The organism is Roseovarius sp. MMSF_3298, assembly GCF_030733705.1.
GTDB lineage: Bacteria > Pseudomonadota > Alphaproteobacteria > Rhodobacterales > Rhodobacteraceae > Roseovarius > Roseovarius confluentis.
Window position 1 is genome coordinate 57,150 of the sequence record NZ_JASHIN010000004.1, and the last position, 55,835, is coordinate 112,984.

General features: G+C 63.7%; 53 protein-coding genes and 4 tRNA genes (2 of these 57 cut by a window edge). 23 read left to right on the forward strand and 34 right to left on the reverse strand.

Annotated elements, in window-relative coordinates:
- The 3 genes in view from RBB18_RS05555 to grxD are tightly spaced (at most 4 nt apart) and all read left to right on the forward strand, a layout consistent with a single transcriptional unit that may run on beyond the window.
- Positions 1-230, forward strand: the 3' portion of a protein-coding gene (locus RBB18_RS05555; protein ID WP_057793905.1) for a BolA/IbaG family iron-sulfur metabolism protein. The gene continues 13 nt to the left of window position 1, outside the view; the window shows 230 of its 243 coding nt (coding positions 14-243); the start codon falls outside the window, past its left edge; its stop codon occupies positions 228-230.
- Positions 231-234: 4 nt separating this feature from the next.
- Positions 235-471: a hypothetical protein gene (locus RBB18_RS05560; protein ID WP_306110796.1), complete on the forward strand. Its 237-nt coding sequence runs from the start codon at positions 235-237 to the stop codon at positions 469-471.
- Positions 468-830 (forward strand): Grx4 family monothiol glutaredoxin, encoded by a 363-nt coding sequence (gene grxD / locus RBB18_RS05565; protein WP_103764230.1) that lies wholly within the window; start codon positions 468-470, stop codon positions 828-830. Before RBB18_RS05560 ends, grxD begins: the two co-directional genes overlap by 4 nt.
- A gap of 178 nt (positions 831-1,008) precedes the next feature.
- Here the strand turns inward: grxD and RBB18_RS05570 are convergent, their stop codons facing one another.
- The 7 genes from RBB18_RS05570 to RBB18_RS05600 all read right to left on the reverse strand — a co-directional run bounded on the left by RBB18_RS05570 (position 1,009) and on the right by RBB18_RS05600 (position 8,829).
- A complete protein-coding gene (locus RBB18_RS05570) occupies positions 1,009-2,796 on the reverse strand; it encodes a TRAP transporter permease (protein WP_371931599.1) in 1,788 nt (595 codons plus the stop codon).
- Between the two features lie 10 nt (positions 2,797-2,806).
- On the reverse strand, positions 2,807-3,760 hold the full coding sequence (locus RBB18_RS05575; protein ID WP_306110798.1) for a TAXI family TRAP transporter solute-binding subunit: 954 nt from the start codon (positions 3,758-3,760) through the stop codon (positions 2,807-2,809).
- Positions 3,761-3,818: 58 nt separating this feature from the next.
- Entirely contained in the window at positions 3,819-5,153 is a 1,335-nt protein-coding gene (gene glnT, locus RBB18_RS05580; RefSeq protein WP_306110799.1) for a type III glutamate--ammonia ligase, read from the reverse strand.
- Between the two features lie 42 nt (positions 5,154-5,195).
- Positions 5,196-6,533, reverse strand: a complete 1,338-nt coding sequence (locus tag RBB18_RS05585; protein WP_306110800.1) for an FMN-binding glutamate synthase family protein — start codon at positions 6,531-6,533, stop codon at positions 5,196-5,198.
- 11 nt (positions 6,534-6,544) lie between these two features.
- Positions 6,545-7,216 carry a GXGXG domain-containing protein gene (locus RBB18_RS05590; protein ID WP_306110801.1) on the reverse strand — a complete coding sequence of 224 codons (672 nt, stop codon included), beginning with the start codon at positions 7,214-7,216 and terminating at the stop codon, positions 6,545-6,547.
- A 1-nt stretch (position 7,217) separates the two neighbouring features.
- A complete protein-coding gene (locus tag RBB18_RS05595; protein ID WP_274594294.1) occupies positions 7,218-8,111 on the reverse strand; it encodes a glutamine amidotransferase family protein in 894 nt (297 codons plus the stop codon).
- 85 nt (positions 8,112-8,196) lie between these two features.
- A complete protein-coding gene (locus tag RBB18_RS05600) occupies positions 8,197-8,829 on the reverse strand; it encodes an XRE family transcriptional regulator (protein WP_103764224.1) in 633 nt (210 codons plus the stop codon).
- Between the two features lie 198 nt (positions 8,830-9,027).
- Here RBB18_RS05600 and RBB18_RS05605 point away from each other — a divergent pair, with 198 nt between their 5' ends.
- Positions 9,028-9,153, forward strand: a complete 126-nt coding sequence (locus tag RBB18_RS05605) for a hypothetical protein (RefSeq protein WP_306110802.1) — start codon at positions 9,028-9,030, stop codon at positions 9,151-9,153.
- 70 nt (positions 9,154-9,223) lie between these two features.
- Here RBB18_RS05605 and ndk read toward each other — a convergent pair whose 3' ends face one another.
- Positions 9,224-9,646: a nucleoside-diphosphate kinase gene (ndk, locus tag RBB18_RS05610; RefSeq protein ID WP_306110803.1), complete on the reverse strand. Its 423-nt coding sequence runs from the start codon at positions 9,644-9,646 to the stop codon at positions 9,224-9,226.
- A gap of 132 nt (positions 9,647-9,778) precedes the next feature.
- Between ndk and RBB18_RS05615 the strand changes: the two genes are divergently transcribed.
- From RBB18_RS05615 to RBB18_RS05625, 3 genes are read left to right on the forward strand one after another with little or no spacing between them, the layout of a single operon-like run.
- Positions 9,779-11,644: an ABC-F family ATP-binding cassette domain-containing protein gene (locus tag RBB18_RS05615; RefSeq protein ID WP_306110804.1), complete on the forward strand. Its 1,866-nt coding sequence runs from the start codon at positions 9,779-9,781 to the stop codon at positions 11,642-11,644.
- Positions 11,645-11,690: 46 nt separating this feature from the next.
- Positions 11,691-12,311 carry a MarC family protein gene (locus tag RBB18_RS05620; protein WP_152475006.1) on the forward strand — a complete coding sequence of 207 codons (621 nt, stop codon included), beginning with the start codon at positions 11,691-11,693 and terminating at the stop codon, positions 12,309-12,311.
- 24 nt (positions 12,312-12,335) lie between these two features.
- On the forward strand, positions 12,336-12,917 hold the full coding sequence (locus RBB18_RS05625; protein ID WP_103764282.1) for a TIGR02281 family clan AA aspartic protease: 582 nt from the start codon (positions 12,336-12,338) through the stop codon (positions 12,915-12,917).
- A gap of 14 nt (positions 12,918-12,931) precedes the next feature.
- Here RBB18_RS05625 and RBB18_RS05630 read toward each other — a convergent pair whose 3' ends face one another.
- Together RBB18_RS05630 and RBB18_RS05635 are read right to left on the reverse strand one after the other, a co-directional pair.
- Positions 12,932-13,387 carry a DNA polymerase III subunit chi gene (locus RBB18_RS05630; RefSeq protein ID WP_274594290.1) on the reverse strand — a complete coding sequence of 152 codons (456 nt, stop codon included), beginning with the start codon at positions 13,385-13,387 and terminating at the stop codon, positions 12,932-12,934.
- Complete coding sequence (locus RBB18_RS05635; protein WP_274594289.1) at positions 13,387-14,859, reverse strand: leucyl aminopeptidase; 1,473 nt, start codon at positions 14,857-14,859, stop codon at positions 13,387-13,389. The genes RBB18_RS05630 and RBB18_RS05635 overlap by 1 nt, the downstream gene beginning before the upstream one ends.
- Before the next feature lie 194 nt (positions 14,860-15,053).
- Between RBB18_RS05635 and lptF the strand changes: the two genes are divergently transcribed.
- From lptF to rsmA, 6 genes are read left to right on the forward strand one after another with little or no spacing between them, the layout of a single operon-like run.
- Positions 15,054-16,193, forward strand: a complete 1,140-nt coding sequence (lptF, locus tag RBB18_RS05640; RefSeq protein WP_306110850.1) for an LPS export ABC transporter permease LptF — start codon at positions 15,054-15,056, stop codon at positions 16,191-16,193.
- Positions 16,190-17,281, forward strand: coding sequence for an LPS export ABC transporter permease LptG (gene lptG, locus RBB18_RS05645; RefSeq protein WP_103764217.1), 1,092 nt, complete (start codon positions 16,190-16,192; stop codon positions 17,279-17,281). The genes lptF and lptG overlap by 4 nt, the downstream gene beginning before the upstream one ends.
- Positions 17,278-19,503 (forward strand): LPS-assembly protein LptD, encoded by a 2,226-nt coding sequence (locus RBB18_RS05650; protein WP_306110805.1) that lies wholly within the window; start codon positions 17,278-17,280, stop codon positions 19,501-19,503. Before lptG ends, RBB18_RS05650 begins: the two co-directional genes overlap by 4 nt.
- Positions 19,503-20,747 (forward strand): peptidylprolyl isomerase, encoded by a 1,245-nt coding sequence (locus RBB18_RS05655; protein ID WP_103764281.1) that lies wholly within the window; start codon positions 19,503-19,505, stop codon positions 20,745-20,747. Before RBB18_RS05650 ends, RBB18_RS05655 begins: the two co-directional genes overlap by 1 nt.
- Positions 20,744-21,724 carry a 4-hydroxythreonine-4-phosphate dehydrogenase PdxA gene (gene pdxA / locus RBB18_RS05660; protein ID WP_306110806.1) on the forward strand — a complete coding sequence of 327 codons (981 nt, stop codon included), beginning with the start codon at positions 20,744-20,746 and terminating at the stop codon, positions 21,722-21,724. Before RBB18_RS05655 ends, pdxA begins: the two co-directional genes overlap by 4 nt.
- Positions 21,721-22,557 (forward strand): 16S rRNA (adenine(1518)-N(6)/adenine(1519)-N(6))-dimethyltransferase RsmA, encoded by an 837-nt coding sequence (gene rsmA / locus RBB18_RS05665; RefSeq protein ID WP_306110807.1) that lies wholly within the window; start codon positions 21,721-21,723, stop codon positions 22,555-22,557. The genes pdxA and rsmA overlap by 4 nt, the downstream gene beginning before the upstream one ends.
- Before the next feature lie 36 nt (positions 22,558-22,593).
- Here rsmA and RBB18_RS05670 read toward each other — a convergent pair whose 3' ends face one another.
- The 3 genes from RBB18_RS05670 to prfA form a co-directional block, all read right to left on the reverse strand.
- Positions 22,594-23,163 carry a DUF4167 domain-containing protein gene (locus tag RBB18_RS05670; RefSeq protein ID WP_306110808.1) on the reverse strand — a complete coding sequence of 190 codons (570 nt, stop codon included), beginning with the start codon at positions 23,161-23,163 and terminating at the stop codon, positions 22,594-22,596.
- 222 nt (positions 23,164-23,385) lie between these two features.
- Positions 23,386-24,225, reverse strand: a complete 840-nt coding sequence (gene prmC, locus RBB18_RS05675) for a peptide chain release factor N(5)-glutamine methyltransferase (RefSeq protein WP_306110809.1) — start codon at positions 24,223-24,225, stop codon at positions 23,386-23,388.
- Positions 24,222-25,271, reverse strand: a complete 1,050-nt coding sequence (gene prfA, locus RBB18_RS05680) for a peptide chain release factor 1 (RefSeq protein ID WP_274594282.1) — start codon at positions 25,269-25,271, stop codon at positions 24,222-24,224. Before prfA ends, prmC begins: the two co-directional genes overlap by 4 nt.
- Before the next feature lie 62 nt (positions 25,272-25,333).
- On the opposite strand from prfA, the gene RBB18_RS05685 reads away from it, so the two are divergent.
- The gene (locus tag RBB18_RS05685; RefSeq protein ID WP_103764210.1) at positions 25,334-25,555 is read left to right on the forward strand and encodes a hypothetical protein; all 222 of its coding nucleotides are present in this window, start codon (positions 25,334-25,336) and stop codon (positions 25,553-25,555) included.
- On the opposite strand, the gene RBB18_RS05690 is transcribed toward RBB18_RS05685, so the two are convergent.
- The 3 genes from RBB18_RS05690 to RBB18_RS05700 are packed head-to-tail and all read right to left on the reverse strand — an operon-like array spanning position 25,550 to position 28,117.
- On the reverse strand, positions 25,550-25,957 hold the full coding sequence (locus tag RBB18_RS05690) for a DUF1499 domain-containing protein (protein ID WP_103764280.1): 408 nt from the start codon (positions 25,955-25,957) through the stop codon (positions 25,550-25,552). The genes RBB18_RS05685 and RBB18_RS05690 overlap by 6 nt on opposite strands.
- A gap of 11 nt (positions 25,958-25,968) precedes the next feature.
- Positions 25,969-26,931 carry an agmatinase gene (gene speB / locus RBB18_RS05695; RefSeq protein ID WP_306110810.1) on the reverse strand — a complete coding sequence of 321 codons (963 nt, stop codon included), beginning with the start codon at positions 26,929-26,931 and terminating at the stop codon, positions 25,969-25,971.
- Positions 26,932-26,947: 16 nt separating this feature from the next.
- Positions 26,948-28,117: a M20 aminoacylase family protein gene (locus RBB18_RS05700; RefSeq protein ID WP_306110811.1), complete on the reverse strand. Its 1,170-nt coding sequence runs from the start codon at positions 28,115-28,117 to the stop codon at positions 26,948-26,950.
- 64 nt (positions 28,118-28,181) lie between these two features.
- Here RBB18_RS05700 and mazG point away from each other — a divergent pair, with 64 nt between their 5' ends.
- A complete protein-coding gene (gene mazG / locus RBB18_RS05705; protein ID WP_306110812.1) occupies positions 28,182-28,994 on the forward strand; it encodes a nucleoside triphosphate pyrophosphohydrolase in 813 nt (270 codons plus the stop codon).
- Between the two features lie 2 nt (positions 28,995-28,996).
- Here the strand turns inward: mazG and RBB18_RS05710 are convergent, their stop codons facing one another.
- The 6 genes from RBB18_RS05710 to RBB18_RS05735 form a co-directional block, all read right to left on the reverse strand.
- The gene (locus RBB18_RS05710) at positions 28,997-29,836 is read right to left on the reverse strand and encodes a DUF2189 domain-containing protein (RefSeq protein WP_306110813.1); all 840 of its coding nucleotides are present in this window, start codon (positions 29,834-29,836) and stop codon (positions 28,997-28,999) included.
- A 72-nt stretch (positions 29,837-29,908) separates the two neighbouring features.
- On the reverse strand, positions 29,909-31,321 hold the full coding sequence (locus RBB18_RS05715) for an amidase (protein WP_306110814.1): 1,413 nt from the start codon (positions 31,319-31,321) through the stop codon (positions 29,909-29,911).
- Positions 31,311-32,135, reverse strand: a complete 825-nt coding sequence (locus RBB18_RS05720) for a hypothetical protein (protein ID WP_306110815.1) — start codon at positions 32,133-32,135, stop codon at positions 31,311-31,313. Before RBB18_RS05720 ends, RBB18_RS05715 begins: the two co-directional genes overlap by 11 nt.
- Positions 32,128-33,258 (reverse strand): peptide chain release factor 2, encoded by a 1,131-nt coding sequence (prfB, locus tag RBB18_RS05725; protein ID WP_103764203.1) that lies wholly within the window; start codon positions 33,256-33,258, stop codon positions 32,128-32,130. Before prfB ends, RBB18_RS05720 begins: the two co-directional genes overlap by 8 nt.
- Before the next feature lie 98 nt (positions 33,259-33,356).
- Positions 33,357-35,879: a penicillin-binding protein 1A gene (locus tag RBB18_RS05730; protein WP_103764202.1), complete on the reverse strand. Its 2,523-nt coding sequence runs from the start codon at positions 35,877-35,879 to the stop codon at positions 33,357-33,359.
- An 88-nt stretch (positions 35,880-35,967) separates the two neighbouring features.
- On the reverse strand, positions 35,968-37,179 hold the full coding sequence (locus RBB18_RS05735; RefSeq protein WP_103764201.1) for an N-acetylmuramoyl-L-alanine amidase: 1,212 nt from the start codon (positions 37,177-37,179) through the stop codon (positions 35,968-35,970).
- A 213-nt stretch (positions 37,180-37,392) separates the two neighbouring features.
- Between RBB18_RS05735 and RBB18_RS05740 the strand changes: the two genes are divergently transcribed.
- The gene (locus tag RBB18_RS05740) at positions 37,393-38,145 is read left to right on the forward strand and encodes a DsbA family protein (RefSeq protein WP_103764200.1); all 753 of its coding nucleotides are present in this window, start codon (positions 37,393-37,395) and stop codon (positions 38,143-38,145) included.
- Between the two features lie 39 nt (positions 38,146-38,184).
- Here the strand turns inward: RBB18_RS05740 and ispG are convergent, their stop codons facing one another.
- The 3 genes from ispG to hemA form a co-directional block, all read right to left on the reverse strand.
- Complete coding sequence (gene ispG / locus RBB18_RS05745) at positions 38,185-39,318, reverse strand: flavodoxin-dependent (E)-4-hydroxy-3-methylbut-2-enyl-diphosphate synthase (protein ID WP_103764199.1); 1,134 nt, start codon at positions 39,316-39,318, stop codon at positions 38,185-38,187.
- Positions 39,319-39,414: 96 nt separating this feature from the next.
- Positions 39,415-40,698, reverse strand: a complete 1,284-nt coding sequence (locus tag RBB18_RS05750) for a helix-turn-helix domain-containing protein (RefSeq protein ID WP_306110816.1) — start codon at positions 40,696-40,698, stop codon at positions 39,415-39,417.
- Between the two features lie 139 nt (positions 40,699-40,837).
- A complete protein-coding gene (gene hemA / locus RBB18_RS05755; protein WP_274594274.1) occupies positions 40,838-42,061 on the reverse strand; it encodes a 5-aminolevulinate synthase in 1,224 nt (407 codons plus the stop codon).
- Between the two features lie 249 nt (positions 42,062-42,310).
- Between hemA and RBB18_RS05760 the strand changes: the two genes are divergently transcribed.
- Together RBB18_RS05760 and RBB18_RS05765 are read left to right on the forward strand one after the other, a co-directional pair.
- The gene (locus RBB18_RS05760) at positions 42,311-43,699 is read left to right on the forward strand and encodes a dipeptidase (protein WP_306110817.1); all 1,389 of its coding nucleotides are present in this window, start codon (positions 42,311-42,313) and stop codon (positions 43,697-43,699) included.
- Between the two features lie 3 nt (positions 43,700-43,702).
- Entirely contained in the window at positions 43,703-44,569 is an 867-nt protein-coding gene (locus RBB18_RS05765) for an alpha/beta fold hydrolase (RefSeq protein ID WP_306110818.1), read from the forward strand.
- A 16-nt stretch (positions 44,570-44,585) separates the two neighbouring features.
- Here RBB18_RS05765 and RBB18_RS05770 read toward each other — a convergent pair.
- Positions 44,586-44,662 (reverse strand) — tRNA-Asp (locus RBB18_RS05770).
- Positions 44,663-44,688: 26 nt separating this feature from the next.
- Positions 44,689-44,765 (reverse strand) — tRNA-Asp (locus tag RBB18_RS05775).
- Between the two features lie 300 nt (positions 44,766-45,065).
- Here RBB18_RS05775 and RBB18_RS05780 point away from each other — a divergent pair.
- The gene (locus RBB18_RS05780; protein ID WP_274594271.1) at positions 45,066-45,794 is read left to right on the forward strand and encodes a hypothetical protein; all 729 of its coding nucleotides are present in this window, start codon (positions 45,066-45,068) and stop codon (positions 45,792-45,794) included.
- On the opposite strand, the gene RBB18_RS05785 is transcribed toward RBB18_RS05780, so the two are convergent.
- Positions 45,777-46,463, reverse strand: a complete 687-nt coding sequence (locus RBB18_RS05785) for a hypothetical protein (protein ID WP_306110819.1) — start codon at positions 46,461-46,463, stop codon at positions 45,777-45,779. The genes RBB18_RS05780 and RBB18_RS05785 overlap by 18 nt on opposite strands.
- A 175-nt stretch (positions 46,464-46,638) precedes the next feature.
- Positions 46,639-46,714, reverse strand: a tRNA-Val gene (locus tag RBB18_RS05790).
- 217 nt (positions 46,715-46,931) lie between these two features.
- Between RBB18_RS05790 and RBB18_RS05795 the strand changes: the two genes are divergently transcribed.
- Positions 46,932-47,288, forward strand: coding sequence for a hypothetical protein (locus tag RBB18_RS05795; RefSeq protein ID WP_274594270.1), 357 nt, complete (start codon positions 46,932-46,934; stop codon positions 47,286-47,288).
- Positions 47,289-47,312: 24 nt separating this feature from the next.
- Here RBB18_RS05795 and RBB18_RS05800 read toward each other — a convergent pair.
- Together RBB18_RS05800 and RBB18_RS05805 are read right to left on the reverse strand one after the other, a co-directional pair.
- Positions 47,313-47,387: transfer RNA gene (locus tag RBB18_RS05800), tRNA-Val, on the reverse strand.
- A 109-nt stretch (positions 47,388-47,496) separates the two neighbouring features.
- A complete protein-coding gene (locus tag RBB18_RS05805) occupies positions 47,497-47,862 on the reverse strand; it encodes an HU family DNA-binding protein (RefSeq protein ID WP_306110820.1) in 366 nt (121 codons plus the stop codon).
- A 127-nt stretch (positions 47,863-47,989) separates the two neighbouring features.
- Here RBB18_RS05805 and RBB18_RS05810 point away from each other — a divergent pair, with 127 nt between their 5' ends.
- Positions 47,990-48,190 carry a hypothetical protein gene (locus tag RBB18_RS05810; RefSeq protein WP_103764190.1) on the forward strand — a complete coding sequence of 67 codons (201 nt, stop codon included), beginning with the start codon at positions 47,990-47,992 and terminating at the stop codon, positions 48,188-48,190.
- A 116-nt stretch (positions 48,191-48,306) separates the two neighbouring features.
- Here RBB18_RS05810 and RBB18_RS05815 read toward each other — a convergent pair whose 3' ends face one another.
- From RBB18_RS05815 to tgt, 3 genes are all read right to left on the reverse strand, one after another.
- Entirely contained in the window at positions 48,307-49,032 is a 726-nt protein-coding gene (locus tag RBB18_RS05815; protein WP_306110821.1) for an NAD(P)H-dependent oxidoreductase, read from the reverse strand.
- Between the two features lie 524 nt (positions 49,033-49,556).
- A complete protein-coding gene (lon, locus tag RBB18_RS05820; RefSeq protein ID WP_103764188.1) occupies positions 49,557-51,968 on the reverse strand; it encodes an endopeptidase La in 2,412 nt (803 codons plus the stop codon).
- Between the two features lie 766 nt (positions 51,969-52,734).
- A complete protein-coding gene (tgt, locus tag RBB18_RS05825) occupies positions 52,735-53,865 on the reverse strand; it encodes a tRNA guanosine(34) transglycosylase Tgt (RefSeq protein ID WP_306110822.1) in 1,131 nt (376 codons plus the stop codon).
- Between the two features lie 151 nt (positions 53,866-54,016).
- Between tgt and RBB18_RS05830 the strand changes: the two genes are divergently transcribed.
- Positions 54,017-55,690 carry a mechanosensitive ion channel family protein gene (locus RBB18_RS05830; RefSeq protein ID WP_306110823.1) on the forward strand — a complete coding sequence of 558 codons (1,674 nt, stop codon included), beginning with the start codon at positions 54,017-54,019 and terminating at the stop codon, positions 55,688-55,690.
- Positions 55,691-55,777: 87 nt separating this feature from the next.
- Positions 55,778-55,835: the beginning of an SPFH domain-containing protein gene (locus RBB18_RS05835; RefSeq protein WP_103764186.1), read on the forward strand. It continues 833 nt past the right edge of the window; only the first 58 of its 891 coding nucleotides appear in the window; it begins with the start codon at positions 55,778-55,780; its stop codon lies off the right edge, out of view.

Genomic DNA, 55,835 nt, shown 5'->3' on the forward strand with positions numbered 1-55,835 from the left:
TCCAGGAAATCGAGGACCTGATCCGCGAGACCTTCCCAGACGCAAAGATCACCATCACCGATCTGGCCGGCGACGGGAACCACTACGCGGCCGAGGTCATCGACGAAAGCTTCCGGGGCAAGAACCGTGTCCAGCAGCAGCGGGCCGTCTATGCCGCGCTCAAGGGCAAGATGGACGGCCCCTCGGGCGACCTGCACGCCCTGGCCCTGACCACCAAGGCCCCGGACTAGGCCCATGAGCTGGACGCTGATCATCCTCCTGGCCCTGGTTTTCGCCGCCATCGCCGCGGTCGCCATCGTGGGCCAGCGCAAATCCCCCGGCAAGCGTGGCAGCGAACCGGGTGAAGGAATGCACGTCCTGGATTCCGACTACCAATCCGGAATGGGCGGCGGCAACGTCCGGCGCTGGGAAATCCCCCGCGATCCACAAGCCTACGCCAAAATCTTTGCACCGAAGGACACCAAGAAATGAGCGATCCCAAGACGCAAATCGAAGAAACGAACAAAGCCAACGACGTGGTGCTTTACATGAAGGGCACCAAGACCATGCCGCAATGCGGGTTCTCGTCCCGCGTGGCCGGCGTTCTGAACTACATGGGCGTCGAGTTCATGGATGTGAACGTGCTGTCGGATGATGGCATCCGTCAGGGCATCAAGGACTATTCCGACTGGCCCACCATCCCGCAACTCTACGTGAAGGGCGAATTCGTCGGCGGCTGCGACATCATTACCGAGATGACGCTCTCTGGCGAACTCGACACGCTGTTCGAGCAAAACGGCGTCACCTATGACAAGGACGCCGCCGAGAAGATCCGCGAAGCCAACGCCTGAGCGGGTCTTTCGATCCAGTTAATCCAAGGCGCGGTCCCCGCTCGGGGGTCGCGTTTTTCTTTGCGAATGCTTAACGGCGCACGGTCTGTTCATTCCGGCCCTTCGGACAACGGCACCGTCGCGATACCACCCGGATACCGACGCGATACCGACGTGGATTTTCGCCCCCGATTCGCCGTTAAGACATCGGCCACAGGATCAAAAACAACCCTGCTGCAAACGCCGCCCCCCGCAACGGCCAGCCTTTCCTCAGAACCAGCGACAGGCTGACCAGCGCCAGCCCCACGCCCACCTTGACCATCGCCAGAACCGCCCATCCGGGCGTCTCGGCCAGCGCCGTGATATCGGGATTTGCCACCATCCCCAACGGGATCAGGTACAGCCCCACGCCCAGCGTCATCGCCGTGAGCGCGACCCGCAGCCAGTTCTCGCCGATCATGCCCGCCGCGATGAAAACCGCGCCGCAAACAGGCGGCGTGATGGTCGACAGAAGGGCGTACCAGAAAACGAAAAGATGCGCCTGAAGTGGCTCCATCCCCAGTTCGATCAGCGCCGGCCCCGCGACCGAGACGCAGATCACGTAGGCCGCCGTTGTCGGCACCTCCATGCCCAGGATCAAGCAGGCAAAGGCGGTCAGCAGCAGTGACGGCCACAGCATCCCGCCCGAGGCCGACAGGATCAGCGACGTGATCTTGACCCCCAGCCCCGTGACGCCCAGCACGCCTATGACCAATGAGGCGCAAAAGATGATCGATCCGATCAGCGCCACCTGCCGCGCCGCCGTCATCACCGCCGTCTCGGCCCGCGCCAGCGCCCGCGGCAGGTTCACCCGCAGGTCCGACCCCAAGAGCAGCAGTGCCGCCCCGGCAAAGATCGACAGGCACGCGGCATATTGCGGCGTGACCCCTATCACGAACATACCCCACAGCAGGATCAGGAACGGCACCAGGAAAAATCCCGATGTTACAAGCACATCGCGCCGCGCGGGCCAGTCCGCATCCGAAAGTCCCCGCAAGTCGAACCGCGCCGCATAGCCGTCGATCCCGACCCAGACGGCCCAGAAATACAAGAGCGCCGGAAGCGCCGCAGCAGCCATGATGCCGGTATAGGGCACCCCCGTCAGTTCGACCATGACGAAGGCCCCCGCCCCCATCAGCGGCGGCATGATCTGCCCGCCGGACGAGGCCACCGCCTCCACCGCGCCTGCGATCCGCTTGGGGTATCCCAGCTTCTCCATCGCGGGCAACGTCACCGCCCCGGTCGAAGCCACGTTGGCCGAGGCCGAACCCGAGATCGACCCGAAGAGCGCCGAGCTCAGCACCGACACCTTCGCCGCGCCCCCTCTCAGACGCCCGGCAGCAGCAGCGGCCACGTTCATGAAGCCCTGCCCCGCCTCGCCCGCGTTCAGCACCGCGCCGAAGATGACAAAGATCGCCACCACGTTCACCGACACCTGCGTCAGCGATCCCCAAAGCGCGCCTTCGGCAATCGTCAGCGTCCCGAGAAAGCTCTCGATCGGCGTGCCCGAATGGCCGAAACGCCCCGGAATGTATTGCCCCAAAAGCCCGTACATCAGGGCGATGGCCGCCACCAATGGCAGAGGCCAGCCAATCGCCCGCCGCGCCGCTTCCAGCACCACGAGGATCAGCACGGCGGCCATGGCCACCTGCCCCCGTCCTTCGAGAAATCCGTACTGGTCCCCCAGGATGTCACGGTTGACCACGACCCAAAGCGCCGCGCCCACGCCAAGCGCCGCCAGCACGTACCCGCTCTGGCGTGTCAGCCCCACCTGCCCCCAGATCAGCACCCAGGGCAGCACGAAGACCAGGTGCATCGGCCGGCTCACAAGGTTCGGGACCAGCCCCCAGAACACCAGCCCGATGTGAAACACCACCGACGCCAGCGCCAGGCCAAGCCAGAAAAACCGCGCAGGACCGGCCTGCGCGGCGGGATCGGGGGTCGTCAGGCTCACGTGGTCACTTCTGCGCGTCGGTCAGGGTCATGCCTGCCTCTTCGTAATACCGCACGGCTCCGGGGTGGATCTGGCCGGTGATGTTCTCCATCAGGCCTTCGTCCACGCCGTTCCACCATGCCGAGGATTCCGCAAGCCTGGCCTTGTTCTCCCAATAGGTCTTGGTCAGCTGATAGGCGGTCTCGTCATCCATCTGGGTGGTCGTGTAGGCCGCCACCGGCAGCGAGGTCGTCACGATCTCCTCATCCTGCCCCGCATAGGTGCCCGCGGGGATGACCAGCCTTGTGCGCTTGGTCTCGGCGATCTGTTCATCGCTCAGCGACAGCACCGTCACGCCGGTCGAGGCCGCGGCCTCCACCACGTTCGGCGCGGGCCACGAGCCTGCGGTCACGAACCCATCGATCTGGCCGTTCTGCATCGCCGGCACCGCGTTCGACAACTCCACGTCCGCGATCTCGACCTTGTCGGCCAGCCCGAAGAGATCGAGATACTTCTCGCCCTCAGTCGCGCCAAAGCTGCCCTTGCCCAACAGGATCGTCTTGCCTTCCAGATCGTCCAGCGTCGTGGCCCCGCTCTCCTCGGACATGACGAAATGCATGGTCAGCGACGGAATCGGAAACAGCGCGCGGATCTCGTCAAAGGCCGGGTCGCCCTTGCCCTCGAACATCGCCTTGCCACCCTCTGCCAGGCTGACCAGCACCGGGGGCGTGGTGAAGACGTAGTCAGCCCCCCGCGCCCGAACTTCCATCACGTTCTGGACCGACCCCTGGCTTTCCTCGACCGTCACGCTGATTTCGCCGTCCGAAGCCTCTTGCATGGCTTCGGCGATCTGCACCCCCATCTGGTAATAGGACGAGGCCGTCTTGGCGGATTTATAGGTCACGCGCGTCTCGGCGGCCGCCGGAAACGCGAGCATCGATCCCGCCAGAACGGCGGCGGTCATACGGTGGAATTTCATGGTATCCTCCCAAGTGTTCGAGGCGCATCAAGACATGCGCCCCGGGCAGGGTCAATGGTCAGATATCCAGCGTATGGTCCTTTTCCCATTGGCTGAAATGCGCCATGTAGGAATCCCATTCCTGCCGCTTCATCTTCAGGAAGGCGGACGAAAACGCGTCACCCAACATCGCCTTCAACTCCTTGTCCTTGTCGTAAAGACGCAAGGCATCCAGCATGTTCAGCGGCAGTTTCGGCGCACCCCGCACCTTGTGGCCTTCGGCATACATGTCGATGTCATACCGCTTGCCCGGATCGGCCTTGGACCGGATGCCGCTGAGACCCGCCGCGATGACCACGGCCTGCAACAGGTACGGGTTCGCCGCCCCGTCCGCCAGCCGCAGTTCGAACCGCCCCGGCCCCGGCACGCGCACCATGTGCGTGCGGTTGTTGCCGGTCCACGTCACCGTGTTGGGCGCCCATGTCGCCCCAGAGGTGGTGCGCGGCGCGTTGATCCGCTTGTAGCTGTTGACCGTCGGATTGGTGATCGCCGCCATGCCGCTGGCGTGCTTCATGATCCCGCCCAGGAAGTTTGCGCCCCGGTCCGACAGGCCCAGCTCTGCCGTCTGGCTGCCCTCGGCCTTGTCGGTGGCAAAGACATTGGTCTTGGCCTTGTCCCCGGGCGCGTCCCAGACCGAGATATGCACATGCGCGCCGTTGCCTGTCAGCCCCTCGACGGGCTTAGGCATGAAGGTGGCGCGAAAGCCGTGTTTCTCGGCCACCGACTTGGTCATGAACTTGAAGAACGAATGCCGGTCGGCGGTCACCAGCGCGTCGTCGAACTCCCAGTTCATCTCGAACTGGCCGTTCGCGTCCTCGTGGTCGTTCTGGTACGGGCCCCAGCCCAGATCCAGCATGTAGTCGCAGATCTCGCGCACCACGTCATAGCGGCGCATCACCGCCTGCTGGTCATAGCACGGCTTCTCGGCGGTATCGAACTCGTCCGACAGCGCATTGCCATCCGGCGTCAGAAGGAAATACTCCGCCTCCACACCGGTCTTGACGTGCAAGCCTTCCTCGGCAGCCTCGTCGATCAGGCGGCGCAGCACGTTCCGGGGCGCTTGCGCCACGTCCTCGCCTTCCATCACCGGGTTGGCGGCGACCCAGGCGACCTCGGGCTTCCACGGCAGTTGAATGACCGACTCCGGGTCCGGCACGGCCAGCATGTCGGGATGGGCCGGCGTCATGTCCAGCCACGTGGCAAAGCCCGCGAACCCCGCGCCATCCTCCTGCATGTCGGCAATCGCCTGCGCCGGAACCAACTTGGCCCGTTGCCCGCCAAAGAGGTCCGTGAAGGATATCATGAAGTATTTGACGCCGTTCTTGTCGGCAAATTTCGCCAGGTCCGTGGCCATTGTCGTCTCCCCGTTTCTTGTCGTTCTGATTTTTGTTGTCGATTACATACCGCCCTGCCCGGGAATCCAAGAGGTTCCCGCCAAAGGCACCCGCGCCATGGCGGCGGCCTCCACGGTAAGGGCTTGTAAATCTTCTGGCTCCAGATTGTGCACGTGGTTCTTGCCGCAGGCCCGGGCCAGCGTCTGTGCCTCCAGCGTCAGAACCTGAAGGTAATTGTTCAGCCGCCGCCCGGCCTCGACCGGATCAAGGCGTTTGGACAATTCCGGGTCCTGCGTGGAAATGCCCGCCGGGTCGCGGCCCTCGTGCCAGTCGTCATAGGCCCCGGCGGTAGAGCCGAGTGCGTTGTACTCGGCCTCCCACTTGGGGTCATTGTCGCCGATGGCCACCATGGCCGCCGTGCCGATGCTGACCGCGTCGGCGCCAAGCGCCAGCGCCTTGGCCACGTCGGCACCCGTGCGGATGCCGCCCGAGACGATCAGCTGCACCTTGCGGTGCATGCCCAGTTCATGAAGCGCGGCAACGGCCTCGCGGATACACGCCAGCGTCGGGATGCCGACATGCTCGATAAACACGTCCTGCGTGGCCGCCGTGCCGCCCTGCATGCCATCGATCACCACCACGTCCGCGCCGGCCTTCACGGCCAGCGTCGTGTCGAAGAACGGGCGCGCCGCGCCGACCTTGACGTAAATAGGCTTTTCCCAGCCGGTGATCTCGCGCAGTTCGAGAATCTTGATCTCAAGATCATCCGGCCCCGTCCAGTCAGGGTGCCGACACGCCGAACGCTGGTCGATCCCCTTGGGCAGCGTGCGCATCTCGGCCACGCGGTCCGATATCTTCTGACCCAGCAGCATCCCGCCGCCGCCGGGCTTGGCGCCTTGCCCCACGACAACCTCAATGGCATCGGCCTTGCGCAGGTCGTCGGGGTTCATGCCATACCGGCTCGGAAGGTATTGATAAACCAGAGTTTTCGACTGCCCGCGCTCTTCGGGCGTCATGCCGCCATCGCCAGTGGTGGTCGAGGTGCCCGCCATCGACGCCCCGCGCCCGAGCGCCTCTTTCGCTTGCGCCGACAGCGCGCCAAAGCTCATGCCGGCGATGGTGATCGGGATCTTCAGCTCGATCGGCTTCTTGGCATAGCGCGACCCCAGCACCACGTTCGTATCGCACCGCTCGCGATAACCTTCCAGCGGGTAACGCGACATGGACGCGCCCAGGAACACAAGGTCGTCGAAATGCGGCACCTTCCGCTTGGCCCCGCCGCCGCGGATATCGTAGATACCGGTGGCCGCGGCCCGCCGGATTTCCGCGTTAACGTCAGGTGTGAAGGTATTGGAATACTTCGGCAAAGTCCGCGGAGCGGATTTTTGATTGTCGCTCATGGTCCGTCTCCTCAATAGGCGTTGTCGACTTTGAAATTGTAGAGCTTGCGGGCCGAGCCATAGCGCTTGAACTCCGACGGGTCGGCGTCGATCCCGGCCATCTCCAGAAGTTCGGTCAGTTTCTCGACATGCTCGGTCCGCATCTCCTTTTCGATACAGTCGGCGCCCAGGCTTTTCACGCTGCCGCGCACGAACAGCTTCGCCTCGTAGATCGAGTCGCCAAGCGCATCGCCCGCATCCCCGCACACCACCAGGTGCCCCGCCTGCCCCATGAAGGCCGACATATGCCCCACATTGCCGCCCACCACGATGTCGATCCCCTTCATCGAGATCCCGCAGCGGGACGAGGCATTGCCCTTGATCACCAGGAGCCCCCCATGCCCGGTCGCCCCGGCATACTGGCTGGCGTCACCCTCGACGATCACCGTACCGCTCATCATGTTCTCGGCCACGCCGGGGCCGACATTGCCCGCGACGCGCACCGTCGCCTGTTGGTTCATGCCCGCGCAGTAGTACCCGGTCGAGCCCTTCACGGTCACATCCAGCGGCGCATCCAGCCCCACGGCAATCGCATGGCTGCCGCGCGGGTTGACCACTTCCCAACCGGTCTCGTTGCCGCTGGCCGCTTGCAGCGTGGCATTCAGCCCACGCAGCCCATCCGCTTCCAAGTCGTAAGTCTGCATCTCAATGGCTCCAGAAATAAACAGTGGCGGGTTCGGGTTCCCACACGCGGGCATCCTCGATCCCCGGCAGGTTCACCAGCGCACGATACTCGCTGCCGAAGGCCACGTATTGATCGGTTTCGGCCATCACGGCCGGTTTGCAGGCGATGGGATCGCGCAGCACGCCGAACCCGTCCTTGGTGCCGACGACAAAGGTGTAGAATCCGTCCAGATCCGCCAACCCGGCCTCCAGCGCCTCGCCAAGACTATGACCTTGCTGCATTTTCCAAGTCAGGTAGGCCGCCGCGACCTCGGTGTCGTTCTCGGTTTCCACCTCGACGCCCTCACGCGCCAACTGCCGGCGCAGCGCATTGTGATTACTGAGCGAGCCGTTATGCACAAGGCACTGATCAGCGCCGGTGGAAAACGGATGCGCCCCCAGTGTGGTGACCGCACTTTCGGTGGCCATACGGGTGTGCCCGATGCCATGACTGCCGGTCAGCTTGGGAATGTCGAACCGTTTCGCCACGTCCCCCGGCAGGCCGACTTCCTTGTAGATCTCGATAATGTCGCCGGCACTCATCACCCGGATATCCGGGCGCTGCCGCTTGATCGCCTGCCGCGCCGCCGACAGCTTGTCCTGCGGCAGGCTCAGCACGGCATGCGTGTCGATCACACGTTGCTCGATGCGCGCGCCGACTTCCTTGCCGATCTCCTCGGCGAGCCCCTCGAACTGGCTCGGCTCGGCGGCTTGCAGCGTCAGTTTCGCCTGCCCGTCCCGATCCGTGCCGTAGACCGCGATGCCCGCGCTGTCGGGCCCGCGGTCGGACATGGTGATCAGCATATCGGTCAGCATTTCGCCCAAGCGCGGCTCAAGCGTTTTGTCCTTCAGGAACAGTCCAACGATTCCACACATGACGGTGTCTCCTATGTTGCGGAGACGCTAATACGACCATAAGAAAGATGCAATACGGGGAATTAAATATTCTTCTGGGGAATATTCACCGGTCGCCTTGCGGGTACGAGATCACCGATAGGTAACGGATCGGCAGCCGCAGCAGCTCGTCCGGGCCGTGCGGCGCGTCGGCGTCGAAAAACAGGCTGTCGCCAGGGCGCAGGTGAAAGCTCTGGTCGCCGTGGCGATAGCCCACCTCACCTTCGAGGATATAAAGCATCTCGATCCCTTCGTGTTGAAAGGTGGGAAAGATGTCGGATTCCTCGTTCAGCGTGATCAAATAAGGCTCGACCACGACTCCGCTATTATTGGCGCCGATATGACCCAGCAGGTTATATTGGTGCCCGGCCCGTGTGCCGGCGCGCTCCATTTCCACGGCCTCGCCCGACTTGACATGCACCACCTCGCGCCGCTCCTCGAACCGGCGGAAGAAGGCCGTGATCGGAACGCTCAGCGCAGTGGACAGCGCCTGCAGCGTGGTCAGGGACGACGACGTGACCCCGTTCTCGATTTTCGACAGCATCCCGACGGACAGGCCCGTGACGTCCGACAGGTCCGACACCGTCATGCTGCGGGCCTTGCGAAACTCTCGCACGGCCCGCCCGATGGCGGTTTCGAGGTTCATGTCCTGATGTTCACGAACCTTGTGGGGGTCCTGATTCAGCTTTCCGGGGGCCATTTTCTTCGTACTTTTCTCGTTTCGGAACTTACCCTTGCACGGTACCGGCCGGAATTACGATATAAAATTCGAGCGGCCCGCCACAATCCGGCCACATTTCGGCCCAATTCCTGACAGTCTTTTCCGAAACACTACTCTGATAACCAGGCGCCGGTCGGCGCTGTTCGGCCGGTCTGACCTATAATAAGGAGCAGGCAAATGGCAACGACCCCCGACCTCCCCCAGAAGTCGCAGAAACCCGCGCCGACACCGCGCAGCACCGCGTCGCAAGGCGCAAAGGTGATCGTGTCCAGGCAGGTCTTCACCGACTTCGCCGCGATCTGACGCGCCAAGCGCAAACCAAAACGGCGCGATCCTAAGACCACGCCGTTTGTCAATTCGTGTCTCGGTTGCGTCAGCCGACCAGTTCGAGACCCGAGAAGAAATAGGCGATCTCCACCGCCGCCGTCTCCGGAGCGTCAGAACCGTGGACCGAGTTTTCGCCGACAGATTCCGCGAATTCCGCGCGGATCGTGCCCGGGGCCGCATCGGCAGGGTTCGTGGCGCCCATCACTTCGCGGTTCTTGGCAATCGCGCCTTCGCCTTCCAGCACCTGCACGACAACCGGCTCGGACGCCATGAATTCGCACAGTTCGTCATAGAACGGACGCTGCGCGTGCACGGCGTAGAACACACCGGCCTGCGCCTTGGACAGGTGGATCCGCTTCTGCGCGATGATGCGCAGGCCGGCATCCTCGAACTTGGCGTTGATCTTGCCGGTCAGGTTACGTTTGGTGGCATCGGGTTTGATGATGCTGAGCGTGCGTTCGACAGCCATTGTAGCCTCTTTTCGTGTAAGTCATGGCGCAAACCCCATGTCTGCGCCGTCATTCGGCGTCCCGATAGCATGGGGGTGCATGATTGAAAAGCTGCGATTGACGGCGCGGGCCCGATACGGCATGCGGTGCGCATGTTGCGTCTTGAAGACATAAGTTTCTCGGTCGCCGGCCGCCCCCTGATCGAGGGCGCCTCGGCTGTCATTCCCGCAGGCCACAAGGTGGGTCTGGTGGGCCGCAACGGCACCGGCAAGACTACACTTTTCCGCATGATCCGGGGCGAGCTGCCGCTGGACACCGGCACGATCTCCCTGCCCGAACGCGCCCGCATCGGCGGCGTCGACCAGGAGGTGCCGGGCAACGAGGTGTCGCTGATCGACACGGTGCTGGCCGCCGACACCGAACGCAGCGCGCTGATGGCAGAGACCGAAACCTCGACGGACGGCACCCGGATCGCAGAGATCCAGACGCGGCTGGCCGATATCGACGCCTGGAGCGCCGAGGCCCGTGCCGCGACCATCCTAAAGGGCCTTGGCTTCACCGACGAGGAACAGGCCCAGCCCTGTTCGGCCTTCTCGGGCGGCTGGCGGATGCGCGTGGCGCTGGCCGCCGTGCTCTTCACCGCGCCCGATCTGCTGCTGCTCGACGAGCCGACGAACTATCTCGACCTCGAAGGCGCGCTCTGGCTGGAAAGCTATCTTGCTCGCTATCCCCATACCGTTCTGGTCATCAGCCACGATCGCGGGCTCCTCAATCGCGCCGTGGGCGCGATCCTGCATCTGGAGGACCGGAACCTGACGCTCTACCAGGGCGGCTACGACACCTTTGCAGAAACCCGGGCCGCACGGCTTGCAAATGCCGAGGCCGAGGCAAAAAAGCAGGAGGCGCGCCGCGCCCATCTGCAATCCTATGTCGACCGCTTCCGTTACAAGGCAGACAAGGCGAAACAGGCCCAATCCCGCATCAAGGCGCTGGAAAAGATGAAGCCGATCTCGCGCCCGCAAGAGGCCGCGCTGCGCCGCTTCACCTTCCCCGAGCCCGACCAGCTGTCGCCCCCCATCCTGAGGCTGGACAATGTGGCCACGGGCTATGACGGCGTGCCGGTTTTGCGGCGCCTGTCGCTTCGCATTGACCAGGACGACCGGATCGCGCTTCTGGGGCGCAACGGCGAAGGAAAATCCACGCTTTCCAAGCTGTTATCCGGAAAGCTTGAGGTTCTCGACGGCAAGAAACATGCCGCCTCGAAGCTGCGCGTCGGCTATTTCGCGCAGCACCAGGTCGACGAGTTGCATCTCGACGAAAGCCCGCTCGATCACATCCGCCGCCTCTATCCCGATGACGGCCAGGCCAAGCTGCGCGCGCGGCTGGGCGGCTTTGGCATCGGCGCGGAACAGGCCGACACCAAGGTGGCGAAACTGTCGGGCGGGCAAAAAGCGCGGCTGTCGCTGATGCTGGCCACCACCGACGCGCCGCACATGCTGATCCTCGATGAGCCCACCAACCACCTCGATATCGAAAGCCGCGAAGCGCTGGTCGAGGCGCTGACCGATTACACCGGCGCGATCATCCTTGTCAGCCACGACATGCACCTGCTGCAATTGGTGGCGGACCGGCTGTGGCTGGTCAAGGACGGCACGGTCAAGCCCTACGAGGGGGACCTGCAGACCTATCGCGCCGCCCTGCTGGACCAGAAGCCCCCGAAAAAGGACGCGGCAACGCTGCCCGCGGAAAAGCCCGCGCCGAAACCCAAGCGCCCTTCTCGCGATGCCGTTCTCGAACTGCGGCAAGACGTGAAGGCCTGCGAGCAGCGCGTGGAAAAGCTGAACGTGATGCGCGACAAGATCGCGGCCAAGCTGGCCGATCCCACGATCTACGCCGATGCCAAAGCCAACGACATGGAAGCCTGGCAGCGCAAGTATGCCGAGGTGATGGATGGTCTCGACCGGGCCGAGGCGCTGTGGATGGCTGCGCTGGAGCGGCTGGACGCGGCGGAAAACTGAACCCGGACGGTTTACAACGCCCGCATCCCGGCGCAAACCATGGCGCATGGACCCGAGCTTTCTCATCACCGCGTGGGTGGCGCTTTTCGTCATCATCGACCCGATCGGCATGACCCCGCTTTTCGTGGCGCTGACTCAAGGCGACAGCCCGTCGCGCCGCCGCGCCATTGCCCTTCGGTCCTGCATCGCCGGGGCACTGATCCTGATCGTCTTCGCAAGTTTTGGCGAATCCGTGCTGGACTTCGTCGGCATCTCGATGCCCGCCTTCCGCATCGCGGGCGGCCTGCTGTTGTTCCTGACCGCGCTCGACATGCTGTTCGAACGGCGCACCAAGCGGCGCAAGGATCAGGCGGACGAGGAAGACGACCGCGAGGATCCGTCGATCTATCCCCTCGCGATTCCACTGATTGGCGGCCCGGGCGCTATCACCACCGTGATCCTGCTGGCCGGACAGCAACCCGGTGTCGAAGGGCTGGCCTGGGTCATCGGCGTGATGCTCAGCGTGGTCCTCCTCGTGTTCCTCCTGTTCCTGACCGCCGGCCTGCTGGAGCGTGCCTTGGGGCGAACCGGCATCAACGTAATCACCCGCCTGCTGGGGATGCTCCTGGCCGCGCTGGCGGTTCAATTCGTGCTGGACGGGCTCAAGGGATTTGGACTGGCGGGCTGACGCGCCGCTCCTTATATCTTGACCATGACCGGAGATGACACCGCCCGCCTGCTCTATCTCGTGCTGCTCGGCGCCGCCGTCGTGGCGTGGTTCTTTGCGCAGAACCGGACCTCGCTGGGCAAGAACATGCAGTACATGGTGGTCTGGGGGCTGATCTTCGTGGGCGCCATCGCCGCCGTCGGACTTTGGGGCGACATCCGCAACACCGCACGCCCCGCATCCTACACGAGCTTGGGCGAAGACCAGATCGAGTTGCGCCGGGCGCTGGACGGTCATTACTACGTCACGGCCCAGGTGAACGGGGCGCCCGTGGACTTCGTGGTGGATACAGGCGCCACGCTGATCGTGCTGACCCGCGCCGATGCCGAACGCGCAGGCCTGAATACGGATGATCTCGCTTTCATCGGGCGCGCTGGCACCGCCAACGGTACGGTCAGTACGGCGCAGGTGCGGCTCGACAGCCTGACCATCGGCCCGCTTGAGGATCGTGGCATCGCGGCCTCCGTCAATGGCGGCGAATTGGACAAGTCTCTCTTGGGCATGAGCTATCTCGAGCGATTCTCGAGCGTTCAGATTTCCGATGGGCGGATGATTCTGACCCGCTAGACGGCGCGCCGCCCCTACGCCTCGGCCTTTTTCTCCCAGCGGCCGGAGTCCTCGGACCAGTATTGCGCCGAACAGCCCGCGCCGGTCAGCGCCTTCCACTGGCCACGCGCATGGTTCAGGGCGTGATCGTCGTTGCCGTCAAAAAGGATACAGGCCCGTTCAAGCGCCTGCACTTCGTCGGGTGAGACCTCGGCGCCGTCTACGCTCATGATGCAGGAGGCCCCGTTGGTGGCCTCCCCCGTGCCCAGCAGGATCGGCTGGCGGGCGTCATGCGGCCCGCCCGAGCGGCCATGCGCCAGAAACGCCTCCTCGGGTCCCAGCCACAGTTTCTCGTCCAGCCAGTCCAGCCGCGCCTCCTGCGTGCCGCGCACCAGCACGCGCCAGCCCGCGCCGCGGGCCTTGTCCAGCAACATCGGCAGCGTCGCCTCCAAGGGGCGGCGGGTCAGGTGGTAGAAAAAGACCGCGCCCATCACTCCCCTTCGTATTGATCGGCCACCAGCCGGTCGAGGGTCATCACGCCCCAGCCGGTCGAGCCCTTGGGGGCGAAATCGGTGTCCTTGGTCACCCGCGCCACGCCCGCGATATCAAGGTGAATCCACGGCGTGCCCTCCTCGACGAAGCGTTGCAGGAATTGCGCCGCGGTGATCGACCCCGCGGGGCGTCCGCCCACGTTCTTCATGTCGGCGATGTCGGACTTGAGCTGCTTGTCATAGGCCTCGCTCAGCGGCAAACGCCATGCGCCCTCGCCCTCGTTCTTGGCCGCGCGCAGGAACTTGTCCGCGAAATTGTCGTCGTTGGAAAACACGCCCGCGTTTTCATGCCCAAGCGCGATAATCATTGCCCCCGTCAGCGTCGCAAGGTCGATGATCGCCGCGGGCTTGTAGGTCTGCTGCGCGTACCACAGCACATCGGCCAACAACAAACGGCCCTCGGCGTCGGTGTTGATGATCTCGACCGTGTCGCCCTTCATCGAGGTGAACACGTCACCGGGACGATAGGCCTCGCCCGACGGCATGTTCTCGACCAGCCCGACAAGGCCCACGACATTGGCCTTGGCCTGCCGCAGCGCGAGGGCGCGCATCGTGCCCGTCACAACGCCTGCGCCGCCCATGTCCATGGTCATGTCTTCCATGCCCGTGGGCACCTTCAGCGAGATCCCCCCGGTGTCAAAGACCACGCCCTTGCCAACAAGCGCCAATGGCGCATCGCCATCTCGCCCGCCGGACCATTCCATGACCGCGACCTTCGTGGGTGACGCCGAGCCCTGCCCCACGGCGAGCAAAAGCCCCATGCCATGTTTTTCAAGGTCCTTTTCCTCAAGGATGGTGATCTTGAGGCCGAGGCTCTCCATCTCCTTGATCCGCTTGGCGAATTCCGTCGTGGTCAGGTGGTTGGCCGGTTCAGACACCAGGTCGCGGGTCATAAGCACGCCCTCGGCAACGGCAAGCGCTGATTTCGCCGTCTCGGTCGCCTCGTCCGGCTTGCCGACCATGATCGAAACCGGACCCTGCTCCTCGGGCTGCTTGGACTTGCGTGCGTCGAACGAATAGGCCCGCAGCACGATACCCTGCGCCAGTTCGCCCAGCCGCCGCGCAGTGCCTGCCAGCACCAGAAGCGGCGCCTCGCCTTTCAGCTTGCCCAGGGCGGCACCGGCCTTGCGCGTCTCGACCGGGTCGGCCCCGCGTTCCAGGCACAGCACGTCCAGCGCCTTGGCGGCAAGGCCCGTGGGCCACGCCATCGTGACGACCTGCCCGGGTTTGGTCTTTTCCCAGGCCTCGCTTTCCAACAGGCGCTTGACCGCGCCCTTGGTGAGCCGGTTCACGCGCCGCGCACCGGGGCCCATCTTGCCGTTCGGGGTGACCACCACCGCCACGCGGCCTTCTGCTTCGGCAATGGCGTCAAGGTCCAGCTCGGTGAAGGTGACGGAAACGGGGGTGCTCATATGATGCTCCTTGCGCGCAAATTTTCTGTCTGTCGTCCCCAGACGTAGCGTCTTGCGGGCGGGAAGGCCAGTGCCGGCTGCAAACCGCCGGTCCGCGTCGCTTTAACGGTTTTCCCCCGCAGTCAAATCGCATAACTTGCCGTGAAATGCTGCTAAATTCCGGGGGGGGATGCGTGACCAGATTCGACAGGTACATGCTGTCGCAATTCATGGTGCTGTTCGGGTTCTTCGCACTCGTGCTGGTGTCGATCTTCTGGATCAACAAGGCGGTGCGGATGTTCGACCGGTTGATCGGCGATGGCCAGCCTGCCTGGATATTCCTTGAGTTCACCGCCCTCACCCTGCCCGGCGTGATCGGCGTCGTGCTTCCTATCGCGACCTTTGCGGGCGCGGTCTACGTGACCAACCGGATGACTACGGAATCCGAACTGACGGTTATGCAGGCGACCGGCTACTCGCCCTGGCGTCTGATCCGGCCGGTTCTGATCTTCGGCATCATAATTGCCTTGATGATGTCGGTGCTGAGCCACTACCTGATCCCCAAGAGCCTCAGCCAGCTGCGCCTGCGCCAGGCCGAGGTCAGCCAGAACATCACGGCCAAGCTGTTGACGGAGGGAGAGTTCCTGCACCCTGCCCCCGGCATCACCTTCTACATCCGCGACATCACGCCAGAGGGCGAGCTGCGCGATGTCTTCCTGTCGGACAGGCGCAATTCCGAGATTCCGGTGACCTACACCTCGACCCAGGCCTACCTGGTGCAAGAGGGCGGAGGCACCAAGCTGGTGATGGTGGAGGGGCTGGCGCAGAACCTGCGGGCCGAGGGAAACCGCCTCTTCACGACGCATTTCGACGATTTTTCGTATGATATCAGCAGTCTGATTTCCCGCGATCCGACCAACCTGAACCGGGTCGATTTCGCCCTGACGGGCGATCTTCTGTTCCGTCCCGTTGAGATGGCCGATTCCACCGGCAGCACGGTGCCCGAAGTGCTCTACGAGGCGCATGGCAGGTTCGCGCAGGCGCTGATGTGTATCGTCGCCGCATTGATCGGGTTTGCAACACTCCTGGTCGGCACCTACAGCCGCTTCGGTGTCTGGTGGCAGATCATCGGCGCCTTTACCCTTTTGGTGCTTATCAAGATGGTCGAAGGTGGTGTGTCGGGCGCCGTTCTGGCCAGCGCCAGCGCCTGGCCACTGATGTACGTGCCGACCGGCGTGGGAGCGCTGGTCACGATTATCCTGCTGTACATTGCGGCTTATCCCGGCATTTGGCGCCGTTTGTGGCCGTTCGGCGCTCGCAGCGATTCCTCCGGCCCGGCGGAGGGTGCGGCGTGATCCTTCACTACTACTTTGCCCGCAAGTTCCTGTGGACCTTTGTCGCAATCGCCTCGGTCTTCGTGATCCTTCTGGCGCTTATCGATCTTGTCGACGAGTTGCAGGATTTTCCGAACCTGCCGTTCATGGACGTGCTTGGCGTGGTCCTGCTGAATGTCCCGCACGCGAATTACGAGATCCTGCCACTGGTCGTGATCCTGTCCGCCGTGGCGTTGTTCCTGCGGCTTGCGCGGTCCTCTGAACTGGTGGTCGTGCGTGCCGCCGGGCGGTCGGCCCTGCGCAGCCTGGCGGCGCCGCTGACCGTTGCCGCGCTGATCGGAATCATTTCGATCACCATGTTGAACCCGCTCGTGGCGGCCGCCTCGAAACGCTACAACAACGTGGTCAACACCTATATGGGCGGTGGCACCAGCGTGCTGGCCATTGCCTCCGAGGGCCTGTGGCTGCGCCAGGGCAGTGCCGAGGGCCAGACAGTAATTCACGCCGCGAGGGCGAGTTCGGATGTAACCACCCTTTACGAAGCGACGTTCATCAAATTTTCGCCCGAGGGACAGCCGGAACGCCGGATCGTGGCTGAAACCGCCAGTCTTGCCGCCGGTCAGTGGGAGCTGAAAAACGCCAAGATATGGGAGCTGACGCTGGGTCAGAACCCCGAAGCGACGGCACGTGAAGTGGCGCAGCTGGAACTGCCCTCCGCCCTGACGCAGGACCGCATCATCGACAGCTTCGGCAAGCCCGAATATATCTCGCTGTGGGATCTGCCCGGGTTCATCAACCAGCTTGAGGAGGCCGGATTTTCCGCACGCCGTTATGCAGTGTGGTTCCAGATGGAGTTGTCGCGCCCGCTTTTCCTGGTGGCACTGGTCATGGTCGCGGCGGCGTTCACCATGCGGCACGCGCGGTTGAGCAATACCGGCATTTCGGTGCTGATCGCCGTGATGCTTGGCTTCACGCTGCACTACATCCGCAATTTCGCGCAGATCCTTGGGGAAAACGGGCAGATCCCGGTTTACCTGGCGGCGTGGGCGCCGCCGGTTGCGTCTTTCATGCTGGCGGTAGGCATCCTGCTGCACATGGAGGACGGATGAGGCCGTGGGCGTGCATATGCGCCTTGCTCGCGGGGCTTGCGACCTGGATCATCTGGGCGGGGGACGCCGTTGCACAGGGCGGCGTCGATCCGTCCCCGGCACCTGCAACAGGCGCCACGATGCCAGCTGTCCTTGTGGCAGATGACGTTTTCCTGTCCGGGAACGAACAACTGGTCGCAAGCGGGAATGTCGAGGCGCTTTACGACGGGCGCAGGCTCAAGGCCTCGCAGATCGTCTACGACCGGACCACCGAAACCCTTCGGGTGATGGGGCCGATTTCGCTGGAAGAGGCCGATGGCACGATGCTGGTGCTGGCCGACAGTGCCGAGCTGGACCGCGAGATGCGTAACGGGCTGCTCCGAGGCGCGCGGATCGTGATGGACGATCAGGTCCAACTGGCGGCAAACGAACTGGCCCGGGTGAACGGACGCTACAATCAGCTTTACAAGGCCGCCGTCACCTCCTGCCGGGTGTGCAACTCGAAGAATCCGCCGCTCTGGCAACTGCGCGCGCGCCGGGTCGTTCACGACCAGAAGGAAAGGCAGCTCTATTTCGACGGTGCGCAATTCCGCATTCTGGACACGCCGGTTTTCTACCTGCCCCGCCTGCGCTTGCCCGATCCGACGCTAGAGAGGGCCACCGGCTTTCTCGTGCCTTCGCTGCACAATTCCTCGCTCCTCGGATTTGGCGCCCGTGTGCCGTATTTCATCCGTATCGGCGATCACAAGGATCTGACCGTCACACCGTACCTGTCGACCGAAAGCCGGACGCTGGAACTTCGCTACAGGCAGGCCTTCCGCACAGGCGAGATCGAGGTCACCGGGGCTTTGAGCGACGACGATATCGGCGGACGCAATTTCAAATCCTATGTCTTTGCAGAGGGCACCTTTGCCCTGCCCCGGGATTTCACTCTGCGCTTTGATATAGAGGCGGTGAACGACGACACCTACTTGCTGGATTACGGCTACTCCGACAAGGACCGTCTGGACAGCGAGATTTCGGTCGAACGTGCCCGGCGGGATGAATATGTCCGGGTGGCATTCACCCATTTTCACTCGCTGCGGGCGGGCGAAAGCAACACGACGCTGCCCACGTTGGTCTCGAATGGCGAATACGAAAAACGTATCCAGCTTGCCTATGCGCCGGGCGGAGAACTTCGTCTCGGGGTCCTCAGCCACGCGCATTACAGAACCTCCGGCCTTGCCGTTGACGGGCCGGATTTCGATCCTTTCGCCGATGGCCGCGACGTTGCCCGCTTCACTCTCAGCGCAGACTGGCACCGGTCGTGGACGTTGGGCCCGGGCGTGCTGACCAAAGCGCAGCTTGGGCTGGCGGTCGACAGCTTCCACATCAGGCAAGCCGGCGTCACAAGCCAGTCCGACGCGGTCGAGGTGACGCCATCAGCCTCGGTCGAACTGCGATGGCCGCTTGTCAAAACGACGACGTCGGGGGCCACCCACGTGGTCGAACCGGTCATGCAGCTGTCATGGGTCGGAGGCAGCAATCCACTGGTACCCAACGACGAAAGCACCCGGATCGAGTTCGACGAGGGCAATCTTTTCGCCACCTCCCGCTTTACCGCACCGGACAGGCGGGAACGCGGCTTCAACTCGGCCTACGGCCTGAGCTGGACGCGCTATGGCAACAAGGGCTGGCAAAGCTCTTTCGCCGTAGGACAGGTCGTGCGTGAAGAAACCCAGATCGACCCGGCGGGCGGCTTTGCCTTCACCAATTCCTCGGGCCTGCAGGATCGCTATTCGGACCTGCTGGTCGCCGGGCAGTTCAAGACCGATGACGGGCTCGCGATTACCGCGCGGGGACTTTTCGACGACGATTTCGTCACCACCAAGGCAGAGGCCCGTGCCAGCTGGCGCAACGACCGTGCCGCCGTGGGCGGTACCTATATCTGGCTACGAAACGACGTGGCCGAGGCCCGGCCCAACAACATTTCGGAATGGGCCTTTGACGCCTCCTATCGGCTGTCGCGGCACTGGACCGGCAACGCCGATTGGCGCTACGACGTGGCCAGCGACGAATCCGTCCGCGCCGGGGTCGGGGTCACATACACGAACGAGTGCGTGGACGTTACGCTTTCGGCCTCGCGTCGGTTCACCTCTTCCACTATCCTCGAGCCATCGACCGATATCAGTTTCACGGTGGGCCTGCGCGGTTTCACCACAAAGACACGCGACAAAAGCTACGTCCGGACATGCGAGCAATGATGCCAAGACTTACCTTTCTATCTTCCGCGCTTCTGGCGCTTTCCATATTCACGACCACTTCCGTGACCGGTACGGTCCCGGCACAGGCGCAGCAAAGCCCGTTCGACGCCGTCATAAAGGTCAACGACCAGGCCATTACGCGCTACGAGATCTCTCAACGTGCCAGGATGCTTCAATTGTTCCGCGCGCCGGGCGATCCCGAGAAACTGGCCCGTGAGCAGCTGATCGAGGATCGACTGAAGCTCGACGCCGCCAATGCGGTGGGCTTCGCACTGGACGACGAACAACTCATGGCCGGGATGGAAGAATTCGCCGGACGGGCCAACATGGATGCAGAGCAGATGCTCGGCTCATTGCAGCAGGCCGGTGTCGACCCGTCGACCTTTCGCGAGTTTGTCCGGGCCGGTATGACCTGGCGTGAATATTCTCGTGGTCGCTTCGGCCCGCAGATCAACATCGACGAGGATGACATCGACCGCGCCCGCCTTTCGGTCGGTAATGAAACCAGCGTGCGCGTGCTTCTGTCAGAGATCATCATGCCACTGGCGAGCGGCGATCCGCAGACCATACAGGAACGCGCGAACCGCATAAGCCAGTATACGTCCGAGGCGGAATTTGCCGCCGCCGCGCGGCGTTACTCGGCCACCGAGAGCGCCGCCCGCGGAGGACGGATGGAATGGGTCGCCGTAAACGACCTTCCCGAAGGCCTGCGCCCGGTGGTGCTGGGGCTTGGCCCCGGGGAAGTCAGCGACCCGTTGCCGCTGCAAGGCGCCATCGCCCTGTTCCAGTTGCGTGACATCGAAGAGATCGAGCAGCCCGAGCGGGAATACGAAGAGATCGAGTACGCCGCCTATTACATCGAAGGCGGGCGCACCGAGCAGACGCTGGCCCGCGCCGCGCAGATCGACGCCGATACCGATACCTGCAACGATCTTTACGGCATTGCCCAAGGCCAGCCGGAGCGCGTGCTGGAGCGCGGCAGCAAACCTCCCGCCGAGATCCCTGACGACATCCGGTTCGAGTTGGCGAAACTCGATCCCGGCGAAATTTCCACAGGTGTCACCCGCGCCGGTGGTCAGACGCTGGTTGTTCTGATGCTGTGCAGCAGAACCCCCAAGACCGAGGGCGAGGCGCCGACCGCCGAACAGATCACGAATTTCATCCAGAGCCGTCGCCTGGACAGCTACGCCAATGCCTATCTCGAGGAGCTGCGGGCAGCGGCGCGGATCGTCGAGCTGGAATGACCTCACCTTCTGCGTTGCCCGTCGCCATTAGCTGCGGCGAACCCGCGGGGATCGGGCCGGAAATTGCGGCCCGCGCGTGGGCTGCGCTGAAGGACGAGGTCCCGATACTGTACCTGGGCGACCCCGACCACTTGCCCGGCGACGTGCCGGTGGCCTGTATCGAAGATATCGGTGACGTGGCCGAGGCCGCTGAAAGCGCCCTGCCCGTATTGGCGCATCGTTTCAAAGGGCCGTTGACGCACGGCAAACCCAATCCCGACCACGCCCAATCGGTGATCGACATGGTCACCACGGCTGTCATGCTCCTGAACGACGGCGCCGTGGGCGCGCTATGCACCGCGCCCATTCACAAGAAGGCCTTGCAGGACGGGGCGGGTTTCTCCTTTCCCGGACACACCGAATTCCTCGCCGATCTTGCCGGTAAAGAGCGCGTCGTCATGATGCTCGCCTCGGAGAATTTGCGCGTCGTGCCGGCCACCATCCATATGCCTTTGTCACAGGTGCCCTCCGCCCTGACCGCTGATGTTTTGGAACAGACAATCCGCATCACCCATGCCGGCCTTATCCGCGACTTCGGGATTGCTGTCCCGCGCCTTGCCGTGGCCGGGTTGAACCCGCACGCGGGCGAAGGCGGCAAGATGGGCCGGGAGGAGATCGAACTCCTCGGTCCGGTGCTCGAAAAGTTGCGCGGCGAAGGTATGGACCTGCGCGGCCCGCTCAGCGCCGACACCATGTTTCATGCCGCGGCCCGTGCCACGTATGACGCCGCCATCTGCATGTATCACGACCAGGCGCTTATCCCGATCAAGACACTGGATTTCGACCGTGGTGTGAACGTGACCCTGGGGCTGCCTTTCGTGCGCACCTCGCCGGATCATGGCACCGCGCTGGACATCGCGGGCCAGGGGATTGCCAATGGCTCGTCCATGATCGAGGCCGTGCGCCTTGCCGCACGCCTTGGTCGGGCGCGCGGATGAGCGGCATCGACGCCCTGCCCCCCCTGCGCGAGGTCATCGCGTCGCATGGGTTGAGCGCCCGAAAGTCCCTGGGGCAGAATTTTCTGCTGGACCTGAACCTGACGGCCAAGATCGCCCGCATGGCCGGCGACATCGGCAATTCCGATGTGCTCGAGATCGGCCCCGGCCCCGGCGGGCTGACGCGCGGTCTGCTGGCCGAGGGCGCCCGGCGCATCCTGGCCGTGGAGAAAGATGCGCGTTGCCTGCCCGCGCTGGAAGAGATCGCCGCCGTGTATCCCGGGCGGCTGGAGATCATCCACGGCGACGCGTTGGACATCGATCCGGCCGCGCGTTTGTCACCGCCGATCAAGATCGCCGCGAACCTGCCCTACAACGTCGGCACCGAACTTTTGGTGCGGTGGCTTACGCCCGAAGACTGGCCGCCGTTCTGGGACAGTCTTACCCTGATGTTCCAACGCGAGGTGGCCGAACGGATCGTGGCGCGGCCCGGCTCCAAGGCCTATGGCAGGCTGGCGGTGCTGGCCCAATGGCGCAGTTCGGCGCAGATCGTTCTGAACTTGCCGCCAGGTGCGTTCACGCCGCCCCCGAAGGTCTCGAGCGCGGTGGTGCATCTCAAGTCGCTGGACGCGCCGCGCTTTGCGGCAGAACCGAAGGCGTTGGAACGGGTTGTTGCCCGCGCCTTCAACCAAAGACGCAAGATGATGCGCGCGGCATTGAAGGGGCTTGCTCCGGATATCGAGGACAGGTTGATCGCATCGGGAATTAAGCCCACGGATCGCGCTGAAACCGTCGGGCTTGAGCAGTTCTGCGCCCTCGCCCGGAACCTCGGTTAATCCTGGAAGATGCCCTCCGCCAACGAAGGGCGCCGGTTACTCCGCAGCCGTCGAAGCGTCCGAGTTTCCGCCATCGCCCTGATCGCCGCCATCATTGTTGCCATCGTCGGCCTTCTTGCGCGGCTTGCGGCTGCGCTTGGGCTTCTGCGGCTTCTCGCTGGGTTGATCTTCGGGCGTTTCCACGAGGCCGCTGTCGCCGCCATTGTCGTTTTGTGCCAAATCAGAACCGGACCCGGAGTTGTCACCCTGGTCGCCGCCACCATTGGAGTCGCGCTCCTGGCGCTGTGCGCGCTCACGGTCACGCTCGGCCTGGCGCTCGCGGTTCTGGCGTTCCTGCTCCTCGCGGCGCTGGTCCTGTTCCTTCTGGGCAGACCCCAGCAGGCGCAGGTAATGCTCGGCGAATTGCTGGTAATTCTCGGTCAGTACCCGGTCGCCGGACAATTGAGCGTCGCGGGCAAGCTGGTTGTACTTGTCAATGATTTGCTGCGGCGTGCCGCGCACCTTGCCCTCGGGACCGGAACTGTCGAAAACCCGGTTCACGACATTGCCCTGAGGCGAGCGGTTGCGGTTGGACTTGTTCCGCGAACGTGACTTCGATGATCTCATGAGTGGTTGTCAGCCCTATTGCTTGAAGCGCTGTTTGTTCCGGGTGACGCCCCTCGCGTCCATGATGACCGGATCAATGTGCTGGCTTGAATTCACGTACGGGTGTCTCGAGGACCCTCTACGCCGTGATGGTCACCAGTAAACATGCCCAAGCGGTTTTAACAAGGGCTTGGCACGATTTTTTGCCAAAAAACGCGCTGAAACACCCAGTTTTAGCATATTTCAGCCGGGCCAAACGCCCCCGACCACTCGGTTGCGCCCCTCGATATCCTGCCTGACGAAGGTCTCGCGGAACCCGGCCTGTTCGAAAAGGCGCGTCACCTCGGCGGCCTGTGTCCAGCCGATTTCCACCAGAAGCCGTCCCCCGGGGCGCAGGTGCGCGGGCGCTCCGGGGACGATGACACGATAGGCCGACAGCCCGTCTGCCTCGTCGGTCAGCGCGACGCTCGGCTCGTGCGACAGTTCGGGCGACAGGCCGTCCATCTCGGTCGTCGCGATATAGGGCGGGTTCGACACGATCAGATCGAACCGGCCCTCGACCGCCTCGTACCAATCCGAGCGCAGCAACATGCAACGCTCCGCCACCTCCAGCCGGCGGGCGTTGCGGTCGGCCACGGCCAGCGCCTCGGGCGAAATGTCCGTACCCACACCCGCGGCTCCGTCACGTGCCGCCAGCAGTGACAACAGGATACACCCCGATCCGGTCCCCAGATCCAGCACATGGTCGAACGTTTGCTCCAGAGCTGTCTCGACAAGCGTCTCGGTATCCGACCGCGGGTCCAGAACCGCTTCGCTGACCTCGAACCGGTGATGATAGAAGTCGCGCCAACCCGTCAGGTGCGACAGCGGAACGCGCGCGACCGTGCGACGCTCCAGCAAGCGTTCCAGCCGTTGCGCGGCTGCGGCCGGCGCGGGGTCGCGGGCGATCAGCGTGATCCGGTCGGCACGGGTCTCCAACGCCAGAGCCACAAGGCTGCGCGCCTCGCGCGGCGCGTCCTCGATGCCCGCGGCCGTCAGAACGACCCCGGCGTGGCGCACGAGGTCGGCAACCGTCTGGCTCACCCTTCCATCTCCGCCAGGAGCGCGGCCTGCGCATCGGTGATCAGCGCGTCGATCACCTCGTCCAGGTCGCCCTGCATCACCTGGTCCAGCTTGTAGAGCGTCAAGTTGATCCGGTGATCGGTCATGCGCCCCTGCGGGAAATTGTAGGTCCGGATGCGCTCCGACCTGTCGCCCGACCCCACCTGTGCGGCGCGGCTGGCCGAGCGTTCGTCATGCATCTTCTGGCGCTCCATGTCGAACAGGCGCGTTTTCAGCACCTGCATCGCGATCTCGCGGTTGCGGTGCTGCGACTTCTCGGAACTGGTGACGACGATGCCTGTGGGGATATGCGTGATTCGCACGGCGGAGTCTGTGGTGTTCACGTGCTGACCGCCCGCGCCGGAACTGCGCATCGTGTCGATCCGCAGGTCGTTCGGGTCGATCTGGATATCCACGTCCTCGGCCTCGGGCAGCACGGCCACCGTCGCGGCAGAGGTATGGATCCGCCCGCCCGATTCCGTTTCCGGCACGCGCTGCACCCGGTGCACGCCGGATTCGAACTTCAGCCGGGCAAAGACGCCCTCGCCCTTGATGTTGGCCACGACCTCCTTCACCCCGCCCAGCTCGGTCTCGCTGAACTCGATGATCTCAAGATTCCAGCCCCGCGCCTCGGCATAGCGTTGGTACATGCGCAGCAGATCGCCCGCGAAGAGCGCCGCCTCCTCGCCGCCCGTACCGGGCCGGATCTCGATGATGGCAGGCCGCGCATCGGCCTTGTCGCGCGGTAGCAGCGCCAGTTGCAGCCGCTCCTCAAGCGCCGGGCGTTGCTCTTCCAGCGCGTCCAGTTCCTCGGCGGCCAGATCCTTCATCTCGGGGTCGTCCAGCATCGCGCGGGCATTCCCGATCCCGTCCAACACCTCGTTATAGGCGCGGATTTCTTCGACCACCGGGCGCAGTTCGGCGTATTCCCGGCCCAGCTGCGCGATATCGCCCGTCCCGGCCGACATCTGCGCCTCGATATACTCGAACCGCTGCGTGATCTCGCGAAGTTTGTCCAAAGGCACCATCCGCGCGGTGTTGCCTATTCCTCGCGCTTGGTCAAGTCGCCAAGCCGTGCTAGCATAATCTCATGAAACGGATTTTCATCCTTCTCTTTGCCCTCGCCCCCGTGCTGGCCTCGGCACAGGGAAAAACCGTCGAGTGCTACTGCACCGACAAGTCCGGCGCCCGGGTCGAGATGGGCGAGACGATCTGCATGCAGGTCGACGGCCGCAGCTTCATGGCGCAATGCCAGATGTCGTTGAACGTGCCGATGTGGCGCAAGGTATCCGACGGCTGCCTCAGCTCATAACTGCGCCAGCCACTTGTCCAGCCGCTTGGCGTTGACGCCCATATCCGACTTGCCGAACCGCAACCGCCCGAAAAGCACGATCTGGTCGCCCTGCCGCGCAATCGTCGTGTAGTCTGGAAACCCCCACAGGGCCGAACGGGTGATGTATGTGATCATACCCTCCTCGACCGATCCTGCCAGAACGCGCGTCCGCGGCGTGTCGCGAATGATCGCATCGAGCCGACCGAGCGTGTCCCCCTCGGCCGGCACCACGCGCACCGCCCGGCCTTCACCGTCGCCAGGCTCCAGACCACTTGGCAGATCGTGCCAGTCTTCTGGATGAGACGGCGCAAGCCGCACGTAGACCCCAAGCGCGAACAGCGCCAGCACCAGAACGACAATGATCCGCGTGACGATATACATGTCTGCCCCCTCTATCGCCGCGTCCAGCCCCAGAGGCACAGCATCTCCATCACCACATGCGCGCCGGCGATGGCCGTGGCCCCGGTCGTGTCGAACGGCGGCGAGACCTCGACCATGTCCCCGCCCACAAGGTTGATCCCGGCGATATCGCGCAGGATCGCGGCGGCCTGCCAGCTGGCCAGCCCGCCCCAGACCGGCGTGCCCGTCCCCGGCGCAAACGCCGGGTCGAGACAGTCGATATCGAAGGTCATGTAGGTCGGCGCGTCGCCCAGCACATCCTTGATCCGCGCGGCCACGGCGGCTGGCCCCATCTCGTGAACCTCACGCGCCGTCAGGGTCGGCACGCCCAGGTTATCCTCGTTCACCGTGCGGATTCCCACCTGGATAGAACGTGCAGGGTCCACCAGCCCTTCCTTCACCGCCTTGTAGAACATCGTGCCGTGGTCGATCCGCTCCATGTCGTCATCCGCCCAGGTGTCGGAATGCGCATCGAAATGCAGCAGGGACAGGGCCCCGTATTTCTCGGCATAGGCGCGAAGGATCGGGAACGAGATATAATGATCGCCGCCGATCGCGATGCTGGCCGCGCCGCCTTTCAGGATGCCACGGATATGCGCGGTCAGGGCGGCGGGAAACTCCGACACCTTGGCATAATCGAACGCCATATCGCCGTAATCGACGATCGCCAGCGCCTCCAGCGGGCTGTAGCCGTCCCAGTAGACCGGCGGATCGAAGGGCTGCAGGCTCGACACCTCACGCACCGCCCGTGGCCCCAGCCGCGTGCCGGTGCGATTGGTCACGGCCTGGTCGAACGGAATGCCGGTGATGGCCACGTCCACGCCCTCCAGGTCCTTGCTGTATTTCCGCCGCAGAAAGGACGGCGCGCCGCCAAAGGCGTTCTCGAACGAAAGGCCGCGCAGGTCGTCCCGCGTGAACGCCTGGTCCACCTGTTTCTTCGCATCCTCAAGCGCCATCTTCGTTGCCTCCTTATTATCCGTTCAGCGGCTGCGCCCGCTCCACCAGCCGGGCAAAGAACGACGCGCCAACAGGCGCCACTCTGTCGTTGAAATCAAAGCCGGGATGATGCAGCGCCGGCCCCTCGCCCTGCCCCAGGAACAGGTAGGCCCCGGGCCGCGCGTTCAGCATGAAGGCGAAATCCTCTGCCCCCATCTCGCGCTGGCGGTCGGTCTTCACCATGTCCGCGCCCGACACCTCGCCCGCGACTTCGGCGGCAAAGGCCGTCTGGTCAACATGGTTCACCGTCGCCGGATAGCCTGTCTCGATCCGCAAGGCCGCCTCGACCCCGTAAGAGGCCGCCTGCCCCGCGATGATCTCTTCCAGCCGCGTGTGCACCATCTGTTGCACCTCCGGCGCAAAGGTGCGGATCGTGCCGTTCACATAGGCCGTCTCGGGCACGATATTCTCGGCGCTACCGGTGTGGATCTGGGTCACCGACACGACCAGGTCCTGCAACGCGTGGTGGTTACGGCTGACGATGGTCTGGATCGCCTGCACCATCCCCGCCGCCGCCACGACCGGGTCGCGTGTGTGATGCGGAAAGGCGCCGTGCCCGCCCTGCCCGGTGATATCGATGTGGAACGTGTCCACCGCCGCCATGATCGGCCCCGGCGTGGTGCTGAACCGCCCTTCGGCATCCCCCGGCATGGTGTGCAGGGCATAGACCTGTTCGATCCCGAATCGCTCCATGATGCCTTCCTCGACCATGATCCGCCCACCGCCCGGCCCCGCCTCCTCGCTGGGCTGAAAGATCAGCGCAACGCGACCTTTGAAATTGCGCGTCTCGGCCAGGTACCGCGCCGCGCCCAACAGCATCGTGGTGTGCCCGTCATGCCCGCATGCATGCATCGCGCCTGGCGTCTGCGAGGTATGGGGCACGCCGGTCGTTTCCTCTATTGGCAGCGCGTCCATGTCGGCGCGCAGCCCGATGGTCGGCCCCTGCCCCTGCCCCTCGATCACCGCCACCACGCCGGTCCGGGCAATCCCGGTCTCGATCTCGCTGACCCCGAACTCCCGCAACCGCTCCACAACGAAGGCCGCGGTCTCGAAGCAGTCAAACCCAAGTTCGGGCCGCTGGTGCAGATGCCTGCGCCATGCCGTCATGTCGTCTGCGAACCCCGCGATCCGGTTGATGATGGCCAAGCGTCTGGACTCCTCTTTGCTCTGCGGTCAGGGTCCACTCAACGCCAGAACCAAGGAGGGTGCAATGCCCGATGACCTGATCCATGATCCCAAGGGCGGGATACCCCGGCTGCGCGCGATCATGCGGTCGCTGCGCGATCCCGACACCGGCTGCCCGTGGGACATCGAACAGGATTTCGGCACCATCGCCCCCTACACCATCGAGGAAGCTTACGAGGTCGCCGACGCCATCGAGCGCGGCCAGTGGAACGAGCTGCGCGACGAGCTCGGCGATCTGCTGTTGCAGGCCGTGTTCCACGCCCAGATCGCCGACGACAAGGGATTGTTCGATTTCGATGACGTGGCCAACGGCATCGCCGACAAGATGGTGGCCCGCCACCCGCATGTCTTTGGCGATGAAAGCCGCGACAAGTCCGCCGAACAGCAGACCCGCGACTGGGAAACCGTCAAGGCGGCCGAACGGGCGGCCAAGGCCCAGACCGGTGTTCTGGATGGCGTCGCGGTCGGCCTGCCGGCCCTTCTGCGCGCGGTGAAGTTGCAGAAACGCGCGGCGCGGGTGGGCTTCGACTGGCCCGACGCCTCGCACGTGCTCGACAAGATCACCGAGGAAGCGCACGAGTTGCAAGAGGCCGCCGACACGCTCGGCCCGGACGAGGTCGAGGAGGAATTCGGCGATCTTCTCTTCGTCATGGCCAACCTCGCCCGGCACATGAAGGTCGACCCCGAACAGGCCCTGCGCCGCGCCAACGCGAAGTTCACCCGCCGGTTCGAACGGATCGAGGCGTTGCTGTCCGAACAGGGCAAAACGCCGCAAGAGTCCGGTCTGGCCGAGATGGACACGCTCTGGGACCAGGCCAAGCGCGAGGAGAAAGCCTGAGATCAGGTTGCCGTGGCACCATCCTGTTGCCGGTCCAAGCCGGCGCTTTCCTCCCGCGTTCCAGCGGCGACGATTTGGCGATAAAGGTGCCAGGTTCCATGCCCCAGAAGCGGCAGAACCACGAAAAGCCCCAGGAACGCCGGCAAAAGAGCGACAAACGTCAAAACTGCCACGATCACGGCCCAGCCCAGCATCGGGCCGGGGTTGCCGGCCACGGTCTGTATGCTGGTGATCATCGCCGTCACGAAATCAACCTCTCGGTCCAGTAGAAGCGGCAACGCGATAACCGTCATCGAATAGAGCAGCATCGCGAAGGCCGCGCCCACGGCGCCCCCGACGGCCAGCATCGTCAGGCCTTCGCGCGTCAGGTAGATATCGTAGGTCGAGGACACGTTGGTCATGGTCGAAAAGCCCAGGAACAACGCGAAGATCATGTGCGCCAGGAAGAACCAGAACAGGAACACCACGATCACCACGGCGCAGATCGACGGCAATTGCCGATGTCGCTGGTCAAAGATGACGCCCAGGATATCGGACGCGACCAGCGGTTCACCCCGCTCCAACCGGTGACTGACCTCGTAAAACCCGACTGCGGCGAACGGCCCCACGAGCGGAAAGCCCACAGCCGCGAAAACCAGCCAGTACGTGTGTCCCGTCGCCAACGTGACCCAGATCATGAACCAGCCAATGGCCACGTAGACACCCGCGAAAAGCACCGCGTAGCCCGGCGCGCGTCGCATGTCCTGCCAGCTTCGGGCAAGGGCGCGGCTCAGCATGCCCCAGGTGACGGCTCCCATCTGCGGAACGCCCAAGGGTTGTTCGGGCTTCTCCCTCTTTGCCATGTCATCCTCCCTTGGACCGAAAGCTTACCGCCACCACCGATCCTGACAAAGCTCAATTTGACCTTCCGACGATCAAAGCGCCGGAGGGCACGTCTGCGGCCAGAGCGTTTCCCGATGGTAGGCCTCGGCCAGCTCCAGCAGGCGCGCATCGTCGCCGTGCCGCCCGATCAGTTGCAGCCCCATCGGCAGGCCCTGCGGCCCGAACCCGGCTGGCACTGCGACCGCTGGCAGACCCAGCAGGCTCGCCGGCACAACCACCTCCATCCAGCGATGATAGGTGTCCATCCCCTGCCCCGCGACCGTCTTCGGCCAGTCCAGCGTCTTGTCGAATGGCCAGACCTGTGCTGTCGGCAGCGCGATCACATCGAACCGCTCGAAAAAAGCGTCGGCGGCGCGCAGCCAGTCGGACCGCAGCACACTCGCCGCGTGCACGTCCAGCGCCGACAGCGCGCGGCCCTGCTCGATCTCCCAGATCGCCTCGGGCTTGAGATGCCCGCGCAGCGTGTCGTCTTCGTACATTGGCGACTTGTCCGACGCGATGGCCCAGCTGCGCAACGTGGTCCAGGACTGCCACAGCGCCTCGCGGGAAAACGGCGCCGCGGGGCTGTCCACGGTGCAGCCCACCCGCCCCAGCACATCCAGCGCCGCCTCGCACAGGGACAGGATACCGCCTTCGAACGGCAATGCGCCGTTCCAATCCGCCAGCCACGCCACGCGCAAGCCTGCCGCTTCGCCACGCAGCGCGCCTACCGGCGCAAACTCCGGCCCGGGCACGACGCCCGCCTGCGGCACCGACATCACGTCCAGCAATAACGCAAGGTCGCCGGGGCAGCGGGCCATCGGCCCGTTGGTCGATAGCCGATGCAGGAAGAGATCACCATCCGCCCCGCCCGGCACCCGGCCCCAGCTGGGGCGCATCCCGTAGACGTTGTTCCACCCCGCCGGGTTGCGCAGGCTGCCCATCATGTCAGAGCCATCCGCAACCGACAGCATCCCCGCCGCCAGCGCCACCGCCGCGCCGCCCGAGGACCCGCCACAACTGCGCGAAAGGTCATAGGGGTTCGCGGTGACCCCGTCAACGGGGTTGTACGTGTGGCTGCCCAACCCGAATTCCGGCGTGTTGGTCTTGCCGATCACGACCGCGCCCGCCGCCCTCAGCGGTGCGATATGCGGACTGTCCCCGGTGGCGATCTGCCCGGCAAAGGCGGGCGAGCCATGGCTGGTCGGCAAGCCCGCCGCGTCGGCCAGATCCTTTACCGCGAGTGGCAAACCGTGCAGCGGGCCTTTGGCCTCGGCCTTGTCCGCCGCCCGGGCCTCGTTCAACAGCGTCTCCCGGTCGCGCATCGACACGATGGCATTGAGCGGGCCATTCACGGCATCGATCCGGTCCAGTGTCGCCGCCATCAGATCGGTCGCGCGCAACCGTCCCGCGCGGATCGCATCCACCTGATCCGCCGCGCTCAATGTCAGCGGATCACTCGTCATAGGAACAGATCGGCGGACGCGGGGTGCCGCGCTCGGTTGCGCTGATCCCCTCGACCCAGCCTGCGCCGATCGCCAGCATCAGCATGTCCATCATCGTCCAGGCGTTGACCGCCTCACCGTTCGTGAGATCCGTCAGCGTCTGCCCCACCTCGACGGTGATCGGCGCGCCGTTCGCCTCGCAGGTCACGCGGCTCGCATTATCGCGCACCAGCGTGTCGAAATGCTCCAGCATCAGCGCCTGGCTGCGCCGGATGTCGTCGATCCTTGGCACATCCGCACACTCGCCCGTCAGAACTTGAAACCCCATCGGCGTGCGCAGCGGATCGTCGGAGAAAAAGCTGACCTGGCCCGAGCGGACGCCCTCGGCAAGAACCTCGAGATACACGACCGCCGCCGCGTCGCGGGTCAAGCCGTCCTGCTCCATGAGATCCTGCTGCATCTCCTCGCTCGCGACAAAACAGCCGTATTCCTCGAACTCCGCATAGGCATCGACGGCGCTGATACTCCGCGCAACGACGGGCGCGGTGATGTCGTAAGCGCTGTCGATTTCCGGCGGACGGATGGTGCACAGCTCCGGTCCCAGCACGATCCACTCGCCCTGCCGCTTCGCCTGTCCGGCGTCCAATGCCGTTTCGGCATAGGCTATCAATTCGTCGCGCAATTCCCGTGGTAAACCGTCATCGGCCGTGACTTCCGACGGTCCAACCACGCAGCCATGGTCTGCCAATACCTCACCCAGAGTGTCTTCCTGCGCGCGCAAGCCGCCCGCGGCCAGCGTCAGTACGACGCTCGCTGCGGCCAGAGCGCTAGACATCCTCGCCCTGCGCCTCGGCGCGGGACTTGCCCGACACGTCCAGCGCCAGCGTGGCGGCCATGAACGGGTCCAGGTCCCCGTCCAGCACGCCCTTGGTGTCGCTGGTCTCGTGCCCGGTGCGCAGGTCCTTCACCATCTGGTAGGGTTGCAGCACGTAAGACCGGATCTGGTTGCCCCAGCCGGCATCGCCCTTGGCCTCGTGCGCGGCGTTGATATCGGCATTCCGCTTGTCCAGCTCCAGCTGGTACAGCCGCGATTTCAGCGCCTTCATGGCGATATCGCGGTTCTGGTGCTGCGATTTTTCCGAACTGGTCACGACAATCCCCGTGGGATGGTGCGTGATCCGCACCGCCGAGTCGGTCTTGTTCACGTGCTGACCGCCCGCGCCGGAACTGCGATAGGTGTCGATGCGGATATCGCTGGGATTGACCTCGATCTCGATATTGTCGTCGACCACCGGGTACACCCAGACAGAGCTGAAAGACGTGTGCCGCTTGGCTGCCGAATCGTAGGGCGAAATACGCACCAACCGGTGCACGCCCGATTCGGATTTCAGCCAGCCATAAGCGTTGTGCCCGCTGATCTTGTAGGCCGCAGACTTGATCCCGGCCTCGTCGCCCGGCGTCTCGGACTGCAGCTCGACGCTGTAGCCATGCTGCTCGGCCCAGCGGACATACATCCGCGCCAGCATGTTGGCCCAGTCGCAGCTTTCCGTGCCGCCCGCGCCCGCGTTGATTTCCAGGAAGGTGTCGTTGCTGTCGGCCTCGCCGTTCAGCAGCGCCTCCAGCTCCTTCGCCGCCGCCCTCTTGGCCAGACGCCGCAGCGCCTCCTCGGCCTCGGACACGACCTCGTCGTCCTCTTCCATCTCGCCCAGCTCGATCAGGCCGGTCTGGTCTTCCAGCTCCGCCTTGATGGAATCATGCGTTTCGATGGCATCGACCAGCGCCTGCCGCTCACGCATCAACGCCTGCGCCTTTGTCGGGTCGTCCCACAGGTTGGGGTCCTCGACGCGGGCGTTGAACTCTTCCAGCCGGTGCTGCGCGGTCTCCCACGCCATCCGCTGACGCAACAGCTCCAGCGAAGTTTCGATCTCGGAAACAAGTGTCTGTATCTCGGCGCGCATTTGGGCGGTGTCCTTGGTCTGCTCAGGGCTTGGTGATATCAAGGCCCTTCGCCGCGGACAAGATCACGCGCACCTGTGCGAAGCAGCCGGCCGGCCCGTCAGTACAGGCCGCCCGAGCTCATGTTGCCAAAGCTGGATTTCTGCCCGACCTGCGCCTTGTCGCCGGTCGACGTGGTAACCTCGCGCACCTGCTCGGTCTCTCCCGCCTGGAACAGGTCGAAATCGCCGCCCATCGCGTAACCGCCATCGAAGGTGATCCCGAAAAGCGGGTCTTCGCCCTCGCGGAAACATTCTGACACCACGTTGGCGCCGGATGCGCCCTCGGGCAGACGCGAGCCGGAATACCGGTCGATGTTGATAAAGTCACAGCCCTCGGGCACCTTGAAGTTGGAGCCGCCGTATTTCTCGATCGCCTTCTCCATGAACGCCTGGAAGACCGGGCCGCACATCGACGACCCGTAAGCGCCCCGCCCCATGCCGCGCGGCTGGTCATAACCGATGTAACAGCCCGCCGCGATGGTGGATGAAAAGCCCACGAACCACACGTCGCGCGCATCGTTGGTGGTGCCAGTCTTGCCGGCGATCGGCACCGGCAGGTTGATCGCACCGCGGGCCGTGCCCCGGTCAACCACACCCTTCATCATCGAGGTCAGCTGATAGGCCGTCACCGGATCCATCACGCGTTCACGATCGGACACGATCCGCGGGCCGCGCGACCGCGGGATACCCGGATCGTTGCAATCGGTGCAATCGCGCGTGTCGTGACGGTAAACAGTGCGGCCATAGCGGTCCTGCACCCGGTCCACCAGCGTCGGCTGGACCCGCTCACCGCCATTGGCGAACATCGAATAGGCCGCCACCATTTTATACAGCGTGGTCTCCTCCGACCCCAACGCGTTTGCCAGGAACGGTTTCATGTTGTCATAGACACCGAATTTCTCGGCATAGCGCGCCACCGTCTCCATGCCGACCTCTTCGGCCAGGCGGACCGTCATCAGGTTCCGCGACTGCTCGATCCCCGTCCGCAGCGGTGTCGGTCCGTAGAACTTGTTCGACGAGTTTTTGGGCCGCCACAGACCCTGCGGCGTGTTGATCTCGATCGGGGCGTCCACGACGATCGTCGCGGGCGTATAGCCGCTATCCAGCGCAGAGGCGTAGACGAAGGGCTTGAAGCTCGATCCGGGCTGGCGCTTGGCCTGCGTGGCGCGGTTGAAGACCGAGTGCTGATAGGAAAACCCGCCCTGCATCGCCAGCACGCGGCCGGTGTTGACGTCCATCGCAACGAACCCGCCTTGCACCTGCGGCACCTGCCGCAGCGTCCAGCGTATAAAGCTGCCATCGCTGTCGGCTGTCATGCGCCGCACATGGACGATCTCGCCCCGCTCGAAGGTTTGCTGGAAGTTGCCGGGCAACCAGGCGATATCGTCGCGCGGAACCACGTGGGGCTCGGCCTCGGTCTCCTCGACCCCTTCGATGCCCAGACGCATCTGCTGGTCCCCGATCTCCAGGATCACGGCGGGGTACCATGTCCCGTCAAGTTCGATGTCGCGCGCGACCCGCGTGTCGGCCAGCGCCGCGCGCCATGCCTCTTCGCTTTCCAGCGCCTCGGCGGGCAGGGTCTTGCCCGTCCCGCGCCACCGGCCCGTGCCGCGGTCATAGGTTTCCAGCTGTTCGCGCAGGGCCTCCGCCGCGATGTTCTGCAATTCGCGGTCGATCGTGGCCCGCACGGCCAGCCCGCCGGAAAAGAACTCGCCTTCGCCGAAATCCTGGCTCAGTTGGCGGCGGATCTCGTCGGTGAAATAATCGCGCGGCGGCAGCTGGGCGGAAAACGGTTCGAAATCGCCGTTCTGAACCGACTTGAGCGGCATCGCCACCTCGGTCTCGTAACTCGCCTCATCGATGTATCCGTTCTCGTACATCTCCTTCAGAACGAAGTTGCGCCGCGACATCAGCCGCTCTGCTTCGCGCACCGGATGATAATCCGACGGCGCCTTTGGCATCGACGCCAGGAACGCCGCCTCGTGCGGGGCCAGTTCCCGCAGGGGCTTGTTGAAATAGGTCTGCGCCGCCGCCGTCACGCCATAGGAATTCTGACCGAGGAAGATCTCGTTCATGTAAAGCTCGAGGATGTCTTCCTTGCTCAGCGTCTCCTCGATCCGCGTGGCCAGGATGATTTCCTTGATCTTGCGCTCGATGCGCCGGTCGCCGGACAACAGGAAGTTCTTCATCACCTGCTGGGTGATGGTGGACGCGCCGCGTACGTTCTGTCCGCGCGACCGCACCGCCTCGACCACCGCCGCGGCGATCCCGCGCGCGTCATAGCCACCATGGTTGTAGAAATTCTTGTCCTCGGCCGAGATGAACGCCTGCTTCACGAGGTCGGGAATATCCTCCGCCGGGGTGAACAGCCGCCGCTCGCGGCTGAACTCGTCGATGATGCGCCCCTCGCCCGAATAGATCCGGCTGATCGTCGGGGGGGTGTAGTTGGCCAGGCTTTCGTGGCTGGGAAGGTCCTTGCCATAGATATGAAACACCGCGCCGATCGACAGCGCGATCACCACGACAACAAGCGTCACGAGGCTGAAGATGGTGCCAAGGAAAGTGGTGATGGGTCTCAACAAGACAAAGGTCCTTTCAAAGTCGCCCTCATATAGTCGTCGCCGCAAAGCGCGTCAAAACACATTCCCGCGTGGGACGACCATAAGCGCCTCATTGCCGCACCAGTTCGGCATTGGCGGCGTCGGCCATTCTCCAGGCGACGACCGCGTCGCTGACCGCCTGTGCCATCCGGTCCCGCCAGGCCTTGTCGGCGATATTCGCCCGGTCACGGTCGGAACTGAGAAAACCCACCTCCAGCAGCACCGACGGGATATCCGGCGACTTCAGCACCGAAAATCCCGCCATCCTCATGGGCCGCGAATTCAAGGGCAGGCCGTTCTCGCGAATGCCCAGTTGGATCGCCTTGGCAAGCTGGCCTGCACGGGGCTGTGTTTCCAACCGGGCCAGGTCCATCAGCACGTCGGCGACCGTGTCATCCGAGCCGGTCAGGTCGATCCCGGCCAGCAGGTCGGCCCGGTCATGCCGTTCGGCCAGCGCCTCGGAGGCCTTGTCGGACGCGCTGTCGGACAGGGTATAGACGGTCGCACCATGCGCCCGCCCCTCGCTCAGCGCATCGGCATGAAGCGACAGGAACAAATCCGCGCGGACCTGGTGCGCGATGGCCACGCGCCGTTCCAGCGAGACGAAGCTGTCATCCTCGCGCGTCAGAACCACCCGGATGTCGGCGTCGCGCACCAGCACATCTTTCATTTCCCGCGCCAGCGCCAACATCAGATCCTTTTCCGCCAGACCATCCTTTTCGGCCCCCGGATCGATCCCGCCATGGCCCGGGTCGATCACCACGGTAAAGGGTTTGTCCGCATCCTTTTCCATGCGATCCAGACCAGAGGCCTTGCGCAAATCCCAACCCGGCAGGTCTGGCGCTCCAGCGGCTGCGGCGAACGTCTCTGGTGACGTCTCCTCCAGTTCGATCACAAGCTGCGCCGTGCCGGCTTCCGCATCCAACGCCATATCCGCGGCCTCGATGCCAAACGGCCCCGTCAGCGCGACCACCATGCGGGACCAGCCGGGCTGAAACGACCCCACGCGCACCTCGCGCGCACGCTCCGCCATGTCCAAAAGCGTACCGTCCACACCGCGCCAGTCCACTTCGCGGAAGTCGACCACCAGCCGTTCCGGCGCGTCCAGCGTGAACACGCGCCACGGCACGCCCTGGCTCAGCGCCAGTTCCAGAACCAGCCCCTGCCGCGTGTCCGACAGGCGCGATCCCTCCATGTCGACACGCGCCAGCCCGCCAAAGGACTGCGCGTTCGCACCCATTGCCCAAAGGCACATCATCAAAGCCAGAAACACCCGGATCATACTGCTCAGCCGCTTTCATCGGTCTTGTTGAACCACACCTTACACCAGCCCCGGCGATTCCCACAGCCCGCTTTTTCGCTGCTCTGACGGTACGTCCGGTCCCAAGCGGCATCCACGCCATTCATCACGATCAGGGGATCGGACCTATAACGCCTTGACCTCATCGCTCTGAAACCCGACACATGCCACGTCTTACGTACAGGAGAGCCCCGGATGATCCGCCGCCTTGTCTCAGCGACCGCCCTGACCTTGAGTTGCGCCCTGCCCGTCAGCGCGCTCGACCTCGAGTCCATGTCCGACGCCGAACGCGAAGCCTTTCGCGAGGAAATTCGCGCCTACCTTCTGGAAAATCCGGAAGTGATCATGGAGGCCGTCTCGGTCCTGGAACAGCGCGAGGCCGAGGCGCAGGCGCAAAACGATCAGGACCTTGTCGCGGAAAACGCGGACGCGCTCTTCAACGACGACAGTTCCTGGGTCGGCGGCAATCCCGAGGGCGACATCACCCTGGTCGAGTTCATCGACTACCGTTGCGGCTACTGCAAACGCGCCCACCCCGAGGTGACCAACCTGCTGGAAGAAGACGGCAACATCCGCTTCGTGCTGAAGGAGTTTCCCATTCTTGGCGAACAGTCGGTGACCGCCTCGCGCTTTGCCATCGCAACCCGGCAGGTGGCCGGGGATGAGGCCTATCATTCCGTCAGCGAGGCACTGATTGCCTATTCCGGTGATATCACCGAACCGGCACTGCGCCGGATCGCCGAACCGCTCGGCCTTCCGTTCGACGAAATCATCGCGGAAATGGGAAGCGACGCCGTCTCCGAGGTGATCGAGACCAACCACGCGCTTGGCCGCGCCCTTCAGATTTCCGGCACGCCGTCCTTCGTGATGGAAAACCAGATGCTGCGCGGCTATGTCCCGCAAGCCGAGATGGAATTGATCGCAGAGGATATCCGCAACGGCGGGTGACCGCGCGAAGAACCATCTGCAAGCCGCTGCAATATATACTTATTCCGCAGCTTGCGGCTCTTCCGCTCCCTCGGCCTCCAACGCGGCGGCCTTCTTTTCGACCTCTTCGACGATATGCTCGATCATCTGGTCGTTCGACATCTTGTGGCTGGCCTTGCCGGCCAGGTAGACCATGCCGCTGCCCGCGCCGCCGCCGGTAAAGCCGACATCGGTCATCAGCGCCTCGCCCGGCCCGTTGACCACGCATCCGATGATACTCAGGCTCATCGGCGTCTTGATGTGCTCCAGCCGTTGTTCCAGCGTTTCGACCGTCTTGATCACGTCAAAGCCCTGCCGCGCGCAGCTGGGGCAGGAAATGATGTTGACCCCGCGATGCCGCAGGCCCAGCGACTTCAGGATCTCGTAGCCGACCTTGACCTCTTCGACCGGATCGGCCGATAGGCTGACCCGGATCGTGTCGCCAATGCCCATCCACAGCAGGTTGCCAAGACCGATCGCGCTCTTGATCGTCCCCGAGGTCAGCCCCCCCGCCTCGGTGATCCCGAGGTGGATCGGCGCGTCGGTCGCCTCCGCCAGCGCCTGGTAGGCGGCGGCAGCCATGAACACGTCCGACGCCTTGCAGCTGATCTTGAACTCGTGAAAATCGTTGTCTTCCAGAACCTTGATATGGTCCAGCCCCGATTCCACCATCGCCTCGGGCGTGGGCTCGCCATACTTGTCCAACAGGTGCTTTTCCAGCGACCCGGCATTCACGCCGATGCGCATGGAACAGCCGTGGTCGCGCGCCGCCTTGATCACTTCGCGCACACGGTCCTGACTGCCGATATTGCCGGGGTTGATCCGCAGGCAGGCCGCACCCGCCTCGGCCGCCTCGATGCCGCGGCGATAGTGAAAGTGGATGTCCGCCACGATCGGCACCGGGCTTTCGCGGACGATTTCCTTCAAAGCCCTCGAGCTGTCCTCATCCGGCACCGAGATACGCACGATGTCGGCACCGGCATCCGCGGCGGCCTGAACCTGCGCGATGGTGCCCGGGATGTCCGTCGTGGCGGTATTGGTCATCGTCTGCACGCTGATCGGCGCATCGCCCCCGACGGGGACATCGCCCACCATGATCCGGCGGCTTGTGCGACGGTAAATGTTACGCCATGGACGAATGTGGTTCAGGGACATCTTTGCGCCTTCAGCCAAGTGTGCTTGTCACGCCAAACGTAAGCAGGCCGATCGTGGATGACAATGCGGTCGCCAAGATTTGCCGCCCCTGCGCGATCAATCCCGGATCGGCGTCTCGGCGCGGGCCTCAAGCTCGGCGACGTAACGCGACAGGTCCTGGTCCGCCTCCAGGTTTGCAACAGGCAAGGCATCTGCGAGCATCTGGGAATCGAGCGGAAGACCGGATGTGACCTGCCCGCGTTGCCCGGCCGGGCCGTGATGCACGCCGTTGACCGCGAAATATATGGCACCGCTTTCGCCGATCCGGATCGTCGGCGCGTCTTCCATCACCGGCACATCCCACGTGTCGCCCGCATTCATGATCGTTTCGTAGATCACGCTGCCGTCCGGGGCCTGCACGCGTACCCAGGCGGGGCGCACGGCAACCATCTTCACGCCCGCCGGTTGTTCGGCCAGGACCTGCGGGCTTTGACGCGGCTGGTTCTGAGGCTGAGGCTCCTGAACTTCGGTGACCTGGGTCGCGCCCGCCGTTGCCGAGGCATAGTCGGGCGATGTCCGGTCCGCTTCCGGCAGGTCGCCGCTGAACGCGCCCATTTCGGCCGGGTTGAGAGTCGAGATCGGCGCATCCCGCGCGATCATGACCGGAACCTCAAGCGCCTCGGGACGGTACAGCCGATCCAGCCGCTCGTCCCGCGGGGCGTTGAACACCGATGCGGTCGTTGCAGGGTCATTCTCCTGCGTCTCGCCACTGTTGTCCGCAGCCGCGACACCGGCCCCGTCGAGCGGGTCAAGGTCGCTCAGAACCGCGGGCGTATTTTCCACCGGCGCGAACTGGACGCGCTGCACTTCGTTCAGAATGCTCCATCCGCCATATCCCAGCCCACCGATCAGCAGGGCCAGAACCATGACCGAACCGATCGCACCGGGCTCGATCCGCGCCAGAAACGATTCCGTGGCCGGCACGAAGGGTGTCTTGGGCAGGGCGATGGGGTCTTCCTTGCGCGGCTGCCGGCGCAGCGGCCCTGCATCCGGGCGGCGGATACTGCTGGCCTCGGCAGACATGCCGTGCGCAATGGAAAAGCCGCTTTCCGCGCAGAAGCCCGCAAAGGCCCTGTCGGGATCCATGTTCAGGTAACGAGCGTAGGACCGGACGTACCCGGGGATGAACCCCGGCGTGTCGAAAGCGTCCGGATCACAATTCTCGATCGCCGCGATATACGAGGCCTTGATGCGAAGCTCGCGCTCCACGTCGAGAAGGGATTTACCGATGGTCGCGCGTTCGCCGCGCATGAGGTCGCCAAGACGAAGCTCGAAGGCGTCGAAGCCGCGCGGCTCACCCCCGGTCTCGTCCGTACTCCGCTTGGATCGGAACCCTATCATCAGGTTCTGCCCTCTAACTTCGTGCCTGTGTTTGTCCCGCCGCGCGAAAACCCTATTCCGGGTCTGTCCGATTCGCACGATGCCCTTCTTGTTTACGCTGTATTATCACAGCACAAGAAACAATGCACCTGTGACGACATTATGCTGACATTTCGGCACGATTCAGCGCGCAATGGCTCCAAAGCTCATCCATCGCGTTAACGAGGTGGTCCATCTCGTTCGGGCCATGCACGGGCGACGGCGTGAACCGCAAACGTTCCGTGCCGCGCGGCACGGTCGGGAAGTTGATTGGCTGGACATAAATCCCGTAACCGTCCAACAGCATGTCCGACAGTTGCTTGGTGTGGACCGGATCCCCGACGATGACCGGAACGATATGGGTGCCGTGGTCGATGATCGGCATCCCCAGCCCTTTCAGGCGCAGCTTCAGGATCTTCGCCTGCGTCTGGTGTTGCTCGCGCAGATCCTGGTCACGCTTCAGATGCGCGACGGACGCCGCGGCTCCTGCGGCCACGGCCGGCGGAAGCGACGTCGTGAAGATGAAGCCCGGCGCATAAGACCTTATGGCGTCACACATTTTGTCACTTGCGGCAATGTAGCCGCCCATCACGCCAAAGGCCTTGGCCAGCGTGCCGTTAATGATGTCGATCCGGTGCATCAGCCAGTCACGCTCGGCCACGCCGCCGCCACGCGGACCATACATACCAACCGCATGTACCTCGTCGAGGTAGGTCAGCGCACCGAACTCGTCGGCGATGTCGCAGATCTCGGCGATGGGGCCGAAATCGCCGTCCATCGAATAGATCGACTCGAAGGCGATCATCTTCGGCACATCGGGGTCGTCCGCCGCCATCATCTCGCGCAGGTGGTCCAGGTCGTTATGCCGGAAGATCCGCTTGTCGCCGCCATTGCGGCGGATGCCCTCGATCATCGAGGCGTGGTTCAGCGAATCCGAATAGATGATCAGCCCGGGAAACAGCTTGGGCAGCGTCGACAGCGTCGCGTCATTCGCGATGTATGCCGACGTAAACAGCAGCGCTGCCTCTTTTCCGTGCAGATCTGCAAGCTCGGCCTCCAGCCGCTTATGATAGACCGTCGTGCCCGAGATGTTGCGCGTGCCGCCCGATCCCGCGCCGGTGGCGTCCAGCGCTTCGTGCATCGCCTCCAGCACGACAGGATGCTGACCCATGCCGAGATAATCGTTGCCGCACCACACGGTAATGGGCTGCTCGACCCCGTCGGGCCGCTTCCACACCGCGTGCGGAAACTGGCCGTTCGTCCGTTCGATATCGATGAAGGTGCGGTAACGCCCTTCCTCGTGAAGACGGCTCAATGCGGCGTCGAGCTTGGCAGTGTAATCCACGCGGATCCCCTCCTGGCAGTCTGACGAGAGCGCGGCGCGGAGGCGTCCAGCTTCGCCTTTGGTGCGCCGGATATAAGTTTAAGCCATCCCGCGCAACAGGTTACAAATTGCCACGCCCCTGCCCGGCTGGCAACAGCGGCCCGGCCCCTCCTTTGGTCGCAATGGCACGGCCCCGCCCCGATCCCACTGGACAGTGCGGCGCGCGGTGGTAGGGTCCGCGCAACAACCCCTTCAGACCGGAGCCCGCGCATGTCCCTCGACGCCATTCTCACCCGTATCGACGCTCAAATGCCCGACGCGATGGACCGCCTGAAGGAACTTCTGCGCATCCCCTCCATTTCCACCGACCCGGCCTTCAAGCAACCCACCGAAGACGCTGCCGACTGGCTGGTTGCCGACCTGCAAAGCCTTGGCGTCAAGGCCGAGAAGCGCCCCACCACCGGCCACCCGATGGTCGTGGGCCACGTCGACGGGCCTTCGGACGGCACCGGCCCGCACCTCTTGTTCTACGGCCATTACGACGTCCAGCCCGTCGACCCGCTCGACTTGTGGAAGACCGATCCCTTCGATCCACAAATTCAGGACACCGATGCAGGCCAGGTCATCCGCGGCCGCGGCGCCTCCGACGACAAGGGCCAGCTCATGACCTTTGTCGAGGCCTGCCGCGCCTACAAGCACGTCACCGGCGAACTGCCCTGCCGCATCACTTTCTTCTTCGAGGGCGAAGAGGAATCGGGCTCGCCGTCCCTCATCCCCTTCATGAAAGAGAACGCCCAAGAGCTTCAGGCAGACCTCGCCCTGATCTGCGACACCTCGATGGTCGCCCCCGGCGTGCCCTCCATCGCCTCGCAACTGCGCGGCATGATGAAGGACGAGTTCACCATCCACGGCCCCCGCATCGACCTGCATTCGGGCCATTACGGCGGCCCGGCCCTGAACCCGCTCAAGGAAATCTCGCACATCATCGCCTCCTTCCACGACGACACCGGCCGCGTCGCCGTCGACGGCTTCTATGACGGCGTGCGCGAGGTCCCGGCAGAGCTTTTGCGCCAATGGGAAGGCTGCGGCTTCGATGAAGAGGAATACCTGTCCTCGGTCGGCTTCACCCGTCCCCATGGCGAGGAAGGCTACAGCGCCCTCGTCCAGCAATGGGCCCGGCCCACGCTGGAAATCAACGGCCTCTGGGGTGGCTACCAGGGCGCGGGCACCAAGACCGTCATCCCCGCCGAGGCACATTGCAAGCTGACCTGCCGGCTGGTCGACGACATGGACCCCGACGCGCTGCGCGTGAACATCCGCAAACATGTCGAGGACCGCCTGTCACCCGACGCCCGCGTCACCTGGAACGACGACCTCGACGGCTCGCCTGCGGCCGTGATGAACATCGACCGCCCCGAATTCGAGGCCGCCCGCCAGGCGCTGTCCGATGAATGGGACCGCGAGGCCGTGTTCGTCGGCATGGGCGGCTCGATCCCCATCGCGGGCTTTTTCAAGGACATCCTGTCGCTCGATTCCATGCTGATCGGTTTCGCCCAGGAAGACGACGCCATCCATTCGCCCAACGAGAAATACAACGTCGAAAGCTTTCACAAGGGCATCCGCAGTTGGGCGCGCGTGCTCGACCGGCTGTCGCGCTAGACCATGCCCATCCCCGGCTTTCGCCACGCGACCGCTCAGGTCAATGGCATAGACATCGCCTACAGCATCGGCGGCTCCGGCCCGCCGCTGCTGCTCCTGCACGGCTTCCCGCAGACCCGCGCGCTCTGGGCCCGCGTGGCCCCGGCGCTGGCCGAAACCCATACGGTCGTCTGCCCCGACCTGCGCGGCTATGGCGACAGCGCGAAACCGCAGGATGTCTCCGCCTGCAGCTTCCGGGAAATGGCGCGCGATCAGACGGCGCTGATGGCCGGCCTCGGACATGCGCAGTTCGCGGTGGCCGGGCATGACCGGGGCGGCCGCGTGACGCACCGGCTGGCTCTCGATGCGCCCCAGGCCGTCACCGCTGCCTGCCTGATGGATATCGTCCCCACCCACACGCTCTTGACGGAATTGCGGATGGACGTGGCGCAGGCCTATTACCACTGGTTCTTCCTGGCCCAGCCCGGTGCCCTTATAGAGGACATGATTGCCGCCGACCCGGACGCCTATTTCCACTCCTGCCTCACTGGCTGGGGTGCTGCCGACCTGTCGGATTTCGATCCCGATCAGCTGACCGCCTATCGCGACAGCTGGCGCAGGCGCGACACGATCCGGGGCATGTGCAACGATTACCGCGCCGCCATTGCCCATGACGTGCATGACGATGCCGATGATCTGGGGGCCCGCATCACCTGCCCCACACTGATTCTCTATGGTGCGAGCGGCGCCATGGCCCGCGCCTATGACGTGCCGGCCACCTGGGCCTCGAAATGCACCGACATCCGGGCGGACACCATACCGGGCGGGCACTTTTTCATCGACACCGCGCCCGACGCGACCATTGCGGCGCTACGCAATTTCTTTCTTTGAATTCAAGAGGGATACGTGGCGCGGTTGACGGGGCTCGAACCCGCGACCTCCGGCGTGACAGGCCGGCACTCTAACCAACTGAGCTACAACCGCGCAAAGGTCGTATTATTCTGCAGCAGTGGCGCGGTTGACGGGGCTCGAACCCGCGACCTCCGGCGTGACAGGCCGGCACTCTAACCAACTGAGCTACAACCGCCCGCTGCAAGCCCGGAACCGTGCCCGAGCGTGAGGTGCTGTTTAGGCGGCACGCCGCGCCTCGTCAAGCGGTCACCGCGCCAAAGCTACAGGTTTTTCCGGGGCGCTGCCGGCATGGCTTTCATCCGGTTATGTGACGCTGCGTCAGTTCCGGGAAACAGTGTTTTTCCCCGATTCCCGCACAGGTAGAGCGGTGAAAGGGTCTAAGATCCTTTACTGGTGCAAGGTCAATCGCTATTTGACGAGAATGCGAGCGACCTCTTATATGTGACTACTGATCCGTAAAACAGGATTTTTCCCCGTGCTGGATTTTCATGACCGACTGAAAACATACATCAAAGGTTCGTCTTACGATTACAAAGGCCTGTCGCTCGAGATCGGTCAGGGTGAACGCTACATATCCAACCTCCTGTCATCGAAAAGTGACCCGGGTTACTCCAGCGTCGTCAAAATCTGCTCGGCCCTCGGGATCACGCCGAACCAGATCGCAGGCCTCAACGACCAGATCACTCTGGCCGGCGGCGAGATCGACAACCGTATCGTCACCGCTCAGGCCGAACGCATCCTGACCTCCGTCACCCGCGAGGCGCACCGCAAGCTGTCCCAGCGTGGCGCGCGGCCCTTGCTTGACGATGTCCTGACCTGGTGGCACCAGCAAGGCGGCGTCCTGACCAATTTCGACACGCTCAGCGAACATGTCGATCTCTACCTTGCGCCCGACGAACACTCCCGCCTGCCCGAGCCCTACAAGATCGGCCACCAGAGCCTTGCCGCCCAGAGCTTCGGCATCCAGACGGCCGAGCACCTGCGCTATCTCTTCACCACCTTCGACGACAATCTCTGCGAAAGCGTCCGGCTGGCCCATGTCGAGGCGACGCGCGGCGAACCCAAGCTGACGATCGAGGAAATCGACGTGATGCTGCCCGGCCACAGCTTTCCGCTGCGGTTCACATACAAGCGTCTGCTGCTGCCGGTGCGTGACGGACAGGGCAACAAGTTCGTGCTGAACTATTCACAGGCTCTCGAGTGAGCCGGCATAATACGACATCATGTGGGCAAGATGCTCGGATGACAGCGCCACGAGCCATTCGCTGTCGGCCCGTCCCGGCGGCGCCGGGTCGGCCCATTTCGCAACGCCGGGAAGCTGCACGGTAAAACCGTATGTCGTGGCGAACCCTGCCATGACGTCCCGGTCCCGCATCATCGCGTAGGTCCAGTCGATTGGCCACTTGGTGGCGATGCAGCAATGCAAAAGCAACATCATCTGCCGCAGCCGCTGCCGTGATCCGCGCTGCCCCGGCGCCACGAACAGCTCACCGATATAGGCCATGCGTCCGTGAAACCCCGGCGGCAGCGCCGTGGTGAACTGAAGCAACGTGTCGCCGGAGGGATGGGGATAATGCCGGCGCATGGTGCGGCGCATGTAGTCTCCCATGCTTTCGCGACCGACATTGTCGTACCGCGTGGCGACCGCGGCGACGAATGTCTCGCCTTCCCAAAGCACCAGCCAGAAGCCCGAGTTTTCGGTGAAGTCGTTGTAATGGGACGACAGCTTCGCGGTCACGCTGGTTTTTCCGTGCGTGCGCACCAGCTGCTCCATCTCTTCGAAGTCGGAAACCGTCTCAATGCGATAGCCGTTGCGGCCAAGCCCGGCGACACAGGCGCCACCGACTTTGATGACATCAAGTGAATTCAGCATCTGGCTTTGTTTCCCCGCGCCAACCTACATCCCCACGTCGGGTTCGTTCCCGGCTGCCAGACATGGTTAACAGCCCGGAATGCAGGTTAAAATGACTGCGATCCTCAAAAACGGTATGTTTCTGTCAAAGAAACAGTTGTCCCGGATCAAGAAAAAGCGCGAAAGCAAGGAGGAATGGTGGGCGGTGAGGGACTCGAACCCCCGGCATCTTCGGTGTAAACGAAGCGCTCTACCAACTGAGCTAACCGCCCCTCGCCGGCATCCTCTAGCAACACCTTCAACGCCTTGCAAGACGCATCAGCGCCCGCGACACGGCATTCTGCAGCAGGTCCCGACCTGCCGCGACCTCAAACATAACTTTTACGCAACATCTCTGGTCAATCGCGTCGTGTTTGCCTGAAAAGGTGTCCGGATCGCGACAATCAGGAATAGTGTCTCGAACAGACGAAAGACAACCGGCCCCCAAGCATGGCAACACCCCTTCTGGCCGCCGCCGTTCCCGCGGCATTGTTCCTTTCCCTGGCCTTGCTTCCCTATGGACGCAAGGCGCTGACGGCCGCGCTGTTGTCGGCCGGCGTCCTGGTATGTCTTTGGCTTGTGCATTACCTTGACCTTCTGGGGTACCGCGCGCGCGGCGGGGACACGGCCCAGATCAGGGCCTTCCTCATGCTCCTGGCGCTCAGCCTCGCGTGGTTCCTCGCAACGTCGCTACAGGTCTTGCGCCGCAGCTTCCCCCCGCACTGGCCGGGATGGAGCTGGCCAGCCGTGGTGCTTGTGACGCTACTGGTTATCGGCTTCGGCGTCTGGCGTATGATAACGCTCTGACGCTGCGGTTTTCCGGGCGGAAGATGGTGGGCGATAGAAGATTCGAACTTCTGACATCTTCGATGTGAACGAAGCGCTCTACCACTGAGCTAATCGCCCGCCGGAGCCGCTGTTTAGCGCCCCTTTCGCAACGGTGCAATAGCAAAGCTGCACGGAAATCCGGTCGGCAATCGACTTCTCGCCACGTCGGCTTACGCCTCCCGTAGCGTCAGGTTCCGTCAGCCGGGCTGTCCGATTTGGCCTGACGGATCTTGGCGACCGTGACGCGCGCGTTGCCAACATCTTTCTGCCGGTTGATCTTGACCTTGCCGAATGGCTTGAGGTTCAGTTCCCGCCCCTCCGCGAGCGCCTCGCCCAGAACCTCGAGCATGGCCTCGACCACCGGCTTGACCTTGTTCTTGTTCAGATCGGCCCGCTCTGCCACCAATCGAAAGAGTTCCTGTTTCTTGAGTTCGGTCGACAGGATATCGGCACCGGAGGTTTCGGTAATCACTTCCAGCTCCGGTTTGGCCGCGGGGTCCGTTTCCTTCGTGGACGCTCCGGATTTAGTGCTGGCTGTACTGCGCGATGCCATTTTGGGGCCTCTTTCAGTGAAGTTTTGCAACACGATACCTGAAAATGCGGCGATTGCTACCGCCGAGTTGACCTTTGTTCGGCTTCGACGCATAAGATTCGGTCATCTCAAATTCGGGGATCGCAAAGTGAAAAAAATCATTGCCGCAGCCGCCTTCGCATCGCTTGTCCTGATCGAACCCGCCGTCGCCGGAAACCTCTCGGACCCCGTTCTCGATCAGCAGATCGTCATGGACGCCGCTGTCGAGGATTCCACGGCCAAAATCGATATCCTGATGATAACGCTGATCTACGTGTTCACCATGGCGATCGCCGGCGGCGCTTTCTAAGCCGCACCTCAGCGAACGAAAACAACCGGATTGACGGCGCGCGGCTTGCAGCCCGCCCCCCCCATGTCGGCGACCGCATCGCGCGCGCCATCACTCGGGTTTGGATACCGGCCCGTCTATCCAGTCGCGCGTCCATCCTCATCCCAATCCGGCCAGTCAGGAAAGCGAAGTCGCTCTGCGTCGTCCAACCTCGACAAGTGTAACGCCCAGTTCCCGAGGTTGTCGCTCAATCTCTCTTCGAGCGTTTCCCGATCTTCGTAGCTGTAGCCATGCCCCTGCACGCCATACGAGATGAAGGGCGGCAGGACCGCGAAACCCATGTAGTGCATCGAGTATTGAACGGGCCATAACATGGTCTCGAAATCGCCGCCCCGGCTTTTCGGGCCAAAAGCTGCGCGGGGCGCGCCTGTGGTCACCGAAACGAGAGCGCGCCGCCCTTTGAAATATCCCGCGCCATAGCGCATCCGGCTGGTATAGAGACCGCCATTCATGAAGACCTGGTCCATCCAGCCCTTAAGGATTGCCGGCGGACCGTGCCACCATAGCGGAAACTGAAGGATCACGAGGTCCGCGCGTTCAAGGTTGGCGATCTCCGTGCGTATATCCTCGGGCACGGTATCGCTGCGCCAGGCGTGGCGCTGCTCCGCGAGGGGAACAAAGCGCTCCGGCTCGGCGCGGTTCGAATAATGCCGGCCCGCCTCGACCGGATCAAACCCCGCGCCGTAGAGATCGCTCGTCGTGACGGTACCGCCCTGCTTTTTCATCTGGGTTTCGGCGGCGCGCGTGAGGGCGCCATTGTAGGATAACGGCTCGGGATGGGCATGAACGATATGGGTATGCATGTGCGCTGCTCTCCGTGCTTATTTCCGGTCGTGTCTGAGAATAGGTTTTCATTTTTGATACTTCATCAAACATTAATGAAAATGAATCTTGCACAGATGAACAGCACGCTTGACTGGAACAAGTGCCAGACAGTTCCGCAGATCGCCTGGGCGGACTCGCTATCGACCTTTGGTCGCCGATGCATCCCGAGTTCCCCCAAACCGCCCGTTTGCGCGCTGTTCTCGATTGGTGCGGGAGCAGCCAAAGCGCGTTGATGCAGACCGCGAGGGGCACAGTCTAGTCGTCATTTGCAGCGGCCCGGCGATCGTCAGCCCCGCCTTCGGGCTGGCGTTTGCCGCCGTCGGGAACGGCAGCAAAGTCCCGCAATGCCGACCTTCGGAACCTGAAAATGCCCCGCAGGTCTCTGCGGGGCATTCGCATTTTCAGTGCCGTGGTGCGCCCAAGATCGCGCTTGCGTCCTCAACACGTCCGGTAAGGGACTAGCGTCACTCTGGGCGCCCTTTGTTCGACGGGTGCGGCAGGCTCAGTGGGTCACGGCCCCTGCCCCGTCTTCGCCGGACTTCCGCGCAGCTTCCGCGGCGGCAGCCTCTTCGGCTGCCTCGTCCCATTCCACCGGCTCGGGCGTGTCCACCAGCGCCAGTTTCAGAACATCGCTCACGTGTTCGACGGGGATGATCTCCAGCCCCTCTTTCACGTTGTCGGGGATCTCGGCCAGGTCCTTTTCGTTCTCCTGCGGGATCAGCACCGTCTTGATGCCACCACGCAAGGCCGCCAGCAGCTTCTCCTTCAGCCCGCCGATGGCCAGCGCATTACCACGGAGCGTGACCTCGCCGGTCATGGCGATGTCCTTGCGGACGGGAATGCCGGTCAGCACGGACACGATGGACGTCACCATCGCCAGACCCGCGCTCGGCCCGTCCTTGGGCGTCGCGCCCTCGGGCACGTGCACGTGGATGTCCCACTTCTCGAACCGCGGCGGTTTCACCCCGATCTGAGGACTGATCGACCGCACATAAGAAGACGCGGCGTCGATAGACTCCTTCATCACGTCGCCCAGCGTGCCGGTGGTCTTCATCCGGCCCTTGCCCGGCAGGCGTAGCGCCTCGATGTTCAAAAGCTCGCCACCGACCGAGGTATAGGCCAGCCCGGTGACGACACCCACCTGGTCCTTCTCTTCGGCAAGGCCATAGCGGAACTTCTTCACGCCAAGGAAATCGTCGATATTCTCCGACGTCACGTCGACGCGCTCGGCCTCTTTCTTGATGATCTTGGTCAGCGCCTTGCGGCACACCTTGCTGATCTCGCGCTCGAGGTTCCGCACGCCCGCCTCGCGGGTGTAATGCCGGATGATCGCCGTCAGCGCGCTGTCGTCCAGGCTGAACTCCTTCTGCTTCAGACCGTGGTTCTTGATCTGCTTGGCCAGAAGGTGCTGCTTGGCGATCTCGCGCTTTTCATCCTCGGTGTAACCGGCCAGCGGAATGATCTCCATCCGGTCCAACAGCGGCCCCGGCATGTTGTAGGAGTTCGCCGTGGTCAGGAACATCACGTTCGACAGGTCGTACTCGACCTCGAGGTAGTGGTCCACGAAGGTCCCGTTCTGCTCGGGGTCCAGCACCTCCAGCATGGCCGACGCGGGATCGCCACGGAAATCCTGGCCCATCTTGTCGATCTCGTCGAGCAGGATCAGCGGGTTCGTCGTCTTCGCCTTTTTCAGCGACTGGATGATCTTGCCCGGCATGGAGCCGATGTACGTCCGGCGGTGCCCACGAATCTCGGACTCGTCGCGCACGCCACCCAGGCTGATGCGGATGAACTCGCGGCCCGTGGCGCGCGCCACGGATTTGCCAAGGCTCGTCTTGCCCACGCCCGGCGGGCCGACAAGGCACATGATCGGGCCCTTCAGCTTTTTCGAGCGTTGCTGCACGGCCAGGTACTCGACGATCCGCTCCTTGACCTTCTCAAGGCCATAGTGATCCTTGTCCAGCACGTCCTGCGCCCGGCCCAGATCCTTTTTCACGCGGGATTTCTTGCCCCACGGGATCGACAGCATCCAGTCCAGGTAGTTGCGCACCACCGTGGCCTCGGCGCTCATCGGGCTCATGTTCTTGAGCTTCTTCAGCTCGCCCTCGGCCTTCTCGCGCGCCTCTTTCGACAGCTTGGTGTTCTCGATGCGCTCTTCCAGCTCGGCAATCTCGCCTTCGCCGTCCTCGCCATCGCCCAGCTCCTTCTGAATGGCCTTCATCTGCTCATTCAGGTAATATTCGCGCTGCGTACGCTCCATCTGGCTCTTCACGCGCGTCTTGATCTTCTTCTCGACCTGCAGAACGCTCATCTCGCCCTGCATCAGGCCATAGACCTTCTCAAGCCGCTCGCTGACGCTCAGCGTCTCCAGCAGTTCCTGCTTCTGCGCCACTTCGATGCCCAGATGCCCCGACACCAGGTCGGCCAGCTTGGCGGCATCGTCGGCCTCTGTCACGGCGGCCAGCGCCTCTTCGGGGATGTTCTTCTTGACCTTGGCATAGCGTGCGAATTCGTCCGACACGGTGCGCAACAGCGCCTCGATCGTCGCGGCGTCGCCCGGCATTTCCGACAGGTACTCGGCCCGCGCCTCGAAGAAATTCTCGTTCTCGAGGTACTCGGTGATCTTGACCCGCGCCACACCTTCGACCAGCACCTTCACGGTGCCGTCGGGCAGCTTCAGCAGTTGGAGCACGTTCGCCAGAACGCCGGAATTGTAGATACCGTCGGCATTGGGATCGTCCTCGCCCGGGTCGATCTGGCTCGACAGCAGGATCTGTTTGTCGTCCTGCATCACCTCTTCAAGCGCACGCACGGATTTGTCGCGCCCGACGAAAAGCGGCACGATCATGTGCGGGAACACGACGATGTCGCGTAGCGGCAAGACCGGGTAAGAGGCGTTAAGGGGTTCTAACATGCTCGTTATCCTGTATTGGCAAGAAGGCTCCGGTCCCGACATTGCGGCAACCACCGTCCTTCTCCGTTTCGATACTGTTAATCTGGGCGCTCGCGGCCCGGATTCAACCTCGCCCCCGGCCAGGTCGCGTGCAGAATGCCTTGCGCCACGCAAGGGTACAAGCATCAAATATGCGCAGTCTTACCGCTGGCGCCGCGAAGAAGGCCTTCTAGAACGGTTCGATTTGACAAGGTGGCGCCCCCGGCCTGCACGTCCCCACCCTGAACAGACGGGCTAGAACAGGCTGGGCGGCCAAGGTCGAAGTCCGAGGTTCGCCCCCCCCACGACCTGGCCCTGAAATCGACAGCGCTTCAGGCCAGAAAAATCGCGGCCAGAACAGCCACCGAGGCCCAGCTGAAGGTGAATGCGGCATAGGTCATTTCATTGCTCCCAGTCTGTCACAGTATCGTGATGCCTCTGGGTCGCGCTCTACCGCCGCCGGGTTCAAAAAAGATGTACCGGCCCCTGCTACGGGACCGGTACATTTCATGGCACACAACATGCCTGACGCGTGATTCAAGTCAGGCGAGCAACATTGCCGCGAAAAGTGCGACAAACATCCAGCTAAAAGTAAAGGCAGCGTAAGTCATTGTAATATATATCACTTCCCAAAATGATAGAACCAGTATAAGCGAAAATCCGCCCACCGCCTAACGAATTTAGATCACGTTTTGGAAACAATCTGGGTCCGAAAACCGGCGCCCTGGCTAAACATCAGAGATCTTTATCAAATCGGCGCGATATCCCCTTCAGCCCGCCGGGCATGAAACTCCGCCTCCCACGCGTCGAACGCTCCGGCGGCGATCGCCTCGCGCATCCCCGCCATGATCTCCTGGTAGTAATGCAGGTTATGCCAGGTCAGCAGCATGGAACTGATGATCTCCTGGCTGCGGAACACGTGATGCAGGTAGGCACGGGAATAGTTTCTGCACGCCGGACAGGTGCAGGCCTCGTCCAGGGGCCTAGGGTCGTCCTGGTGCCGGGCGTTCTTGATGTTCAGCACGCCGCGCCGGGTGAACACCTGCCCCGTCCGCCCCGACCGCGACGGCAGAACGCAATCCATCATGTCGACGCCACGCTTCACGGCGCCCACGATGTCATCAGGCTTGCCCACCCCCATCAGGTAGCGCGGCTTGTCCTGTGGCAGGTACCCGGTGGCATAATCCAGCACGCCGAACATGGCCTCCTGCCCCTCGCCCACCGCAAGCCCGCCGATGGCGTAGCCGTCGAACCCGATCTCGACCAACGCCTTGGCGCTTTCCTCGCGCAACTCCTGCGTCACGCCGCCCTGCATGATCCCGAACAGCGCATGCCCCGGCCGGTCGCCGAACGCGTCCTTCGACCGCGCCGCCCACCGCATCGACAGGCGCATCGCCCGCGCCACCTCGTCGTCGCTCGCCGGCAGCGCGGGACATTCGTCGAAACACATCACGATATCGCTGCCCAAGAGGCGCTGGATCTCCATCGACCGCTCCGGCGTCAGCTCGTGCTTCGACCCGTCGATATGGCTCTTGAACGTGACGCCCTCCTCGGTCAGCTTGCGCAACCCCGCAAGGCTCATCACCTGGAACCCGCCGCTATCCGTCAAGATGGGTCGATCCCAGTTCATGAACCGATGCAAGCCGCCCAGGGCGTCGATCCGCTCTGCCGTGGGGCGCAGCATCAGGTGATAGGTATTGCCCAGCAGGATATCCGCGCCGGTCTCGCGCACCGATCCGGGCATCATCGCCTTGACCGTGGCGGCGGTCCCCACCGGCATGAAGGCCGGCGTGCGCACCTCGCCCCGCGGCGTGCGGATCACGCCCGTCCGCGCCTGCCCGTCCGTTCCGCCCAACTCGAATGCGACCCCGTTCGTCATGTCATCACCCTTTGACCTCGATGCGCCCTCCATAACGCCTTTGACGAAAGCTTCAATCATCCCGCATATGGGCCCGACGCCACGGCACGCAGAAGAAAATGAACCAAACCGAGACAGGCTGGGTTATGGTGAAACAAAAACGACGGGACACGTGAAGATACACATGCACAACATCGCCGCCTCGTTGCGCAGCCTCTTGGCGGCGCTTCTTGTCATACTGTCCGGCGCATCCGCGGCCTTGGCGCAAGAGCCCTATTTCGAGATCGACCTGCTGAACCCCGGTCTGCCCGAGCCTCCCGCGGCGCTCGACCGCGACACGCCCCGCTCGGCGATGGAATCGCTTCTGTCTTTCTTCGACGACGACCAGTACGGCGCCGCGGCCCACCTGCTGGACCTCGGGGACCTGCCACTCGACGCGCAGGCCAACCGCGGCGCGAACCTCGCGCGGCAACTGAAGATGATCATCGACCGGCAGGTGCTGATCCCGTGGACTGACCTCTCGGACCGGCCCGACGGCTGGCTTGACGGCGCCCAGGAAGATCCCGGTGCCGGCCGCGTGCGCCGCTCGATCCTGCTCAACATGCTGGAGCTGGAAAAGCGGCCCGTGCCCCTGCGCCTGAACCGCGTGAAACCCGCGAACGGCGATCCCGTCTGGGTCATCTCGCGCCAAAGCGTGCGCGATATCCCGGCGCTCTACGAACGGTTCAAGCCGACCAAGCTGGAAATGGCGATGCCCCCCTGGGCGCGTGAACGCGGACCCTTCGGGATGTATGTCTGGGAATGGCTGGTGCTGCCCGTCATCACCGTCATTGCCTTCCTATTGGGCTATCTCGCGTATCACCTCGTCGGCTGGCTCGGGAAGTTCTCCAGCCGCAGGATCGTTCAGGCCTGCGTGCGCGCCTTCCGCCTGCCCGCCACCATCATCGTGATCTCCGCCATCATCGGCTTTGCCACCAACCGCCTTCTGGTGGTCACCGGCCCGATCAGCGTCATCGTCGGGCCGCTGGTGCTGCTGGGCTACGTCGTGGGCTTGTCCCTGGCCGCCGTGCGCGTCGCCGACGAGATTTTCGACCGTGTCAGCCTCAACAGCCCGGAGGAACTGGCCATCCCCGGCAACTCGCACTATCGCAACATGGCCACCATGCTGTCGGGCTTCCGCAAGTTCGTCATCATCTTGGCGGTGATCACAGGCGCCGCCACGCTGCTCAGCTCTGTGCAGGTCTTCAATTCGCTGGGTTACACGCTTCTGGCCGGCGCGGGTGCGATCACCATCGTGCTGGGTTTCGCCGCCCGCGAAGTGCTCGGCAACCTGCTCGCCGCCGTGCAGATCGCGCTGAACCGCTCGGCCCGCATCGGCGACCAGATCATCTTCGAGGACCGCTTCTGCACCGTCGAGCGCATCCACTTCACCTATGTCCAGCTGGCAATCTGGACCGGCAACCGCTTCATCGTGCCGGTCAGCCACTTCGTCAAACACCCTTTCGAGAACCTCTCCGCCGGCGACCGCGAGATGACCCGCCCCATCCGCATGACCTTTGCCCAGACCGCCGATGTCGAGGCCCTGCGCAAGGCGTTCTTCGAGATCATGGACGAGATCGACGACGGCACGCTGGGGTCCAAGGAGGACGCGGGCGTCTGGGTCGCCGACCAGGACGTCTTCGGCAAGAAGGTCCTCTTCGGCCTGCCCACGCCCGACCAGTCCACCTTCTGGGATCTCGAAACCGCCTGCCGCGAACGCCTGCTGGCCCGCGCGGCCGAGCTGGAAAAGGAAACCGGCAAGCCGTTCCTGCCCCAAGGCCCCGCGCAGGATTACCCCGACGGCTGATCCCGCGCGCCCGGCACCGCCACCAAAGCCTTGCATTGGCGCGCGCGCTGGCCCTATTAAACCGGGACCTTTTCAAAGGGGATCCCGATGACCGAAGACCAGATTATCGACCTGCTCTCTTCCAACCTGTCCTACATCTTGCTCG

What these genes read in the sequence shown, in the direction of transcription:
- RBB18_RS05560 (WP_306110796.1), top strand. Translation starts at nt 235, where the DNA reads ATGAGCTGGACGCTGATCATCCTCCTGGCCCTGGTTTTCGCCGCCATC.
- grxD (WP_103764230.1), top strand. Translation starts at nt 468, where the DNA reads ATGAGCGATCCCAAGACGCAAATCGAAGAAACGAACAAAGCCAACGAC.
- RBB18_RS05575 (WP_306110798.1), bottom strand. Translation starts at nt 3,760, where the DNA reads ATGAAATTCCACCGTATGACCGCCGCCGTTCTGGCGGGATCGATGCTC.
- glnT (WP_306110799.1), bottom strand. Translation starts at nt 5,153, where the DNA reads ATGGCCACGGACCTGGCGAAATTTGCCGACAAGAACGGCGTCAAATAC.
- RBB18_RS05585 (WP_306110800.1), bottom strand. Translation starts at nt 6,533, where the DNA reads ATGAGCGACAATCAAAAATCCGCTCCGCGGACTTTGCCGAAGTATTCC.
- RBB18_RS05590 (WP_306110801.1), bottom strand. Translation starts at nt 7,216, where the DNA reads ATGCAGACTTACGACTTGGAAGCGGATGGGCTGCGTGGGCTGAATGCC.
- RBB18_RS05595 (WP_274594294.1), bottom strand. Translation starts at nt 8,111, where the DNA reads ATGTGTGGAATCGTTGGACTGTTCCTGAAGGACAAAACGCTTGAGCCG.
- RBB18_RS05600 (WP_103764224.1), bottom strand. Translation starts at nt 8,829, where the DNA reads ATGGCCCCCGGAAAGCTGAATCAGGACCCCCACAAGGTTCGTGAACAT.
- RBB18_RS05605 (WP_306110802.1), top strand. Translation starts at nt 9,028, where the DNA reads ATGGCAACGACCCCCGACCTCCCCCAGAAGTCGCAGAAACCCGCGCCG.
- ndk (WP_306110803.1), bottom strand. Translation starts at nt 9,646, where the DNA reads ATGGCTGTCGAACGCACGCTCAGCATCATCAAACCCGATGCCACCAAA.
- RBB18_RS05615 (WP_306110804.1), top strand. Translation starts at nt 9,779, where the DNA reads ATGTTGCGTCTTGAAGACATAAGTTTCTCGGTCGCCGGCCGCCCCCTG.
- RBB18_RS05620 (WP_152475006.1), top strand. Translation starts at nt 11,691, where the DNA reads ATGGACCCGAGCTTTCTCATCACCGCGTGGGTGGCGCTTTTCGTCATC.
- RBB18_RS05625 (WP_103764282.1), top strand. Translation starts at nt 12,336, where the DNA reads ATGACCGGAGATGACACCGCCCGCCTGCTCTATCTCGTGCTGCTCGGC.
- RBB18_RS05630 (WP_274594290.1), bottom strand. Translation starts at nt 13,387, where the DNA reads ATGGGCGCGGTCTTTTTCTACCACCTGACCCGCCGCCCCTTGGAGGCG.
- RBB18_RS05635 (WP_274594289.1), bottom strand. Translation starts at nt 14,859, where the DNA reads ATGAGCACCCCCGTTTCCGTCACCTTCACCGAGCTGGACCTTGACGCC.
- lptF (WP_306110850.1), top strand. Translation starts at nt 15,054, where the DNA reads ATGCTGTCGCAATTCATGGTGCTGTTCGGGTTCTTCGCACTCGTGCTG.
- RBB18_RS05650 (WP_306110805.1), top strand. Translation starts at nt 17,278, where the DNA reads ATGAGGCCGTGGGCGTGCATATGCGCCTTGCTCGCGGGGCTTGCGACC.
- RBB18_RS05655 (WP_103764281.1), top strand. Translation starts at nt 19,503, where the DNA reads ATGCCAAGACTTACCTTTCTATCTTCCGCGCTTCTGGCGCTTTCCATA.
- pdxA (WP_306110806.1), top strand. Translation starts at nt 20,744, where the DNA reads ATGACCTCACCTTCTGCGTTGCCCGTCGCCATTAGCTGCGGCGAACCC.
- rsmA (WP_306110807.1), top strand. Translation starts at nt 21,721, where the DNA reads ATGAGCGGCATCGACGCCCTGCCCCCCCTGCGCGAGGTCATCGCGTCG.
- RBB18_RS05670 (WP_306110808.1), bottom strand. Translation starts at nt 23,163, where the DNA reads ATGAGATCATCGAAGTCACGTTCGCGGAACAAGTCCAACCGCAACCGC.
- prfA (WP_274594282.1), bottom strand. Translation starts at nt 25,271, where the DNA reads ATGGTGCCTTTGGACAAACTTCGCGAGATCACGCAGCGGTTCGAGTAT.
- RBB18_RS05685 (WP_103764210.1), top strand. Translation starts at nt 25,334, where the DNA reads ATGAAACGGATTTTCATCCTTCTCTTTGCCCTCGCCCCCGTGCTGGCC.
- RBB18_RS05690 (WP_103764280.1), bottom strand. Translation starts at nt 25,957, where the DNA reads ATGTATATCGTCACGCGGATCATTGTCGTTCTGGTGCTGGCGCTGTTC.
- speB (WP_306110810.1), bottom strand. Translation starts at nt 26,931, where the DNA reads ATGGCGCTTGAGGATGCGAAGAAACAGGTGGACCAGGCGTTCACGCGG.
- mazG (WP_306110812.1), top strand. Translation starts at nt 28,182, where the DNA reads ATGCCCGATGACCTGATCCATGATCCCAAGGGCGGGATACCCCGGCTG.
- RBB18_RS05710 (WP_306110813.1), bottom strand. Translation starts at nt 29,836, where the DNA reads ATGGCAAAGAGGGAGAAGCCCGAACAACCCTTGGGCGTTCCGCAGATG.
- RBB18_RS05715 (WP_306110814.1), bottom strand. Translation starts at nt 31,321, where the DNA reads ATGACGAGTGATCCGCTGACATTGAGCGCGGCGGATCAGGTGGATGCG.
- RBB18_RS05720 (WP_306110815.1), bottom strand. Translation starts at nt 32,135, where the DNA reads ATGTCTAGCGCTCTGGCCGCAGCGAGCGTCGTACTGACGCTGGCCGCG.
- prfB (WP_103764203.1), bottom strand. Translation starts at nt 33,258, where the DNA reads ATGCGCGCCGAGATACAGACACTTGTTTCCGAGATCGAAACTTCGCTG.
- RBB18_RS05735 (WP_103764201.1), bottom strand. Translation starts at nt 37,179, where the DNA reads ATGATCCGGGTGTTTCTGGCTTTGATGATGTGCCTTTGGGCAATGGGT.
- RBB18_RS05740 (WP_103764200.1), top strand. Translation starts at nt 37,393, where the DNA reads ATGATCCGCCGCCTTGTCTCAGCGACCGCCCTGACCTTGAGTTGCGCC.
- ispG (WP_103764199.1), bottom strand. Translation starts at nt 39,318, where the DNA reads ATGTCCCTGAACCACATTCGTCCATGGCGTAACATTTACCGTCGCACA.
- RBB18_RS05750 (WP_306110816.1), bottom strand. Translation starts at nt 40,698, where the DNA reads ATGATAGGGTTCCGATCCAAGCGGAGTACGGACGAGACCGGGGGTGAG.
- RBB18_RS05760 (WP_306110817.1), top strand. Translation starts at nt 42,311, where the DNA reads ATGTCCCTCGACGCCATTCTCACCCGTATCGACGCTCAAATGCCCGAC.
- RBB18_RS05765 (WP_306110818.1), top strand. Translation starts at nt 43,703, where the DNA reads ATGCCCATCCCCGGCTTTCGCCACGCGACCGCTCAGGTCAATGGCATA.
- RBB18_RS05785 (WP_306110819.1), bottom strand. Translation starts at nt 46,463, where the DNA reads ATGCTGAATTCACTTGATGTCATCAAAGTCGGTGGCGCCTGTGTCGCC.
- RBB18_RS05795 (WP_274594270.1), top strand. Translation starts at nt 46,932, where the DNA reads ATGGCAACACCCCTTCTGGCCGCCGCCGTTCCCGCGGCATTGTTCCTT.
- RBB18_RS05805 (WP_306110820.1), bottom strand. Translation starts at nt 47,862, where the DNA reads ATGGCATCGCGCAGTACAGCCAGCACTAAATCCGGAGCGTCCACGAAG.
- RBB18_RS05815 (WP_306110821.1), bottom strand. Translation starts at nt 49,032, where the DNA reads ATGCATACCCATATCGTTCATGCCCATCCCGAGCCGTTATCCTACAAT.
- lon (WP_103764188.1), bottom strand. Translation starts at nt 51,968, where the DNA reads ATGTTAGAACCCCTTAACGCCTCTTACCCGGTCTTGCCGCTACGCGAC.
- tgt (WP_306110822.1), bottom strand. Translation starts at nt 53,865, where the DNA reads ATGACGAACGGGGTCGCATTCGAGTTGGGCGGAACGGACGGGCAGGCG.